Raw genomic sequence first — 56,468 nt, 5'->3', positions numbered from 1 at the left:
GCGGCGGCACAAATCGCCGCCGGTGCGGCAGGAGCGACCGTCGGCGCTGTCACCGCGGGTGCCACGGCGGCCACTGCCGGTGCCTTGGTCGGCGGCACCATCGGCGGTCTCGCCGGGATGACCGCGGGCAACGTGTTCCTCCCCGGCCTCGGGTGGGTGCCGGTGGGCATCGTAGGCACCGCCGCGGGTGCGGGGATCGGCGCGGCAGTGGCGGGTGCTCCCGCCGCTGCGGGTGGGGCACTGGTGGGCGGCGGTTTCGCTGTTGCAGCGGTGACGCCGCTCGCGGCCGGCGACAAGGGCGAACCGAAGGTGGTCGAGGTCCCGGACATCGACCAGTCCGCGGTCACTGAGCAGACCGAGCAGGTCGTCGAGCAGTGGGATTCGAATCCTGTCGGCTCCCAGGTCGTGTCGGCGGTGCAGGACACGGTCGAGGCGGCACCGGAGCTTGATACGCAGGTCCGCGACTTCACCGCGTCTGCGCCGGGTGGTGAGCAGGTGCTCGAGCAGGTCGACGGGGCCGTGGATGCATTCTTCGGGGAATCGACGCCCGGTTTGGCCTCGCAACTGATCAGCGGTGCGGTCGGCGCGGGACTCGTTCCGGCTGGCGTGTAGGGCGGGTGAGCGTCGTGCCCTGGAAGAAGACTGCGCCGGCGGCGCGCAGCTCGCGCGTGTTGTCGGCAACCGGCGGCACCGCACAGGCCGGTGGTACCGGTCCGCGGAGTCGCCGGATCGGGTTCCTGGCACTGACGGCGCTGGTCGTGGCGGTGCTTGCGGCGCTGGTGATCGTGGTGGTCTCGTTCCTGAGCCGCCTGTCTCCGAGTGACCCGGTCTCGCTGGACAGCGTTGCCCCCACAACAGCTCCGCCGTCATCAACGTCGACGGCTCCCGAGCTTGGGTGTCCGGCCGCGCAGGGCGATCAGGCCAGTGCAGAGGGCGTGATCGCTGCATTTGAGCACGCCTATTACGTGCAGCGATCCGGTGCGGCGGTGCGGGCCCTGGTCGCACCGGGTGTCCCGTTCAATTCGGCCGAAGCCGTTCAGCGCGGTATCGATTCGGTCCCGGCAGGGACGACGTACTGCCTCACGGTCACCGGTATTGCCCCGGACACGTACTCGATCGGGTTGACCGAGTACGCGCCGGGTGGCGAAGAGAAGCAGTACCTGCAGAAGGTCACGACCGCTGTGGTCGATGGCCGGGTGTTCATCGCGTCCGTCGAATCCGTGGGGAAGTAGCTGATGATGCGGAAAAGGGTTTCTACCGCAGTAATGATTGCTGGTGCGGCCGCGGCCGCGGTGATGTCACCGGTACCGGCGGCCGCGGCCGTGGGCAACGACTGCGCACGGTTCATCGCGGTACTGGTCCCGGGAACGACCGAAACGACGGCGGCCGCGGATCCGTCGCGACCGGCGGGGCTGTTGGGGTCGGTCGGCGAAGAACTCGAGAAGCGCTACGGCGCCTCGATCGAAACGGTGTACCCGAACTACGCGGCGCAGGCGTTCGTGCAAACCGGCATGTCGTATGCGACGTCGAAGACCGGTGGAGTGCAGTCGGTATCGAATGTGATGGCACGCTGCCCTGCGTCGAGTTTCGTCCTTGCCGGTTACTCGCAGGGCGCCGATGTCGCCAACGACGTCGCGGTGAACATCGGCGCCGGCCGCGGCCCGGTTCCCGCCTCGGCCATCCGTTCGGTGGTGCTGGTGGCGAACCCGAAGAACGGCACGAAAGGCTCCCAGCTGGTCGGGCCCAAGCTCGACGGCCAGGGCATCGCCGGCCCCGCAGCCGAAGGGTTCGGTGCGCTGTCGGGCCGGGTGTTCGATATCTGCAACCCGGGCGACAAGTACTGCAACACCAATGCCGGCCAGGACACGTTCCTCGCCTCGTTGGGACGGGTACTGGCCAATCCGCCCGGCGCGGTGGCGCCGACCGCAGCATCCGCGGCCGCCACCACCACGACCGCCCCGATCTCGGAAACCGCCACGACCACGAATGCCACACCGTCCGGCGGCGACGCCAGCCAGTTCATCACCGGAGTGAGCTCCGACTACGGGATCGCCGATCTGGCGTCCGCACCGGGTGCGGCGCAGTCGTTGGTCTCGGCCGTCGACCGACTCCAGTCCGCCTCGGCTCCGAATTCGATGTCGCAGTCCGTTGATGTCGCAGCGGTGCGTCAGCAGGCCCAGCTCGTGCAGGGCACGCTCGCCCCGATCGCCGAGACGGGCGCGTGGCTGGCCGCGAATCCGGCGGCCCGCGCAGGTCTGCGGGAGGCTCCGGCGGATTCGCCGGAGGCGGTGACGAACTCGGTGGTCGATACGTTGGACCAAGTCGACATTCCGAAAGTGCTGAATGCCGCCGATTCGGTCGTGCAGATGGCGAACACCATCCTCTCGTCCACTTCGGGTAGCGGCGCACCGACCACGGCTGCGGCAACCCCCGCCTCGTATGCGGACCTGAGCGCACCGGCGCAGCAGTTGTCCACGGGACTCGCGCCGATCGCGAACACCCCGATCGATCAACTCCAGACCGCGACATCGGTGCTCTCGGCGATCAAGCCGGTGACCATCATCAACCAGATCCTGAACGTGGTGGCCGGTGTGACGTCGGTGGACTACCCGGGTGTGGTGACGCATCTGCAAGCCCTGGTCGGACATCTGCTGGCCGGGAACATCAAGGCCGCACACCAGGTGGCAGGCGAGCTGAACAACCAACTCTCGCCGCTGGTCAAGATGGCGGCCGGCGTCGACGTGAAATCGCTCTCCCAGCTGATCCGGCTGATCCCGGACCCGTCCGGAACGGCAGCGATCGCGTCGATGGTGCTCGATCTGCTCGGGAACGTCGACGTCATCCGGCTGGCGCGCGATATCGGCCAAGTTCAGGAAGTGGCCTGGCAGGTCGCCGAGACCGGCAATCTCCTCGCGCTCGGACAACTGCTGCCACTGGGGCTGGACCTGGCGAACGTCGCACTCGGAGTCGTCGTTCCAGGCCAGAAGATGTCTCCGGAACAGCTGCACGCCCCCGCCGATGCACTGACCACGCTGATGGGCGCACAGGCCGCAAACAGCGACTTCGTGGGACTGGGCAACTCCGCGCTCAGCGCAGCGACCTCACCCAATGCCATGAACCTCACCGCGCTCCTCGACGAAGGATTCACCGCGGCAAGCTTTCTGGGATCGAAGGTCCACGAGGCCTACAACACCTGGCTGATCGACGGGAAACGCACCGCTCTGCAGGTCGTGGTGGACATCGCGACCAAAGCGATCGGAGGGTAGCCGGCACCTCACATCATCCGCAGGTGGGACACCTCTTGGGCGAGAGCGCTTCCCACCGGCGGAGATCCGAGTGCGCGGTAGCGCACTGCTGCTGACCTTCGCGGCCGGGCGGGCCAGGAAACGACACACGCAAAGGACCAGACGATGGGTGATGCACCCAGCTCCTCGAACACCGGCATCAAAGCCACGGCCGCAGTCCTCGCGGCCGTGGTGGTGATGGCCGGGTTCCTGGTGCTGGGCAGCGACAACCCACCCACGCCCACCGACTGTGTCCCGACCCGGTCGGCGACCCCCGGCCCGACCGGGGCGGTTCGGATGCCCGCCGCCGAGGGCCAGTACGAGTTGTCCTCACCGTTCGGCCCGCGGTGGGGCACCTTCCATCAGGGTGTGGACTTCGCCGGACCGGCCGGGACACCGATCTACGCCGCCGCCGACGGGGTGGTCACGGCGGCCGGACCGGCGACCGGGTTCGGTAACTGGATCGTCCTCGACAGCGAGATCGACGGCGGCAAGGTCTCGACCGTCTACGGCCACATGTACGACGACGGGGTGCTGGTCAAGACCGGCGAGAAGGTCACCGCGGGCCAGCACATCGCCGCGATGGGCAGCAATGGGGAATCGACCGGCTCTCACCTGCATTTCGAGGTCTGGCCCGGCGGGCGCCTGTCCGGAGGCACCGCTATCGACCCGATGCCGTGGCTGGCCTCGCACGGCGCCTCGGCCGCTCCCACCCCGGCGGCACCTGCGCCACCGGCACCGCAGGTGCGGCTGGCCGCCGCCAGCGACACGGAGATGGCGGCACTGTCCGCCACCAAGGGTTCGGAAGCACACTGGCAGGTCGACACCGTCCGGGTGGCGCGGGCGGTAGCCGCGACCTTCCCCGAGGTCGACACCATCGGCGGATGGCGCCCTGCGGACACCTTTCCCGACCATCCCTCCGGGCGGGCCGCCGACATCATGATCCCGAACTGGGACACCCCCGGCGGCAAGGCGTTGGGCGATGCGGTCGCCGACTACGTGATGGCGAACAAGGACCTCTTCCACGTCCAGTACATCATCTGGCGTCAGCAGTACCGGCCCGCCGCCGGTGAGGGAAACCTCATGGAAGACCGTGGATCCCCGACACAGAACCACTTCGACCACGTCCACGTCACCCTCGACGGGCACGGTTTCCCCGCTCCCGGCCAGCTCTACGGCGCCGTGCCCGGCGGCCCTCCCGCACCTGCCCCGACCACGGGCCCGTGCGCCGGTGCCCCCGCACCCCGATCCGGTGGCGGAATGCTGCGTCCGGGTTCGGTACCCCCCGCGTTCGAGCCGTGGATCATCAGGGCCGCCGCGACCTGCCCGCAGGTCCCGGCCCCGATCATCGCCGCGCAGATCGAGAACGAATCCCAGTTCGACGTGGGCGCGCACAACGCCGGCTCCGGCGCGGACGGGCCCACCCAGTTCCTCCCCGGCACGTGGGCGGCGAAAGCGGTCGACGGGGACGGGGACGGCCGCAAGGACACCCGCAGCATCCCCGATGCGGTGATGACCCAGGCCGCCTACGACTGCGAACTCGCCGACATCGCCGCCGAGATGCTCGCCGCCGGACAGATCCGCGGGGACCTCACCGAGCTCTACCTGTCGATGTACAACTGCGGCCCCGGCGCCACCGCCCGCCAAGGCGGCGTGTGCCAGAACGCCGAAACCCTCGCCTACGTCAAGAACATTCCCCGCCGGGCCGCCTCCGCGTTCGCCGCCGATCTGCCCACCGCCGCCTGACCCCAACACCGCAAAAGGACACCACCCATGACCAGCAGCACCGCACCGATCGGCCCGATCCGGCGCCGAGCCGCCCTGAGTGTCGCCGCGTGCGCCGCGGTGCTGCTGGCCGGGTGCTCCGCGCAGGAGCCGGCCAGCGACGGGACCACGGCGGCGACGACCGGTGCCCGCGCCCAGCAGTGGACACCCGGCACCGACACCACCGCCGATGTGACCCCACCGTCGGCGGCCCGAACCCTGCCGCCCGAGGCCGCCGGGGTCGACCGGACCAGCCCCGACGCCACCGCCCGGGCCGCGCTGACGGTGTGGTTCGGCTGGAACACCAACACCGACCGCGGCCCCAACGACGCTGCCGCGCGGGCCACCCCGCTGCTCTCGCCCCGCCTGGTCGACGCGGTGACCTCGACGACGTCGGTGACCGGCCCCGGCGCGCAATGGAACCAGTGGGCCACCGAACACGCCACGCTCACCGCCGACGTCGCCGCGTCCCCGGAGCTGGTCCCCGAGGAAACCGCCACCGAGGCGTACCGGGTGTTCGTGGTGACCCAGACCGCCCGCACCCCCGACGGCAGGGAGGTCGGCACCCGATCCACCACCGCGAACGTGCTTCTGCGCCGCACCGCCGACGAGTGGGAGGTCGACAAGATCTCCGAACGCTGACCCGCACCGACAGCGGACGACACCACCAGAACTGCCCGGCACCGGGCGGAAACCCCCGAAGAAAGGACACGAGAATGGCGACAGCCACAGCAGCGGATGAATGGGACCAGGCCGCGCACGCGGTGCGCGGGGCAGCCGAGGAGCTCCGCGGCGCCGACACGGCGGCCCTGCGCAGCTGGGCGCAGACCAACAAGCTTCTGTCCCGGTCGATGTGGCCGAAGATCAAGCGCGAGCTCTACAAGCAGCTCGACATCGACTACGACACCCAACGCGAAACCGAAACCGCGGCCCGCCAGCAGGCCGTCGCCGCGGCCGCCGTCGCAGCCCCGCTGGTCGAGCTCTATGCGGCCGGCGACGAGCGCGGCTCGTTCGCGGTGCTCCCCGGCCCGGCAGTCAATGACGGTAGCGACGCCGCCGTCAACGACGCCGCCTGGTACGGCACCTTCCACGAGAAGGACACCATCTACCGCGCCGGTGATCAGGACTCGGCGGACAACTCCGCTGCGGGCAAGGCGGTGTTCCTGGCCGGCAAAGTCCGCGAGGCGCAAGGCCTCGACGCGGTGCGGTTGCTCCTGCACATCAGCAACCCGCACCTCGACGGAAACCGGTTGGCCGGCACCGCAGCGAAGGCCGGAGTCGCCCTCGAACTCGACATCACCGACGCCAACCCGGCGTGCGAGTACTGCGAACGCCCCGGTTACCAGGCATGGCAGGCGATCCGGCTGACCGACCTCCTCGTCACTGACCAGCAGTAGCGGGGCGTCCCCAATGACCGACGACCCTGCCCAGAACCCGCTCGCCAGCCCACCCGAAGGAACCCTCGTGAGCACACCAGCGCGAAACGAGAACGACCACACCGACGACTACGGCGCCGAGAACGCAGTGAACCTGCGCACCCAGCGGCTCAAGCGCCAAACCCGACCCGAACCCGAACCCGAACCCGAACCTGACACCCCCGCCGCCACGGGCGATGCGGCGGCCGCCGAATACGACACGACCGACCACCACCAGCAATTCGCCGACCCGTACGCGGTCGGCCAGGACGCCCTGGCCGCGAACGAGGAACCGGTGACCGAGCCCTACCCTGTCCGCTCCGGCGCGGGACTGTTCGACCCCGACACCGGCGCCGACACCACCCCCGCCACCTGGGGATGGCGCGGCAAGCTCAACGCCGCCACCGGCCTGCGGATGCTCCCCAAGCCGGATTCGGCCGAGGCCCGGTTCCGCACCTCGATCACCCGGATCCAGCAGTCCCTGCCGGGCTGCTCGGTCGTATCGGTGCTCGGCCTCAAGGGCGGGGCCGGGAAGACACCGACCACGCTGGCGTTGTCGAACACCTTCGGCCGACACCGCGGCCGCGGCGTCGTCGCCTGGGATGCGAACGAGGCCACCGGCACCCTCGGAGACCGGGCCGCCCGCACCACCGATCCGGAACTCGGGCCGTGGGACGTGCTCGAGCACGCCTGCGAGCTGGCCTCGGCCGCCGCGGTGTCCGGTGTGCTGGGCCGGTACCTGCGCCTGCAACCGACCCTCGACGAAGTCCTCGCCGCCGACAACTCGACGATCCGCGAACGGGGGATCGGCTGGGACGAGTGCGCGGCCCTGATGGCGGTGCTGCGTCGGCACCGGGATCTGATCTTCATCGACACCGGGAACAACCCGCTCGCCCCGAACTGGCTGTGGGCGGTCGAGCATTCGGACCTGCTGGTGGTGCCGGTGCCGCTGCGCCGGGACATGGCGCAGCAGGCATACCGGATGCTCGAGGGCATCGCCGCCCGCGGCTTCGAGCACCTGGTGCGCTCGGCGGTGGTGCTGACCACGGTCACCCCCGAATCGGACCCGAGCCTCGAGGAGGGCATCGTGAAAGAGTTTGGGCACCTGGGCATCGAGCACGTGATTCGGGTGCCGTATGAGCCGCAGTTCGCGACCGGCAACCGTCTCGTACACGACCGGCTGGCGGCGGGCACGCTGGAGGCCTACACGAATGTGGCCGCCGGTATCGCCGACCTGCTGGCCCACAGCGCCTACGGGCGGCCGCAGACGTTGTCCGACTCGTACGCCCCGCAGCAGATGCAGCGCCCACCGGACGCGCCGCGGCGGCAACCACGCTACAGCCGCGGCGAGTCCTCTCCCCAGCAGCCGGTCCGGTACGCCGAACCCGACTCGCCCTACCCGCGCCGCGAACCGCACCCGGAACCCACCCCGCTGTGGGACCGCACCACCAACCCACCGAAAGGACGCCGCCGATGAACGCCGCAGCTCACCGACCCACCACGACAACCACCGAAGGAGAAGTCATGGCCCTGCCACCGCGCCGCACTGCGGCCCGCCGGTTGCTCACCGCGGCCACGACGACGGTGACCGTGCTGACCATGACGGTGCTCACGGCCGGCCCCGCGGCAGCGCAGATCCAAAACCCGACCGACGGCGTCACACCGAGCATGGAGTTGCTCGGCCCCGCCTTCAACAACGTGTGGGTACGAATCTTCGGCTCCATCTGGGGAGTGCTGCTCGGGGCCTCGGCGATCAAGTTCTTCACCGCGATCTACAAGATGCGGGCAGCAAGGGCCGGTGGATACGGCGCCGAAATGTCGGACGCCGCATCCGAAGCCAAGGTCGCAGCGGTGGCATTCGGATGCCTCGCCGGCGGCGGCGTGATCATCGGCGCCATCCTCTTCGTCGTCGGCGGCTGAACCAGCCGTCTTCTGACCACCAACACTTCCAGCAGACAAGGAAACTCGAATGCCGAAAGACTTTTCCTCAGTGAGCACCAGCTCAACGACGGGACCGACCTTCGCAACGGGCACCAGCGGACCGTCCAAAGGTGGCCGTAAGTGGGTGCTGCCGACCGTGATCGGTGTGGCGGTGCTGCTGGTGGTCGCGCTGATCATCGCGGTGACCTCCAGCGGCGGGAAGGACGAGGCCACCGGCTCCGACGCGATCCGCACCGCCCACGGGCCGAACACGATCATCGACGGTGTGCCCCGCGGCTACACCCGCGATCAGGCCGGCGCGCAGACGGCGGCGGTGAACTTCATCCAGGCCCTCGGACAGACCGACCAGGGCCGGGTCGACGGGGCGAAGCTGCGCGAACTCGCCGTCGGTTCCTCTCCGAGCACAGCTCTGACCACGGTCCTCGACTCGGCCAGCGGCCGCGAGGAATCGAAGGGGACAGTCAACAATGTCCCGCTGATCGTGACCGTCACCGACTTCACCCAGGATGCGGCGACGGTGTCGGAGTGGGGGATGGGCGTGAGTCAGGCACCGATCAGTGCCGACACCGACAAGGTCGGGATCTTGTCGGTGTATGCCACGACCACGGTGAAGCTGGTGTGGGAGGGCGACGACTGGAAGGCCGTGGACTGGAGTTTCGCCAGCGGACCGGAGCTTAAGGACGCCCAGTTCCCGGCCGCTGATTCCCCGCTCGCCCAGCAGGGTGCGGGCGGCTTCTACACGTTCTACGTCAACTAAGGGGTGGGGCCGATGCTGTGGCGCACACTCATTCTGGCGTTCTTCGCCCTGGTCCTGCCCGCATTGCTGTGTTCGACTCCGGCTGCGGCCGAGCCCACCGCGGTGCCGGAGGCGGGTCCCGGTGGGTCGGCTGCCACGAAGTCGGCCAAGGAACTGCCCGAGGGCTTCCCGGCGGATTTGAAACAGTTCGTCGCCGGGACAGACGAATTCAAGTCCGCACCCTGGTTCACCGGGGACTGCAAGGACAAGGGCGGTGACATCGGCCAGTACGTCGGCTCGGTGATGACCGAGGAGAAGCGGTTGCTGTACTGGACCGCCTCCGATGATGTCCGCCTGGCGATGTGGGCGCCGACCCTGAACCTGACCAAGGACCCGGTGCTGATTCAGGCGGTGGTCGACGCTGGCGGACAAGAATCCGGAATCACCGGTGTCCCTCTCGATGTCGAGGCGAACAAGAAGGCCGTCCTGTCGATCACCGACGAGTCCGTGCTCGGCGCGGTGTACCCGGATGTCTACCCGGCCGGGGACACCGGGATGCAGCCACCGGCGCCCACGTGCGCCGACGACGTCGCGAGGTGGACCACAACAACCTCGAGCACCTGGGGGTTCGACTGGGCCAAGACCCCCGATCCGGCATCGCTCGAAGCCATGAAGGCGCAGCCGCACGCCGACATGGTTCCGGCGAACGCGTGGGACGACACCTGCAACTCAGGGGCTCCTGACGTGCTGTGCATGCACGCGATGTTCGTCAACTGCGACAAGACCAACCGCATGGACGACAAAACCGCCTGCACGGCGTGGAACACCAAGATCGGTGCCCTGTTCGGCGGAACCATGAACTGGATCGACCAGAACACCAGCTTCTCCGACCGGCTCGGTACTGCCCTCGAGTCCGCGTTCAAGGCGACCCCGCAGTACAAGGCGGGGAAGATGTTCGCCGACGGCTTCACCTGGGTCTGGGACCACACCGTCGGTGCGGCCGCCAAGGTCGTCGACTTCGTCAATGATCCGTCCGATGTGGTCGATTCCTGGGCGAACAAGCTCAAGGCCGGATCGATTTCGACCACGACCGCGGTGCTGCACGGCTTGGCCGGAGTGGGGGAGTTCGACGCGGGAAACCAGTCCTTCCTCGCGATCTACGCGGCGTCGGCGGGGCTGGGGATCCTGGTGATGGCCTTGATGACGCTGCTGGCGATCCACAAGGCCTCCGACGGCAGCAGACCGCCGATGGAGCTGGCCAAGGACCTGTTCGGCTACCTGCCGGCGGGGATCATCGCGATGATGTTCGCCCCCGGTGCCGCGCAGATGGTGATCTCGTTGGCCCACGAACTCACCAACGGCATCGTCGCAATGCTGGGCACCACCACCGACGAGGTGATCACCAACATTTCGGCGGTCCTCGGGCCGCTGACCGACTCCACGATGGTCGGCGGCCCCATCGCCGCGATCGTGGGTTTCGGGCTGTTGTTCCTCGGTGCGATGTCGATGTTCTTCGGGTTCTTGATGCACGCGGCGGCCTTGCCGCTGCTGGCGATCGTGTCCGCCATCGCCTTCGGTATGTGGGTACACCCGGTCTGGCGGAAGAAGGCCCTCCGCCCGGTGATGACGTTCCTGGGCGTCGTGTTCTCCAAGCCCCTGCTGTTGCTGCTGCTCGGCGGCATCTTCTCCGTCATCAACACCGCTGCCGAAGGCTCGGTGGCCGACGACGGCGAACTCGAATCCCTGGGACAGCTCTCGCTGATCGCGGTGTGCTTCGTGATGATCGGGCTGGCCCCGTTCTCGCTGCTCAAGTACGGACCCGTCCTGCCCACCTCCTCCGATTCCGCGGACTTCGGATCGAGCGGGTCCTCGGCCGGGCAGACCATCGGCTCGAGCGCCGGGATGTACCAGATGGCGGCCGCCGGTGGTGGCGGTGCCGGCGACCACAACCGCGGCGCCGCCACCGCACCGGGCCGCGACAACGCCGGCGCCGGTGCATCCGCCGTGGGTGGTCCGGGCGGCGGGCACGCTCCCTCGCCGGCCGACCAGCAGTCGGCGTCGAGCACCCACGCTGCGAACACCAGCCACCAGACGCAGTCCGCATCCGGTGGCCACGGCAGCAAGTCCGGTGCCACGAGCGCGGTGATGGGCAGCGCGGAGAAGAAGCTGGTCGGCGCCGCGGCCGGGGTCGGTACCGGGATGGTCGCCCCGATCGCGCTCGCCGCGGCCGGCGCGGCGATGAACAAGACCGCCTCAGCGGCGCAGAACGCCCCCGAACACGCGGACGGAGACAACTGATGCACCAGCAACGCACCGCGGTCCTCGGCCGCGAAGTCGCCCGGCGCGGCATCCTCCCGTTCCCCGAACCGGTCGTGATCTCCTGGTGCGCCACCCTCGTCGTCGCGCTCGCCGCACTCTTCGTGGTCGGCTCGTCCTGGCAGGTTCTTCTCTTCGATCTGCTGGTGATCCTGTCGGTTCTCGCGGTCACCCTCGAGATCGATCACCGCGAGTCCTACGGCAGCCGCAAGGCAAAGGAAATCCGGAACAAGGCGCGCCGCAAGCGCGGTGAGCACATCTTCGTCAACCCGACCGATTCGCGGTTCGGTGACCCGGACTCCGATCCGGGGTGGGACAAGCCGGTCCCGCTCTACCGGGCCGAACCGGTCGATCTGACCGGCACCGGACTCGACGACATGTTCATCGTCGAGCACCGCACTCCCGGCGACAACGACTACTACTCGGTGATGATCGCGATGCAGGGTCTCGCCGAGGGGCTGCGCGGCGACCCGGAGTGGGCGGTGACCTCATCGGCATTCGGGCGAACCCTCGCCAGTTTCGCCAAACGCAGCAGCTTCGTCCGCGGTATCGAGATCCTGCACCGCAGCGTCCCGGAAGATCTGATCCCGCACGAGAGTTGGGTCGCCGAACAGATCCAGGCCCTGGGACCGGCCGCCGAGCAGGTGCTGCCCGCGATTGCCTCCTACGGCCAGCTCATCGACCGGATCCGCCCCTACTCCGAGGGCCACCGCGCCTACGTCGTGCTGATCCTGCCCAAGTCGGGGGACCTGTTGTCCGAGGGCGCCCGGGTGGCCCGCCGGAAGGACGCACCCCTGATCGGCGGTATCGCGCAGGTCATCCGGGACGAAACGATGCGGGCGGTCGCCGCGCTCGAGCGGGCCAAGATGGGCCGGGTCGAGGTCTACGGCGAGCAGCGGGCCTGCGCGGTGATCCGTTCCTGCCTCGATCCGACCTTCCCGCTCGAATCACACAAGGGCGTGCGATGGGAGAACTGCTGGCCCTCCTACGTCGGCGGCGAGGACACCGTGGAGGTGGCAGGGAACTGGCACACCCGGGTCGGGACCATCCCGGCCCGATCCATCGAACCGGTCGAACTCGGCCCGCTGTGGTTGGCGCCGCTGCTGACCGGGGTCGCCCCCGATCCCGGGGACGACGAGATCCCCGCCGCCCCCACGATCCGGACGGTGATGGTGCGGATGGACTTCGTCGAGGCATCCAAGGCACGCGAGGCCGCCAAGGTCGACGCCACCCAGGACCGGGCCAAGCAGATCGACGAAGAACGCAAGGGCAAGACCACCGACGGCACCTCCGAAGTGATGGCCAGCGCCTCCGCACGCCGCCGTGAGGACCTCAAACCCGGAACCGGGCATCACGGGGTCATCTACTCGATGGCCCTCTCGGTCACCGGCCGCGACGAGGACGACGCACTGCGGGCCTGCATGCGCGTCGAACAAGCAGCCGACGAGTGCGGCATCTCCGAAATCGAATGGCAGAACCAGCGGCACGACGTCGCGATGTTCCTGACCCTGCCGCTCGGTCGGGGTCTGGCGGCCACCAAACACACCCGCGCGAAGTCCACCCGACTCCTCTGAACTGGAGCTACCACCATGATGAGCAGTGACACCATCACCACCCCCGAAGCCCCGAGCACCCCTCGGGAACCCGGCCGGAAAGCCGCCCGCCGTTGGTGGTTCGGCGGTGGCCGCAAGAAGATCCGCGCGGTCACCCCGGAAGAGGTGGCCGTCGCGCAGGCCTATGACGAGATCCCCCGTACCGTCGCCCGCCGGGCGGCACCGACCCGGAAGAAGTGGCTCGACCGGTGGGGCTGGTACGAGGTCCGCGTCGAAGGCTCGTGGACCTCCACCAGGCAGGGCGAAGCGCTGAACCTGGCCACCTCCCGCCGCTCGGTCCGCCACGAGGGGCTGATGACGGGGCTGAACAAGATCTCCCAGTCGATGGTGATCACCGACCCGTTCGCCCTGTACGGCTCGGAAATCGAGAACATCAACGTCGCCGTCATCGGGGACATCGGCAAGGCGAAGTCCTCGCTGATCAAGACCGCGATGTGCCTGCGCCCCCTGACGCTGCGCCGTCAGGTCGTGGTCATCGACAAGAAGCGCCAGGGCAACAAGGGCGGCGAATACAGCGGCATCGCCCAGTTCCTCGGCGCCCGCTCGATCCGATTCCGCACCGGCACCCAAGGAATGCGACTGAACCTGCTCGACCCGGCGATCGCCTCCGGCGGCGCCCGCGTCGACGGCGTCGACCCCGCCGGTCAGGAAGCCCTGGTCGGCGCCGTCACCGAGGACACGATGGGCCGCGAGCTGACCGAGAAGGAGAAGGGCGCAGTCGACCTCGCCCTCAAGGTCGTGGGCGCCCGTGCCCGCGCCGAGAACCGCGAACCGATCCTCATCGAACTGTCCGACGAACTGCTCAACCCCAGCCCCGACAGCGCCGACGTCCTCGGCCCGCTGTGGGCGGACGAGTCCCGCCGGTGGGGCCTCGACCCCGGCCTGGCGCTGCGCCGGCTCTGCGAGGGCGACCTCAAGGGCCTGGTCGACGAGGCCACCTCCCCGGAGATCCGCGAGGCACTCGAGCACCCGTTCGTGCACTTCGACGTCTCGGCGCTGCCCACCAAGGGACCGGCGCTGCGGGTGATCATGACCGTGATCAACACCTGGCTCGCGAACGTCCTCGCCTCCCGCTCGGCCGACCACAAGCAGACCCTGCTGCTGGTCGAAGAGGGCTGGCACGTCGCCGACGGATCCACCGGCAAGGTGTTCCGCGAGAACATGAAACTCTCCCGCGGCCTCGGACTGTCTACCGTCTCCGCGTTCCACCACATCTCCGACCTGCCGCCGGACTCACCGGCGCGGGCGCTGATGAAGGAGGCGGGCATCGTCTTCCTCTACGGGCAGGACCGGCTCGAGGACGCCGAGGAGACCGCCCGGATGTACCACCTGCCACCGGGATCGGTGGACATCATCATGTCCCTCGACAAGGGCCACTGCCTGGTCAAATACGGCAAGGCCGACCCGATCCTGATGGAACACGTCCGCTCGGACACCGAAATCGCCCTCACAGACACCGACGAAGTGATCAAGGGAGCATCAGCATGACCCGTCAGCTCATCGAGGACGCCATCACCCGGTTGGTCATCGCCGTCTCGACCGCCGCCCTCCTGTGGTTGCCCGCTCTCGCCCCAGTACTCCGCGACCCACTGGTCGACGCCCTCTCCCGGGTGATGCCCAACGCCTGGGCACCCATGGTCACCGCCGCCGGGGCACTGACCGTCTCGGGCATCGCATGCATCGCGATCGCGACCCTCTCCGCCGCCGAGCAGCTCACGGACGCGTACACCGATCGCCGCCACCTGAACGCCTCCGACCCGATGGGGGACCCGTCGTGAATACCGCACAACAGCCCCCGGCCCCGAGGGTCGTCCCGTTCGGGTTCTTCCCGGCAGTAAGCGTCGCCGCCAGTGTCGTGGTCAGCGTGGTCGGTGGTGGTTACCTCTCCGGTGTCCTCGCCGGTCACGGCGGCGCATTGCCCACCGGTGTGTACGGGTTCCTCGACGTCCTCAAAGGCTTGTTCCTTTCGCCCGGCGCTCCGGCAGCAGCCTGGCCCGAAGGATCGCGACCCGGGGGACCGGTACTGACCTGGACCTGCATCGGGATTCTCGCGCTGGCCTGCATCCTGGCCGGGGCGTATGTGTCGTCGAAGCTCGCGATACGCAAAGCCGCGCAGCGGGTTCGGGGGGAGGGGTTCGCTGATCGCGCCGAGCTGGTGCGCCACGGCGTCAGCGAGAAGGAAGCGGTGAAGAAGGCGAAGAAGACCCGCGCCTCACTCGCCGACGTGCCGCTCCGCAAGATCGACGCCGCCTCCGCGACCACCAGGATCGGGTCGCTCTACGACGCCAAGAAGGAAGGTGTGTACCTGCAATACCGGGACGGGCTCCTCGTCGAGGGTCCCACCGGTTCGGGTAAGACCTGGCGGGTGTGCTGGCAGGGAGTCACCAGCGCAGTCGGGCCGGTCGTGGCCACCACCACCCGCGGTGACCTGCTGCGCTCGACGTGGGCCGAACGCCGCGAGATTGGTCAGGTCGGGGTCTTCGACCCGGAAGGGCTGACCGCGTTTCCGGACAAGATGCGGTGGTCGATCCTCGACGGCTGCGAAGACCCCGAGGTGGCGTTGCGCCGGGCGGAAGCACTGGTGCAGGCCATGCCGATGGACGACACCAAGAACTCCGGGTACTGGAACGGCAAGGCCGCCATGCTGATGCGCGGCTACCTGTATGCGGCTGCGGTGACCGGCGTGGATCTGCGCACGGTGAAGGTGTGGGCGTCCTCGCGGACCGTCAAACCCGTCCGCGACGTCCTCTCGGTCGACCTGCCGGACTGGGACGCCGAACTCGGTCAGGCCCTCGGGTCGAAGTCCGATTCCTCCGACGATGTGATCAGCGCCTGCACCCGGCTGCTCGAGCCGTTGGCGTCGCCGGCGTTGATGAACGCGGTCAACGTCCCCCAGGGCAAGTCCGCGGATCTGAAAGCCCTGCTCACCGAGGGAAATAACACGATCTACCTGGTCTCCGAGGGGCACAGCCGCTCCGCGGCCGCGTTCACCACCGTCCTGTCCGCGGAGCTGTATCACGTCGCCAAGCACCACGGCCTGAGCAACCCGGACGACCGGCTCGACCCACCGCTGCGGATGGTCCTCGACGAGATGAACAACGTCGCCGCGATCCCGAACATGCCCTCGCTCATCACCGACTCCGGGGCCCGCGGTATCCAGATCTGGGCGGTCGTGCACAGCGCGAACCAGAACGAAGACCGGTGGGGGCGGGTCGCCGGCCGCCGGCTGACCACCGAATCTCCGGTCCGTCTGATCCTCCCCGGTCTCGGTGACGACCAGGAGCTGGCGTCGATCTCCCGGCTGCTCGGCAACCGCGACGAGTACACCAGCCCCCTAGCTCCGCCACGGTCAGTGCCGCGGATGCCCGTCGACCAGATCCGGCAGATGCCTGCCGATCAGGGATTGCTGCTCGCCCGGGGCATGGCGCCGGTAAAACTGCACCTCCCGGCAGTGTGGGATGTCCCCAACATCAAGGAACGAGTCGAGGCCAACCAGGCACTGTTCGATGAGTACGCCGCGAAAGCAGTCGTGTGATGAGTGTTCCCCCGTACCGGCCCGGACCATTTGATTGGCGTCACCTGGATCAGCAGGCTGCGTCGGAACTGTGGGTCGAACTCATCCACTGGGTCGAATGGCTGCGTGAGCGCTACGACTTCGGCCGCGACATCCGGCCCTGCTGGTTCCAACACAGCGCACTCGTCGAGGAACTGACCGCGGCTATGGTGGCCCACCGGTCGTCCTACCAACAGACGAAGGACCCGTACCACCACGGTCCCGCCGCATGGCACTACCAGGTACTGCGCCCGATGATGGCCCGCATGACGGCGATCACCGACTTCGAACAATGCACCCAGGATGCCTGCGGGTTCACCCCGGCCAGGGTCCACACCCTGACCACCATCGCCGAGTTCGTCGACACCGATGTCAGGCGGCGGTCCGAATCGCCAAATGCAGGCTTCCCGACAGATCTGGACTCCGCGGCCTCCGATGCTGCGGTGACATTGAGTATGGAAGAAGCCATCACCGCGATCGATACCGGACTCGCGGTTGCCGAAGACCCCGCTGACGATTTCTCGGCGTTCACCATCGGCGATGCCCGATACGAATACGACGACGACGCAGGCCAGTACGTGCGAGCCCAATAGCCGTCCCCGAACTGAAGCGCCGGCCAACCGACGGTGCCGCCGCGGTCTCGCCCACCACATAGCGAGCTCAAACCGGCGATCCGGCCAGCGCTTCACGTGCTCGTCACGGCAGTACGGCCTGGTTGCCTCCGCCTGGGACCAGCCTTTGGTGCCGTGGCGGGCACACCCCGTGCGTTTGCTCCACCGCGAAGGTGTCACCATTGAGACAGACAACCGGCATACTCCCAAAGGTGTCTCTACCTGCGGGAGTACAAACAGCCCTATCCAACTTCTGGTCGGTGTTGTGGAGCAGCGAATGGCTGGCCAACGTCGGACTACCGCTTCTAGTGGCCGGCGCCGCTCTCTGGTTCGCGGTCCACGCGCTCAGCACCCAACTCGACAGCGATCGAAGGCTGGCACGCGAAGAACGTAGGCAAGCGCACGCGGAGCGATTCGCAGCCGCGATCGACAAAATTGCCGACGAGTTGGAGCGCTATGCCAGCGACGTGCGTAATCCCGCGCATCGAACACCTGTAAATGGCGGATACATGGACCTCCTTCGATTGATGGATCCACTGACTAAGGCCACCTTGCGAGCGATGAAGACGCTCGGAAATTCCGACGCGATCAAAGACGTGTCGGCATTCGAACAATCGTTACGGCACCGCTTCTCACGAGCAACGACTGACCACGTCGAGAGAGCTCGCAACGCCGGGTACACGGACGAAGACATCCGAGAAGCGCTAGCACATCTCATTGACGAATACGTACAGACGTTTCGCGTAACTGCCGACAACCTCGAGGATTGGGACGGCTCGCGGCACTTGCCAGTGAGCGCGGTCAGAGGTCCGCAGGTTGGTGTCGCTTTTCCCAGTGACCGAGGCACCTTCTCAACAGCTCCAAACCCACCTGCATTACTCGGCGAAGTTGCGGACGACTACTACCTTTTCGAAAGCTACGTTCGCGTCGCACGGACCGCACGTACGGGTGTCTCCGATTGACTGAGAGGTTAATATGCGCCTCGCGAACTGGCACTAGCACCACAAATGAGCTCAATCTGAAACCAGGAGAGCGCAGAGACGCCGGAACTCATCAAAAGTCCTACAAGCTGCCACGCGAGCGTGGAACTGCATTATGTGATCGTCCGACCCGGTTGACTACCGCTGTACGCGAGGGCATGTTTCGCTGCAGGATCAGCGATCAAGTGGTCCACTGCCGTGGAAGTTCTCATCCACGATTCGATGTCGGCGTCGAACCGGCCTGCGAGACTTCGGCAGTCTTCCACGATTCTCTTGGGGCTGTATCGAAGCTGTCCCCCTTGCGACTGACCCGGCTGTGGGAATCCGAATACCACACTCTCGCAGTGACTCACACGATTACGCGCCCAGTTGAGCCGCTGACAGATCTTCTGGGCGTCTGTCATGGACCACTGCGGATGGCCCTGACGTCGGTTGTTGTTGAAGCAACCCTCAAGAGCCGGGACCCACAACGTTCGTTGATGGTCGACATCATTTGGCGTTCGTAGGAGCGATGTCCAGAATCCCAGCATCAACGCCGCCACAACCCTGTCAGCGGCAGGCGGTGGGGTTCGACGCCCACGCACGGGTCGACGACGGCGTTGTGGGGTCAAGCGCGTCGTATGCCTGTCCGACTTTGTCCCGCCCTTCCCGTGACAGCCCAGCTCCGGTGGCATTATCGAACCAGCGCCCGCCGTATCGACCTTTCAAGGCTTCGTGCATCTGTTGCCGAAGAAGCACCTCGACAATCCGCAGGTGGGCGTGAATGTGGGATGAGAGTTTCGCGTCGAGAAGGTAGAGCCTCAACGCGGGCACCTGATGACCCCCGAACGCTCGTCGAAACGGGGCAAGGCGAGAATTCGCTGTGGCCGCTGCCAGCGCCGCCTGTTGCCGGGGTGTCGTTTGAATGAGCACGCGCGAAACGCTACACTTGTGCCATATTCCCGGCTTGGTTCGGGTTTTTGAAGCCGCCGTCGCCCTTTGGGAACGGCGGCTTCCTTCTTTCTTACGCCTAATCGGGCGCGTCGGTCGTCCATCTGGGGTCCGTACGGGGCGCATCAGTCTTTTCGATTGGTGGGTTTCCGTTAGCTTGACGAATGAGATTTGCCAGTTCCAAGACCCGATCGCGAAGGTCGAGATGGACGAGACCGTCGGTCCATCTCTCGGCAACTTCGCGTGCGATCCGCACCTTGTCTGGAGCCTTTTTTTCATCTGTGGGACGGAGGACGTCACTCCACTGGTCGGTGTTCGGCGTCAATTTCCGCTTTGGATAGAGCTTCGAGAGGACATCGTCGAGAAGGTCCTTGGGAACATAATTCTCGACCGTTCGACCTTTGGTAACCCACGAATGCCCAGGCTGGCCTTCGATGGACAGCTCATCGACTACACGACGCTTAGTGTCGTTGATTCGCGCGCGGGCGCTCTCCCGATCACTGTCGATCATGATCGCGAGATGTCTGTTCAGCCGGCGAAGACTGATGAATTCAGTCACTTCAGGATCATGCGCGGTGAGATGACTGAGAAGCCTACCCCCGTAGAACATGATCGAGTAGTCGATCCCTTCGCGCAGATCAGGATCCATAAGTTTGAGCCAGTGGCGGAGGTAGATACGATCTGATGGGCCTTCGACCCAGATTGCAGCGTTAGTTTGAAGTAGGTCGCTGGGTCGATAGCCGAGATCGGCGCAGACGTTCGCGAGCTGGTGTGCGTTACCCGCGTTAGAGATCTCGGTGCCGGACTCGTAGGTATAGGTCGCATGGAAGACCTGCGCGAATCGTGAATCAAGCATGTGAGCTGAGTGAGTCGCTATCAGGTACTGGTTTTCAGTCGAGTCGTGTAGGTAGCGCAGCAGCTTCCGCTGCAGCAGTGGATGTAGGTGAACCTCCGGTTCTTCCATGCAGATCAACGTCTCTTGTTCCAACGTTGCCGCGGCCGCAAGGATGACCACTTGGGACACGCCGGTGCCCAGGTGGGTCAAGGGGAGCAACAACCCCTTACGTCGCACGTTGATCTCGCGCGCGTTGAAGGCTATTTCGAGCCGCGCATCGTCCTCTTCGAGCACGGCCTGCAAGAACCGGTTGATCGCCTCGAACCGTTCACGATCCTGGTCACGGTCCAGCGGTGGGTTCTGCAAGGCCAGTAATCGTGGCACCAGTCCGTCCCCCGTCATCGGAGATCCGCCATCCGCCGTTGGATCAGCGTCGGTAATCCGACGTGACGCTTCTACAATCTTCACGCGAGGACGCTGCAGAAAATTCTGATCAAGATACTGAAGCAGACATCTCTCATTCTCCCCGCGAGCGCCACCAGAGCGGCTAAGGAGATTCATCGCAAGGTCGCTAGCTCCCGACGCTTGTCCAGACTCGAGAATCTCGATCGCTTGGGCTTCGTATCCGACCGACTCGTTGACACCCACAGATTTTCGGAGCCAGCACATGTCGGTGCCGATCTTGATTGGGTCCGAGTCCAGAAACTGCCGCAAGCTTCTCTCGAGGGTCCCTCCTCCACCCCTGCCGGAGCGACTGACCGCAGTCTCGATCATTGCCTCCGTCTCCGCCGGCGGTAGAGCAATCGCGATCTCAAAGACGGCCTTCTCTTGCGTTCGCGGAACATCAAGATCCTTGGGTTGCTCCTTGAGGAGTTGATCGATCTGGTCGGCGAACCGCAAGACGTTGGACTTACCGCTGTTATTTTGTCCGGCGACGAGATTGATTTTCTGCAGGGGGGCAAGTAGTTGTAGGTCCCCGTGGAAGCTGCGAAAGCCGCGAAGGCCGATCCCGTGAAGTAGTTGCACTACTACATTCCAGCGCATGCGACCTGAGAGCCGACCAGTACTACCCCAGTTTGTGCCTCACATCCGGGGCCCCCGACGCTGATGGTCGATCTGCGCCTGGTTCTGAATGTGGTGTTCGTACTCCGCGACGTGCCGTTGTTGCTGTTCCTGGTGGGCTCCGAGGTTGTCGTGCAGCGCCTCGTGGGCGGCGTGAACCGTGTCGTAGTGGTTGCGTTGGGCCCGGTCTTCGGGTCGGTCACCAGCCACGGAGGTGGTGTCGGTGATGTCATAGGTGTCGCGGTAGGCGTAGATCTCGGCCGCGATGCGGTCCCACTGGCGGGCGAGTGCGCGGTCGTCGGGTCGTGGTCCCAGGTGGTCGGCGAAGCTGAACTCGTGGGTGGGCGCCGACAGTTCGGTGGCGTCGGCGGTTGGGTTGATGACGCGTTGGATTCGGGTGTGTTCGGCGGCGATGGCGGTGTATTCGGTGCGGAGCTGTTCGGCCAGCTCGGGAGCTACGAGTTCGGCATCGGCTGCGGGGGAGTCGACCCAGTGCGGTGCCTCTGGGTTGATGGGGTGGTGTCCGGCGGGTGCGATCTCGTCGAGCGCATCGAGGAGGCCGCCGATCATGTTCCACCGGCCGGTCCGCTCGAGCAACTCGGCGCACAGCTCGACGAGGCCCCTCTCACTGGTCTCGGTGAGTTGCCGTATCCGGCTGGCGGCGTCGTTCCACCGTGGGTCGTCGAGTTTGCCGGCGGCCATCGGGAAGTGTTCGCAAAGTAGTTCTTCGTGCTCGGTCAGCCATGCGGTGTTGCGGTCGCGGGTGGCGGCGGCGACGGCCGGGGCGATGTCACTGGCCAGGGCGAGGGCGGTGATCGGTTTGCCCTGTTCGGTGAGTTGGTGTGCGTGCCAGGCCAGGACGTCGTCAGGCGCGAGGCCTGCGAGCGCTGCCTTGTGAAGCTGACGCCCGAGCCGGGATGCGGACGCGTCGGTGCTGATCTGTTCCGCGAGGTCGGGGTCGAACACCGCGTGGGCGGGCCGTCGGACGCGCTCGACATCGAGCCGGGCTTGGGTGTCCTGGTACTGACGAATCTTGGCTCCGATGCCGTCTTCGTCGTGTTCGGTGGCGGGGCGGGCAGCGGTGTAGAGGTCGGCGACGGTGCGGGCGTAGTCGTCGAGTTCCTTGTCGGTGTGCGGGGTCCGGACCGGCAGCGGGGGTAGTGCCGGTGCGGCCTCGGTGCCGTTCGCAGTGGCCTTGGTGATGCGACTGTTGAGGACGGCGGCGGCGTCACCGGCGGTGTGTAGTTCCCCGGATGCGAGGGCGTCGTTGAGGAGTCGGGTGGCGCTGTCGCCGCGGTCGTGGATCTCGGTGAGGGTCGCTCGGAGGGCGGCGAGGCTGCCCGGGTGTGCCGCTTCCATCGTCGCGAGCATCGTGGCGGGGAGGGCTCGGCCGAGGAGGTGGTCGAGCCACCGATCCCGGAGCCGCGATTGTGCGGCGAGGTACGCCTCGTGCAGTCGTTCGGGGCTGTTCGCGTGCCTGGTGGCGTCACGGATTTCGGTGATGGCGGCTTTGTGTCCGTTGTCGGCGGCGAGGATCTTCCGCAGCACGTCGTGCGCCTGCGGGGTCTGGTGTTCACCGAGGTGCATGCCCTCGGTGTCCTGGGTGACGCCGGGTTCGGTGGGCACGTACAGGTGGTTCTCGGTGCGGCCGCGGGTAACGGCGACGTACAGTCCGGCGCGGTTGGTGGCTCCGGTGACGGCGGTGTGGGAGGTGTCGACCGTGATGCCTTGGCTGCGGTGCACGGTGGCGGCGTAGCCGAGTTCGGTGTCGCGGCGCACGTACGTCGCGGGCAGCACGATCGAACCGTGGTGTGCCTTGTTGCGCGCCGTCAGTGAGCCGTCGGGGTTGACGGCGGTGACGGTCCACAGGTCACCGTTGCGGACGAACATGTTCCGTCGCCGGCCACCCAGGGTGCGCAGGGTTCGGTCGTTCTTTCGGGTCAGGACGGTGTCGCCGACACCGGCGGTGAGCTCGTCCGACAAGACGGTGGTGTGGGCGTCGTCGGCGATACCGCGGCCGCGTCGGTGGGCCTGCACGGCGAGGTTGACCTCGCGGACATCGTCTCCGGTGGAGAGCATCACGATGGAGGCGAGGCCGGTGTCGGTGTCGGCGATATAGGCGGTGGCGGCCTGGGTTTTCATCTCGGCGGCGGTGCCGCTGTGGATCCAACCACGGTCGTCGAACAACTCCAGGCTTTCCGGGTTTCCGGCGCGCACGTGCAACGAGTTGTCGGCCTGTTCGAGATCGTCGCCGAACCGGACCACGTCGGTCAGTTCGGGTGCCTTGGTCTCTTCGGCGAGCAGGCGTAGGGCGCCACCGGTTTCGACGGCGTCGAGTTGGGCGGGGTCGCCGAGCAGGCGGACGATCGCCCCACGTGCGCGGGCGATGTCGGTGAGTGCAGCGAGGTCCTTGGTGGAGGCGAGGGATGCCTCGTCGACCAGAAGCATGGTGCCCGGGGTGATCTCGATCGAGGACGGGAGGCTGCCCGGGTGGTCGCCGAGGACCCCGCGCCAGGGGTAGGTGAGGGTGGCGAGGGTGTGGGCGTGCACGCCGATTTCCTCGCCCAGGGTTTCGGCTGCAACGGCGGACGGGGCGAGTGCAAGGACCTGGTGGCCGAGCTTCTGCCAGGTGTCGGTGACGGCCTTCATGGCGGTGGTCTTGCCGGTGCCGGCGGGCCCGATTCCAACCGCCAGGAGGGCGCCGCTGCCGACGAAATGCTCGGCCAGCGCCCGTTGCCCGGCGTTGAGGGTGCGGCCGGTGTCCTTGGCGCCGGCCTTGATGACCCGGTCGAGCTGAGACTGTGGTGCAACGTAGGCGGTGGGGGTTGTCGTCGCATCGAGCAGGTTTTGCTCGGCGGTGATCACCCCGTGGGAGGTGTGCAGGTGGGAGCCGGGGGTGGTGAGGAGGAACTCGCCGGTGCGGCGGCGCAATGCATCCGGGGCGGGCGGCAACACCGGGGTCGGCAGGTGCACCGACGACCCGAGGACGTGGGCGGCAACGGCCTGCACCGCGGCCTCGCGGGCGGCCTCGGACGGGAAGGACACGGCGGCGAAGTTGGCTTCGACGGCGCTGTGAATGTGCGGGAGCGCCCACGTTGCGCGGGCGTTCTCGAGGCGGGTGATCACGGCCTGCGCCTCGTCCTCGACCGAGGTCATGCGGCGCATCGTGGGATGCTCGCGGCGTCCGGCGGCGTGCGCGTCGCGGACCTGCCGCCACTGTGCCGTCAGGTTGTGCACGTGCTGCTCGCCGCCGAGAACCTGGGCGGAGCGGACACGCCAGGCCTGCTGCATCTCGACGAGAGTGTGCGGCTGTTGCTTGCCTTCGCGGGTGTCGAGGTTCGCCTGCTGGTACAGCCCGAACATGGCCTTGGGGGAGGGCATCCTGCCGTGCTCGGCGCGGTACTGCGCGACGAGCTGGTCGCGGCGGACCTCGATCTCGGTGCGCCGCGAGGAGAACATTTCCCGGAGCTGTTCGGGGACCTCGGCGACCTCGACGACGTCCTGGCGGCCGCGGCCGGTGGACCGGGTGGTGAGGCCGAAGCCGAGTTCGGTGTGCAGCTTCGACATGAGCTGGGCGTTGTACCGCTGCGAGGCGGCGACGCCGTAGCGGTGCATGGTCGATCCGTCCAGGGCGCGCCATTTTCCGTCGGACTCGGTGCGGACCTTGATCGAGACCACGGCGTGGGTGTGCAGGTTCGGGTCGCCCGCGCGAGAGTCGTAGTGGTCGTAGAGGGTGGCCACGAATCCGGTGGTGTCCTGGGTTTCCTGGCTGGTGGATCCGGTGCGGGTGAAGCACGCGTTGCGCTCGTACCAGCCCAGTGTCTCGGCGATCGTGTCGTGGTGAATCCGCTCGATCTCGCGGCGGGTGTCGTCGTCGGCGAGGGCCCACACCACCGACACACTCTTGGGTGGGGTGAACACCAGATCGTACCCGGCGACGGGCTGGCGGACCTTCGACTTCTCGGCGCTGATCCACGACCGGAGCTCGCGCTGATCCTGCGGCGGGCGGGCGTGCTTGTCGGTGAACAGCCGCAGCGCTTCCCGGTCCATCAGCGCTTGGGACTCGGCCTTGTTCGGGCGCCGGCCGTGCTCCACCGCGTAGCCCTCGACCGCGGCCCGGTGCGCCTTCAGCAGGGGGATCTCGTTGGCGAAGGAGGGGAACTTGCGGCCCAGCCGGGCGGCCTTGACGGCCTTCTCCGCGGTGGTGCCGTCGGCGATGTCGGCGGCGATCATCTGCTCGGCGTTGGGGTGCATGCCCTCACCGAACAACGCCTTCATCTGAGTCTCGGACACCACCTGGCCGAGGACGATTCGCTGCTCGTCGGGAACGTCGACCGCGGCGTCCATGCTCGCCAAATCGGGCAGTGCGGAGCCGAACCAGCGACCCGGGGGAGTGCCGTGAGCGGTGTAGTAATCGGTCAGCTCCTGGCCGTGCTCGAGCTCACGGTCCGCGGTGGCGACCTGCTTGGTCAGGTACTCGTAGCCATCGCCCGCGTGCAGCACGTGGAGCGTCATCACACCGGCCACAGTAGCCGCCGGATACGACGCCGAAAGATGCGACACCCCACGAAGTCTGAAATTCAGCAAGAGGTGTGTCTGAACTTTCCGGACTGAAATCGTGAGATGTTCCGATGACCTGGCTGTTCGCGATCGACGGCCGAAATCCGACGATTCGCGGCGGGAAACGGGTGAAAGATGTTGTCGGCGTTTTGAACGGGGGATATCGTCGGGGACAGGTAGGCTCCCGCGCATGGCGTCCTCCAACAAAGCAACGATCAGCGCGCGCGAGCGCGTCCGAAAGGCGAACGCGGAGCGGCTCGCCGCCGAGCAGGCCCGGTTGAAGCAGAACGAAGACGATCTGGTCGCGTTCTTCAACTCGACCGCCGACATCGAGAAGGCCGACTCCGATGTCGAGGAGAAGATCCGGAAGATTCGCGGCGAAGCCGAGGAGAAGAAGGCCAACGCCGTCCAGCGGCAGGCCGCGGCCATCCTCGGGCTCAAACACCGCGGCGAGTCGACGTCAGCCATCGCCGAGATGACCGAGCTGTCCGAAGCGAAGGTGCGGGAGCTGATCCGGCTGGCGAAGCCGAAGACGAAATCTGCGGCCGAGCCCGGCGCTGAACCGTCCCCGAAGTCGGGACCGGAAACGGCGGTTGCAGAGAAGAACTCTGACGAAGCCGAGCAGCTCGCGTCGTGACACCCGACCACATCCACGATGGTGACCACCGCAACGGTTATCCACACCTGGTGGGCCGCGACCGATTGTGCGTTGCCTGAGACCGAGCGGAGCGGGATGAGAAGTCTCGGGCATCCACATGAGAGAGACTCGCGGTCCCCATCTGTGGGTCACCGTCCGCGACACCGGCGCGGCGAGAGGGACGTGACAGCGTGAACCCGGAGCACCCGAGGAACCGGCCGGCACGAAGGTCGCCTGCTCTCACGCCGCTGCACCGTCGCCGCCCATGCGGCGCACCACCATCCGACGGCCCCACGGGCTATGACTCCCCGCGCCGACACCGAGAAGCGGCAGGCGACGGTCGCCGACCTCGCCGCAGTCCTTACTGCGCGGCTGCCCGACGCCAACCTCGAGGCGCTCACCGACCAGGGCGCGATGCTGCACCTGACCACCCCGCAGGCGCGGACGGTGCTGCACCATCTGCGTGCGCATCCGGACGCGCTCACCTCCGGCAGCTCCGAGGGCCCGGCCGGACTGTTCCGGCTCCTCGACACCCTCGCCGGCCGATATCCATCCGTTCACCGCATGCGGTGCGCCCGCTGCGCCGACGTGCGGGCACTGCCGCACCGGCACGGGACGACGAGGATCTGGAACCGCTGCTACGCCCGCACTCACCTGATCGTGTGCGTGCGATGCGGCCGGCAGGGACACGCCGCGGTCCGCGATCCCGCCGCCGGCGGCACCGTCTGCGATCGATGCAACAGAGCGGACCCGACGCGCCACGAACCATGCATCCGGTGCGGCAGGAACGCTCCGGTCGCCTACCGGATCGACGGCGCCCCGTTCTGTCAGAACTGCGGTCCGCGTAAACGCCGCACCTGCGGCGGCTGCGGACGCACGCACGCACGCACGCACGCACCAGATCGTCCAGGCCGTCACCGACGACGGTCCTCTCTGCCCACGCTGTTACCGCCGCGGCCGTGTGCCCGACTGCGGCGCTGCGCTGGCAGCGCTGGCCGGCGACCTGCCCGCACCCGTGCTCGCCGACCTCCTCGGCATCTCCGTCAGCGCCGCGACTCGCTGGAGCGCTGTCGCCGCCCGCGACTACACCGACTATCTCGCCGCGCGTACCGCGCATCCTCCCCACTGACGAGCGGCACCGCGAAGATGACGACCTCTCTGCTTCGTGTCGGTCACCGCCCCTACGCTCTTCGGTAACAGCACAGACGAACCCGAGAGCGGAGGAAGACCCATGGTCACCGCCGCACCGATGCTGCCCGGGATGCCCGCCTCCACACCGGGCCGCGAGGTCGAGCAGCTCGCCCTGATCGGCCAGCCGCAACCGATCCGCATCCCGGAACGGCTGTGGCGGTCCTGGCTCGACGATTCCGCAGTCGTGGCGCGATTCGAGGCTAAAACCTACCGACGCCCGGGCGACCGGTGCACGGTGTGGCTCGGCAGTGTCTCATCCACCGGGCACGGCTCCTTCCGTGCCGCGAGCCTGCCTGGTCCGTCCCGCCGCGGCACCGTGCCCGCGCACCTTTTCGCCTATCAGCTCGAGTACGGGATCATCCCGCGGCTGGGGTGGTCGGAAACCGACGACGCCGTGCTCTGTCACCAATGCGACTTCGCCGGCTGCGTCAACCCGCACCATATGCGGTTGGGTACCAACGCCGTCAACCGCACCGAATACCATCTGCGGCGCCGCAACCTGGCCAGTCCGCTCGCCGATGTCCGGGGCCCGGCCGGGCGTACCCGCGCGATCGCTGTCGCCATCCGGGCGGGTCTTGTCGGCGGGGAAAATTCTGTCAGCATCGAAGAACGGATCGGCCGCGCCGAAGCAGCTGGACTGCCGCTCACGCTCTGGTAAACGAGCATTTCAACTCGCCTCCGCGGATCGGTGTGGTGTCGATCGTCTCGGTCTTCATCGGGAAGCGCCCTACGTGCCGGGGTATTTCGTGAGTCTCGACTGTGAGGCTGAGTGATCTACGGCATACCCCTTGCGCTTTCTGGATCTGGTTCGCGTTTTTCGGATCAGCCCAGGCCCTCATCGTTCATAACCTTCTGTTCACATCACCGACCGATTCGGTCGAACAGCAGGTCAGGAGGACGTGATGAGTACGAGCAACGCACCGGTCGCACGGAATCACCCCGGCAGGATCACCCCGGACGTCAGCACTGAAGACTTCCGCGAGGCGTTGAGCCGCTTCCCGTCCGGGGTGACGGTCGTGGTCACCGAGGACGACACCGGCACCCGTCGTGGTTTCACCGCGAGCGCGTTCACCGCCGTCTCGCAGGAACCACCCCTGGTTCTGGTGTGCCTGACGAAGTCGGCGGACTCCTATCCGGCCTTCACCGCGGCAGACAGGTTCGCGATCCACTTCGCCGCAGACGAGAACACCCCGGTGGCCACGCGCTTCGCGACCAAGGGGGCCGACAAGTTCGCCGGCGACGACTTCGACGAGCATCCCGACGGGCTTCCGGCCCTGCGCGGCGCCGTCGCCCGGTTGTCGTGCTCGATGCACGCCCGGCACGACGGCGGCGACCACGAGATTCTCGTCGGCCGGGTCGAGGACGTGCACCTCGGCGCGGCGGAGACACCGGCGGTGTATCACGCACGGCGCTTCCACACGCTCGTTCCGCTCGGCTGATGACCGCACCCACCGGCGGTGCCCGGACGGTGACGATACGCCCGGACGGAGTCGCCATCGTTGTCCGGGAACGGGAGACGATCGTCGACGCGCTACGCCGGCAGGGGCTGCGCACCCGGTACAAATGCCGCCGCGGTGGTTGCGGTGCCTGCCGCGCGACCCTCGTCGAGGGACGCGTCGGCTATCACACCCCGGTCAGCGACACGGTCGTGAACGGACCCACGCCGCAACCGGACACTCGCAGCTGCCTTCCCTGCCGGGCGACTCCCCTCACCGACGTGATCATCGAACTCGGGCCACGCGATCGAATCGTCAACGTTCTCAACGGCATCGGCGGCGCACTGCCGCACACCCTCCCCGAGGGTCGAACACCAGCAACGCACTCCACGAGAAAGGGACCGACATGTCCGTGATGCGCTTGGGCTACGTCCACGTCAATGTCACCGACCTGGACGAAGCCAGGGACCACTACATCGACACGCTCGGCATGGACGCCGTCCACCAGGACGACGGCGCCGTGTACCTCAAATCCTGGGACGAAGCCGATCATCATTCCGTCGTTCTGCACGAAGGCGGGGTCGGACTGGTCAAGCTCGGCTACAAGGTGACCGACGCGCAGGCCCTCGACGACATCGAGAACCGTGTGCGCGCATTCGGTGCCACCTGCGAGCGGATGAGCAAGGGCGACAACGTCTCCGTCGGAGACGGTCTTCGCGTCACCCTGCCGTCGGAGCACACCCTCGAGCTGTACAGCGACATCGAATACCTCGGCACGTCCACCGGCCTGTGGAATCCGGATCCGTGGCCGCGGCAGGGGCTGCGCGGCATCGGTGTTCCGCGCCTGGACCACACCCTGATCACCACCGAGGACCCGGTTCTGCTGGAACGGTTCTTCTCCGAGGTTCTCGACTTCCAGGCGGCCGAACGGCTCGTCGGCGGTGACGACAACACCGACCTGATCGGGTCGTGGATGTTCTGCGGAGAGCAGCCCCACGACATCGCGTTCGTCAAGGGCGAGAACGGCAAACTGCACCACTTCGCCTACCACGTCGCGGACTGGTCGTCGCTGCTGCACGCCGGTGACGTCTTCTCGATGCGGGACGTGCCGATCGACTTCGGGCCCGCCCGGCACGGCATCACCCGCGGGGAAACCATCTACTTCTTCGACCCGGCCGGCAACCGCAACGAGGTGTTCGCCGGCGGCTACCGCACCGGCAAGGACTTCCGCACCATCACCTGGACCATGGACCAGGCCGCCCGCGGGATCAACTTCACGCACCGCGAACTCGACCAGGACTTCCTCACCGTCGTCACCTAAACGCTCAGGAAAAATCTCATGACAACTGTCACCTCGGCCGACGGCGTCACCATCGGCTACACCGAACAGGGCACGGGCACCCCGGTGGTCCTGCTTCCCGGCTCCGCCGTCGACCACACCATCTTCGTCCCGGGCGGTCAGATCGACGCACTGGCACAACACTTCCGGGTCATCGCACTCGACTGGCGCGGTACCGGAAAGTCCACCCGAGACGATCAGCCCTATACCGCCGAAGACCTCGAAGCCGACGTCCTCGGCGTCCTCGACGCCCTCGACATCGGCACCGCGCACCTCGTCGGCATGTCGCAGGGGTCGACCATCGCCCAGCGGATCGCCGCGCACCACCCCGACCGGGTCGACCGGGTCGTGCTCTACAGCACCTGGGGCCACACCGACGCCTACCTGCAGGGCATGTTCACGTTCTGGGAGCACCTGTACCGCACCGCCGAGCCCCAGGTCTACGGCGAGGCGACCCTGTGGTTCCTGCTCTCACGCGAGTTCCACAACGCCGACCCGGCGGCGGTCGAGGCCATCGCGAAGTCCTCGTTCGCCTCCGAGACCGCAGCCACCCGGCACGCCCAGATCCAGGCGGCCCGCATCAACGCCGTCCACGACAACCGGGACCTGCTGACGAAGATCACGGCCCCGACCCTGGTGATCGCCGGCGACGAGGACCGCACCATCCCGGTCGAGTACTCCGCGCAGGTCGCCCGCGCCATCCCCGGCGCCGACATCCATGTGCTGGAGGGGCCGGGCGCCAGTCACGCCCTGTTCCTCGAACGCGCCGACGAGGTCAACGACGCCACCGTGGCGTTCCTGCGCGCCGACAACTGAAATCACCCGATCCCACTCGCGCTCATTCACCGAGCGAAACCCTTCTGGAGGAAACATCATGGTCAAGTCCTGGGCATTCGACATCTTCAACTACCCCTACGACACTCGCCCCGAGAAGTTCGATCCCGAGGCCGCGCAGGAGCTGTACGACTGGCACCTCGAGTCGTGGGTCAAGGCCGAAGAACAGGGCTACGAAGGCGTGCTGTTCAGTGAGCACCACTTCACCGCCTACAACATCACCCCGTCCCCGAACCTGTTGGTCGCCGCGTTGGCACAGCGCACCACCACCCTGCGGATGGGGGTGATGGGTTCGATCCTGCCGTTCCACAACCCGCGCCGGGTCGCCGAAGAGGCCGCGATGCTCGACTACCTCACCCAGGGCCGCCTCGAGGTCGGCCTCGGTCGAGGGGTCGACGAGCAGGAGTTCGCCAAGGAAAAGATCAACATGGCCGACACCCGCGAGTACTTCCTCGAATCCCTGGACCTGATCGAGAAGGCCTGGCGGAACCCCACCTTCACCCATCACGGCCGGTTCTTCCACTACGACGACACCGCCATCTACCCGCGGCCGCTGCAGCAGCCAACCCCGCCGGTGTGGATGCTCTCACTCAGCCCGTCGACCCTGCAGATGGCCGGACAGCGCGGCTACAAAGCCACCTCCGCGTACATGCCGGTGGCCGAAACGGCGGCGTCATTCGATACCTTCCGTGCCGCCGCCAAGGAGGCCGGACAGCCGTTCGGACCGGACCAGGTCGGCGTGCTGCGCCCCACGTTCGTCGCCGAGACCGACGAAGAAGCCCGGCGCATCGGTGAGCCGGCGCTGAACCACCTGTTCGGGCTCTTCAAGGATGCCGCGCTCTTCGAGGACCTCGACAACGTCCCGGAGGGCTACGAGTTCTACAGTTCGTTCTTCCGGCCGTTCGTCGGCCAGGGCGATCTGAGCTGGGATGGTCTTCGTGATTCCGGCGTGATCCTCGTCGGCTCGCCCGAATCCGTGCGGGATCAGGTCGTCGAGCAGGCCAAGGCGCTCAACTGCGGCAACTTCTTCATCTGGCACAGCTTCGGCACCTTGACGAAGGAACAGACCTTCCGCTCCTACGAGCTCTACGCCGAGACCGTCATCCCGGCCCTGCGTGAGCTCGACCTCGACACCGCCACTGTCGGCGCGTGATCCGCCGGTGGAGCCGGGCGACCCCCGGCTCCACCAACCCCACCTTCCCCGTCCCGAAGAGGCCATGATGAACAAGTCCCCCATCGACGACGTGCTGCGCACCATCGCGGCGGGCGGAATCGTCGCCGTCGTCGACGACGAGAACCGTGAGAACGAAGGCGACCTCATCATGGCCGCACAGTTCGCCACCCCCGAGAAGGTCGCCTTCTTCCTCGAATACACCTCCGGATTCCTCTGCACCGCAATCACCGACGAGGCCGCCGACCGTCTCGAGCTGCCGCTGATGGTCGAGAACAACACCGAAAGCCACCACACCGCGTTCCTGATCAGCGTGGACTGTCGCCGCGGCACCTCCACCGGCATCAGCGCCGGTGACCGGGCAGCGACCATCCGAGCCCTCGCCCGCACCGACACCGAACCCGGTGACCTGGCCCGGCCCGGTCACGTCCTGCCGCTGCGCGCCCGCCCGGGCGGCGTCCTCGAGCGGCCCGGGCACACCGAGGCCGGTGTGGACTTGTGCCGGCTCGCCGGCCTCGAACCCGCAGCGCTGTTGTGCGAACTGGTCACCGGCGACCGACTGGAGATGATGCGCCGCCCCCGGATCGAGGCCTTCGCCGCGGCGCACCGGATCCCGTTGTGCACCATCGAAGATCTGGCACGGTACCGCCGCCAGGTGACGACTCTCGCCCGCACGGGGCAGGCCCGGATCCCCACCCGGTACGGGACGTTCGAGGCCATCGCCTATCGGCAGGGCGACGGACCGGAACATCTGGCACTGGTCATGGGCGACCCGGCCGCGGCCGCCCGACCGCAGGTGCGGGTACACAGCGAATGTTTGACCGGGGACGTCGTCGGATCACTGGTGTGTGACTGCGGCCCGCAATTCGACCTGGCCCTCGAGTCGATCGCCGACGCCGGATCCGGGGTGGTGATCTACCTGCGCGGCCACGAGGGTCGCGGCATCGGGCTCGGCCGGAAGTTGCAGGCCTACCGGCTGCAACAGGAGGACTGCCTCGACACCGTCGACGCGAACCTGCGGCTCGGGCTACCCGTCGACGGTCGCGACTACCGGGTCGCCGCCGACATTCTCCGCGACCTCGGGATCGACTCGATCGAGCTGCTCACCAACAACCCCGACAAGATCGCGCACCTCGAACGGCACGGCGTGAGGGTCTCCACCCGACGGAGCCACGAAATCCTCGCCACCGAACACAACAGGCGGTACCTGACCACCAAGCGGGACCGGATGGGGCATCTGCTGACCGGCGATCGGCCCGAATCCGCTGCGCTAGAACGAACCTGACCCAGCTTTCTTTCGAAGGAGAAGCACATGACGTGGAATACGCACGACGGCAAGGTCGCCGTCGTCACTGGCGCCGGTCGCGGGATCGGCCAGGCCATCGCCGCCGGCCTGGCCCAGCGCGGGGCCCGCGTGATGGTCGTGGACAAGGACGATCCGACAGACACCGTCGAGGCCATCCGAGGTGACGGCGGCACGGCCGAGTCGTACATCGCCGATGTCGCCGACGAAGCCCAGGTCGCCGAACTCGCCGACACCGTCGCCGGCGAACACGGCGGCGCGGACATCCTCGTCAACAACGCCGGCATCTACCCGTTCGTGCCCATCGACGACCTCGACTACGCCACCTGGCGGAACGTCCTCGCCGTCAACCTCGACTCCCAGTTCCTGCTCGCCAGGGCTTTTCTGCCGCAACTGCGCACATCCGGGTCCGGACGCATCGTCAACATGACGTCGAACTCCATCGGCCTCGCCGTCCCTCACCTCACGCACTACATGGCCAGCAAGATGGGTGTCATCGGCTTCACCCGCGCCTTGGCCAACGACGTCGCCGCCGACGGAATCACCGTCAACGCCGTCGGGCCCACCCTGTCGCTGACCCCCGGTGTCCGTGCCGCCGTCCCCGAAGAACTGGTGCGCAACCTCTCGAACTCGCAGGCGATCAAGAAGCCCGGTGAGGCCACCGACGTGGTCGGCACCGTGCTCTTCCTGACCAGTGCCGACTCCTACTTCGTCACCGGCCAGACGATCATGTCGGACGGCGGCCTCATCCGCCTCTGATCCCGGCCCATCCGCCCCACCGATTCCCACCCGCACTGGAGAGACCCCATGACCATCACCCAACAATCCCCGGAAATCTCGCGGACCGTCGACGTCGGCGGGATCGCCACGAACTACCACGACGAGGGCGAGGGACGCCCGGTCGTGCTGATCCACGGGTCCGGTCCGGGAGTGACCGCGTGGGCGAACTGGCGAGCCACCATTCCCGCACTGGCACGACACTTCCGCGTCATCGCACCCGACATCCTCGGCTTCGGATATACCGCACGCCCCGACGGCGTCGCATACAACTCGACCACCTGGACCGAGCACCTGACCGGGTTCCTCGACGCCCTCGGCCTCGAGAAGGTCTCGATCGTCGGCAACAGCTTCGGCGGATCCCTTGCACTGAACATCGCCACCCGCCACCCCGAACGCGTCGACCGGCTCGTGTTGATGGGCAGCGTCGGCGTGCCGTTTCAGATCACCGACGGACTCGACGCCGTGTGGGGTTTCCAGCCATCCCTGCCGGCGATGCGACACCTGCTCGACGTCTTCGCCTACGACCGGTCCCTGGTCACCGACGAACTCGCCGAACTACGACTGGCTGCAGCGACCCGCCCCGGCGTCCAGGAAGCGTTCAGCGCCATGTTCCCCGCACCGCGGCAGCAGGGCGTCGACGCCATGGCCGTCGACGAGGATCGGATCGCAGCCCTGCCCCACGACACGTTGATCGTCCACGGCCGCGACGACCAGGTCATACCCTTGTCGAACTCGCTGCGGCTGCTCGAGCTGATCGAGCGCTCCCAACTGCACGTATTCGGGCGGTGCGGGCACTGGGTGCAGATCGAACATGCCGCCCGATTCAACGCCCTGGTCGCCGACTTCCTCGCCGAGGACACATCGAGCTGATCTACCTGCCGACCCCGGCCGGCAACACCCGTCCACGGCCGGGACCAGTACCTACACTGTTGTACGAAGGTGTCCCCCGAAGGTGACAGATGGCCGACGAAAATCCGAGAGCGGCGGACGAGTTCCGCACCAGCGACCGCGACGAAGCGCAACAGCACATCTCCGCGGTCTTCAGTCCGCACGTGCTCGACGTCATCGACAAGAGCTGCGACCTCAACGTGCGCCTGAGCACCACGGTGCTACCCGCCATCACTCTCGGCTATCTGCGGCACGGCGCCGAGGTCGTCGTCCAGCCCGGCCGGCTGGGCAGCTACTTCCACGTGAACATCCCCATCTCCGGCCACACCCGATCCACCCGCGGTGACGACGAAATCATCACCGGTGAGAACGTCGCCGCGGTGCTGCTGCCGACGGAGAGCTCGGCGATGCTGTGGAGCCGCGACTGCGAACAACTGGCCGTGAAGATCAACCGCACCGCCGTCGAGAACCGCCTGTCCCTGGCGCTCGGGCACCCGATGGACGCGCCACTGCGATTCGACCTCGCCATGGACCTGACCGCCGGACCGGCACAGAGCTGGGTTCACACCGTCCGCTCCCTCCTGGACGCGCTACGGGCCGACCCGACCCTCCTCGAGCAGCCGTTGATCACCGCCAACTTCGAAAACCTGATCGTCTCCCAGCTGCTGCACGCACAACCGCACAACTACTCCGAACAACTGGTCACCAAACACGCGCTCACCCGACCCCGGACGATCAAACGCGTCACCGACCTCATCGACGCGTCCCCCGAACGACCCCACACCGCCGCCGAACTCGCCGACGCCGCCGGAGTCAGCCTCCGCACCCTGCAAGACAGCTTCCACGAGCAGCTGGGCATCACCCCGATGGCCTACCTACGCCAGGTGCGACTCACCCGCGCCCACGAAGACCTCGCCACCACCGACCCGGCCGGCGGACTCTCCGTCCGCGACATCGCCTACAAGTGGGGATTCAACCACCTGCCCCGATTCGCCGCCGCCTACCGCGAACGCTACGGCGTTCCCCCGTCCGAAACACTCCGCCAAGCGTGAACCGACCACCGGCGGCATCCGCTCATATGGACCGATCAACGGGTCTCACCGTTCGCACCACCACGCCAGGAAACGAGTAACAGCACTAGCGATTCGCGTGTGAAAACCGCCGTCGGCCGGGCCGGTCCCGACGCCGCCACGTAGCGGGACGCGAGTCCGTCGTCCACGACCAGGGCGTCCACCCCAGCGCGAGCCACCATCCGAATTCACGCCCCTCATCGCACCCGATGACCTCGGCGCACTTCGCCGTCGGCGGACCTATGAGGAACGACCTGATGACACGAGCATTCCCATCTCGGCTCCGCTGATCGGTGTGGGCTCGACCGTCTCGGGCTCGAGCACCGCAGTGCCTCGTTGTGCAGCCGGATTCATCGGGAAGCCACGGTGCGTGTGGAGTGTGCCGCAAGACCCAACCATGAGGCCGAGTGATCTACGGCATACCACTTGCGCTTTGTGGATCGTGCTCGCGTTTTCCGGATCAGACAGCTCGTTCGTTCTCCATACCCTTCTGCTCACATCACCGACCACTTCGGTCGAACAGCAGGTCAGGAGGACACGATGAGCGCAAGCACCTCACCCGCCACCGGGAACAGCACTAGCGGGACAGGCCGGACATCAGCACCGAGAACTACTTCGTCACAGGCGAACGATCATGGCCGACGGCGGGCTGGTGAGGCTCTGATGACTACACGCACGAGCCGGATCGCCGTCCTCACGACGAGCGGCCGCCCCATTGATGACCGAAGCATCGAGGTACCGTCACCCGGACCGGGACAGATCCTGGCACGCACCCTGCTCGGCGGAGTCTGCGGTACTGATATTCATCTGCGCCGTGGCGATTTCGAGCTCCCGCACCCAGTGGTACTCGGCCACGAGGGAACCGGCGTGGTCGAGCAACTGGGACACGGAGTGACCCACGATGCGGCAGGAGAAGTGTTGGCCCCCGGTGACCCGATCTACTGGTGCCCGATACCACCGTGTCATCACTGCTACTACTGCACGGTCGAGAAGGACTTCTCCTCGTGCCCGAACGCCACCTGGTTCCACCACGCAGACCAACCCGGTTGGGGCAGCTATTCGGACCTGGTCACCCTGCCCGCCGGAATGGCCGTGTATCGCATTCCTGACGGCACCTCACCGGAAGCGGTCATTGCGCTCGGCTGCGCTCTGCCTGCGGTTCTCCAGGGATTCGACCGCGTCGGGCTCCCCGGTGTCATCGACAGCGTCGTCATTCAAGGGGCAGGTCCTATCGGTCTGTCCGCCGTGCTCGTCGCGCAGCAGAGGGGCGCCCGCACGATCGTGGTGATCGACCAGCATGAAAACCGCCTCGAGACCGCCCGCAAGCTCGGAGCCACCGCAACCATCTCGTTGACCGCCGATGCAGAGCATCGCCGGGCGCGTGTAAACGAATTGTGTGGACCACGCGGCCCACGGCTTGTCGTCGAAGCTGCGGGTGTTCTTTCAGCGTTCGCCGAGGGCGTCGACCTCGCCGGACACAACGGTTGCTACTTGCTCATCGGACTGTGGTCGGGTCACGGCGCCGCATCGATCGATCCGACGGTCGTCGTCCACAAGAACCTCCGGATCGTCGGCTCATGCTATGCCCAGCCCGAACATTACTTCAGAGCAATGCATTTGGCTTCTCTGCTCGAGAGCAGGATCCCGCTGACGGAGATCATCACACACAGTTTCGACGTGACCGAAGCCAACGAAGCGCTCGATACGGTTGAACGCGGCGACGCCGTCAAGGCCGTGATCCGACCCGGCGAAAACCCTTCGGCAGGATAGGGGGTTGATTACCAATCTGGGCTGCCACGACGGCTGACCAGTTGTCGACTCAGAAGCAGCCGCGGTGACCTCGCCTGGGCGCGCCCTCCTCTGAGGCGCCGCGATCGCGCATCCCGGCCTGATCGACGTTGAGAAGGCCGATGGTGCGGCAGTCGGCCGCACCATCGGCCGTGCTCGGCGGAGTTCTGTTGGCGGGACAGGAAGACATTGGACCGACATCGCACTCGACGTCTTCCCGGCCAGGCCGACCCGTTCGCTGGGGATTCCTCTCCGCCGATCATTGGTTCAGCACGCCGGTACGAGAAGGCCGCAACCTGCGATCCGCTTTTCTTCCACGACAAAGGAGCGCGACGTACAGTGCACATTCACGAAACCGAGCATATGAACGCTCTCGGGAAAGCGTTCGGAATGACGTGGTTCCAGTTCCTGACCCTCGTCAACGACGTCCAGGTCACCGACGAGTGAGCTGACGAGTGAGCTGACGAGTGAGCTACTGACGCGCCGCGAGACCGGGACAGTGCTGTCACGTAGTGAGAGGGCTGCAGTCGCCGGCGATTTCGGGTCTGGATGTCACGGATTTCGGTTGACCACATGTGTGCCGGGTTGACTCGCTGTGCGTGGAATCAGTTGGAATGCGAGGCTGTCCGGATCCTGTGGGTAGCGAAAACACAGGCCGTGATCGTCGAACCAGGCGAACCAGTCCGCCCACGGGATGTGGTCGAGATAGTCACCCGATCGGGCCCCGACGAAGTCGACCAGCAAAGTATCCGCCGTCCGCACCGATGCCGTGTCCGGCACTCGGGCGGGTGCACCGTGGTGCAGTTGGATCCACTGCCGGATCTCGTCGTGATCGGTGGTGTCGCGCACCTGCAAACTCATCGAAAACCTCCGACTGCCGTCAACGATAACGACGCCGGCGGCGGATGCGACCGGTCCCCGGACCCATCTGCCGTGCGCCGCCGAGAGTCGAATGCCCCCGTCCGGTCGCGGGGAAACGCCTCTCACCAGGCGGCTGGGAGTTTCTCGGACCTCCACGCCACGGGAGCGGCCGGTTCGATGCGCATCCGATGGGTGTCGTTCGAATCGACCTCGGTCACCGCACCAGGAGTGCGTCGTCGTGTCAGCTCGCGTGCGCGTGCGGATGCGCAGGAAGTTGGGCGAGGAGCTGCTCCCACTCCTCGAACCGGACGGCGTCGGGTGCGCGCCGCTGGGACGGCGATCCGGCGGCGAGGTCGACCAGCTTTCGGGCGGCACCGACCACGGTCAGGTGATGACGGCGGGAGACGTCGAGAAGTTCGTCGAATGCCTGGGCGTCATTGCAGCGGCGGGCAGCGATCAGGATTCCCTTCGCGGTGGCGAGAAGTTCGCGACCATCAGGGCGCCGTCGGGGAATCAGGCGAGTCGGGGCGGGAACGGGGGTCAGCGGTGATTCGGCGGAGTCCTCGATCATGCGTTGTCCTTTGCTCTCGTGCATCGGCTGGGACTCGCCGGTGTGCCGGCAGACAATCCCGAGCCGACGTGAATGTGAGTCACGTCACTGTCGATGCCCGACCAGTTCTAGCACACCGGTGCCGCACCGACATCTACACAAACGTCCAGGTAAGGCTCGGTCACTCGTCGGGCCACGTGGCACCCCGGCACCGACAGGGCCGGGGATTTGGCGCACCCGGAGGTGCACTGGGGTGCGGTGGGATCCACGGCCGGATTCCGTCGTTGTCTTTAGAAGTCTTCGTCGATGCACGCCAGACGGTCGCCCGCCATCCCGGCCTGGCCGGGGCCGGTCATCGTCCGTTGCGCGTGCAGTACCACCGACTTGGCCTCGTCGGCGCGGAACTCCCAGTCCACGGTCGTCGACGACTGAGCGTTGCCGGCCGGGTCGGTGGTGACGTCGAGCCAGATCTCGTTCTGAGGGTTCGCGTACGCGGGATCCGACGACGGCTTGTCCGGGGTGGCCGCGGGGTCGACGTCGTTCTGGTAGTGCGGTCCCGAATCCGACGGCTGCGGTCCGCACCGCCGTGTGTGTACGTGCACACCGAAGTCGCGGTTCGGTGCCAAGCCGGTCGCGTGGAACGTGACGGTGGTGCGGCCGTCGCCCTTCTCGGATTCGACGTCCACCGACGAGCCCACCGGGACGGCGGCCTGGTCGTAGGTGAACGCGTCGTGCTCGCCGACCTCACCGGGTAGCTGAAACGCCCCGCCCTCCGTTCCGGGGACCAACATGCTGGTCGTTGCCTCGGTCGACGTCGGTGGGGTCTCGACGGTGGCCTGCTCGCCGGTCGAGGAATCGTCGCTGCCGCATCCGGTGGCGACGAGAGCAATCACGGATATGCCGGACATCACGATCGCGCGTCGAGTGTTCATACCTTCGGCACTTACCCCGCGTCGGTGACGCCGAATCAGCGGCGGGCCCCTCCGCAATGGGGGCGCGACCATCGCCGGCCGCGCCGAAGCGGTGTCTCACACCCTGGTCAGCCTGCCTACGGGCTGATGTCGGTCGCGCCTGTCGCGGATCGGGTGCCCGCGGACCCGCACCGGCACACGCGGCCCGGGTCAATCGGGTGCTTCGTCGCCGGCGTCGTCCGGGATGGTGTCCGCGCGCTCGGCCGCGGCGGCGGGCGCTGCCTCTGATCGGTGTTCCTCGGCGACCCGCTCCTCGAGATCGTCGACCAGATCCGACAAATCCTTCCGGTACCCGACCCGCTCGACCGGACCGTCGGCGACATCCTCGCCACCGGATCCCGGCCGTCCCTCGTCCTCCGGTGCGCTCATGATCATGTCCTCGCTTTTCTGTGGTGGCTGGTGGCCGCGCGAATGACGTGATTTCTCCGGCCGGTACGAAAATTACGCGCGTGGAAACGGCCGGTGCGCGCCAGGATAGCCATCTCGACCGCACCCCGCCGACCACGAACCCACCGATCTGCACCTGGATGGATCGAGTTCAGTCCCGACCGTTCAGTCCCGGCCGTTCAGTCCCGACCGTTCAGTCCCGGCCGTTCAGTCCCGACCGTGGGCGATCGGTGCTTCGATTGGCTGGACACCCGAACATTCCTGTGCCGCGAGTTCGGCGGCCCGCCCGCGACCGAACTCCACACCACCGAGTAGGCGAACGGTTGTGGCCGACACTCGAAACCTATGCCCGAGCGGCACCGTCATGACGGGCACGAACAACGTCGACCGCGACGTCGCCCGTCAGTTCCGGGAGACGCTGCGGTGCGCCGAAGTGGCCACCGCGTCGATCACGCTGCAGCACGATCGGCGCCGGCCTCTCCGCCCGGCGAGCACCTGATGACACTGCCTCTTCCGAATGTGTGAGCCCACCGGCCGGCTCGCGCACCGCGGATTCGATGTACTCGGGTTTCGACCCCCGTTCCCGGGTTACCCGATCCTCATGAACGATCGACACACCGAGCCCAGCGAATCGGAGAAGCCCTACGATCCGGCGACCGACCCCGACGCCGACCCGGAGAACCTCACCTCGACTACCCATCAGCCCAACCAGGCCGAGGGCGCCGACGACGAGGAGGACCAGAACGCGGGATGACCTCCCTGACGAACCCACCGACAGCAGCCCTCGGCCGGGGCGCGATCGCAGGTCGCGCCCGCCCGTGCGCGTGAGGTGAGCCGTGATCGTCGACCACCGGTGAACCCGCCGAAAAATTGGGTCGTGTTCCTGCGGCACGGTAGCCCCGCGAGTACCGTCGTGGCTGCCGCGTACCGAGGCGCGGCACCGCCCGGACGAGACCAGGATGTGTCGGGATCGACGGGGGTCGGTCCGTCGGCCGGTCACAACACATTTCGGGTGTGCGGCCGTCGGCGGACCCACGCGTTCGTCGCCTTCGGCGACCGAGCTGACCGCCACGCTCCTATTTGTCGATGTCTCTCCCTTGACGGAGGCGCCAGGTCCACGTGATGATTTAGGTATCCCACCTGCGGTGGGGAGAGGGCTCGCCCCTCTGTTGGAGATCGCTCATCGGGCAGCACCACAACGGTCGCTGTCGTCGTGTGTCCGCCAACAGAAAGGGGTCCACATGGCCCAACCCGACACCCTGGTCTCGATCGCCCTGGTGATCGCCGCCTGCTTCGTCTTCTTCGTGACCGCATGCCTGGTCACCGCCATCCTCATCGTCATCCTCACCGGCAGCACCGCCGGTCTCCGTGACTTCGCGAAGGTGATCACCGCCGTCGGCCGGGTGGTCAGGTTCTGGTTCCGGTTCGGCAGCTGACCCGCGCCCAGACGGAGAGTCCCCGATCTCGGGGCGGGGACTCTCCTTATCCGGATTTCCGTATATCCGCATGGGCGTATATCCGTATAGGCGTTCCTGTGAGCTCTCATGTGCGGCTCGGACGGTCGCGGGTGTCATCCTCGACTACGGTCGCGGCCAGCCGATGGACATTCGGCCGTCTTGCCCATGGTTTCCGGGTTGCTCATCGGTTTCCGGGTTGCTCATCGTTCAGCTCTCCACTGTTGTGCAGCATCAGCTTGGTGATCACGACGCCGGTGAGAACAACGCTGCATCGGGTTTCCTCGACCGAATCAGAACAAGGCTTCCTGATTCTCGTTCGCGGCCGCGTCGGTGCGCTGTCGGTAGGAGGCGGCCAGGGCGCGGGCCGCGCCTTCGGTGCATCCAAGCTCTCTCGCGACCTGCGTCCAGCTGTGTCCGTCTTCGTGGAGTCGCCAGGCGTCGCGTTCGTCGTCGGTGTGGATGTCGTTGACGTGGAGGGTCACTGGTCTTCTCCTCGGAGGTGGTGGAGACGGTGGGTGGCGGCTCGTTGCCGGCGGCCGAGAGTGACCATGTGCTCGAAGAGTTGGTCCTCGGGTAGCTGTTCGGCGGCCTGGGCGAGGGACTGGGCGGCGGCGCGGAAACTGCGCCGGTACGCCTGGCTGACGACGGTGCGGGTGTAGTGGTCGAGGGCGATGTGGTCGGCGCCGCGGGTGGTGATGTTCGCCAGGTAGCGGGACCGTTCGGCGCCGTGGTGGCCGGCGAGGTGGCCGGTGCGTTCGAGTTCGGCGGCGACCATCGCGGCGCCGTGAGGCTTTCCGGCGCGCACGAGTCGGGCGATGACGGTGAACAGTTCACGGTGGATGGGGCGCTCGAAATCTGCGGTCTCGAGGGCGGCGACGGCGCGGGCCGCCGCCTCGGTGGGCGCCCACAGGAGAGCGCACAGGCAGAGCGATTCGACGTCGGCGTGGGTGTTGGTGTCGATGTCCCCGACCTGGATCTGGTCGACGTCGGCGACGGTCTCGTCCTGGACGAGCGCGAGGTCGGCGGTCATACGGGTTCGATCCTTTCTCGGCGACACGGGCGGCAGCGAGGCTTCAGACCGCATAACCAACCCTCCGATTCCATTCGATTTATACCATTCTTATTGTAGTCGAAATGGCGGATATTTCGACATATTCAAGCCGGTTTCTCAGACATTTCTCTGCCATTTATTCGACGCCCCCTCCGCCCACGAAACTAACCGTAACGCACGCCATCAACAGGCATTGCACCGCGAGGATGCGAGGTGCGCGGACTCCTCACGCTTTACGAACACCCTTATTCAGAGGCCCGATTCACCGGTAACAGTCCCCGAATATACTTCGATTCCCATACGCATTAAGGATGTGCATTTTTTGACGTATTTCCAGGCATGAAATCAGCAATTCCAGAATGGGCAAAGAATGCAACTTCGCCACCTCGGACGGGGGCCCCACGGCCGGCACCGCATTCTGCTATTCGCGAATTCCTGTAGTTCCGTCCGGTACGGCATACGTCCGGTCGCCCGGCTCGGCTATCCCTGCCTGCGCACTCGGCATTCCCAGCGGCCCCGCACCTTGCAGGTTCGGTCCCGCTCACAAAGTCACCGCTGATTCGCCCTCTGCTCGACGGCGCCGGCATGGGCGTCTGGGGTCGGCCGTTGTGAGCCGTCGGCGGAGTGCCCGGGCGCGAGCTGACGTGGCGGGCGCAGTGTGGTGGGCCGGGGTTGCAGCAGGTGCCCGAAGGCGTTCAGGCATCCGGTGCACACGTCTCCGGGTTCGGCGACCGGGATTTCGCAGGCGTGGATGGCGCAGGAGGTGAAGAGGTCCAGTTGGGGGAGTGGGTGTCTGGGATCGGTCATGATGAGTAGCTCCCTGTACGGTTCGGGCGAGCACACCGGGCAGATAGCTGCTGCCCGGTGTGCTCGTGTCCGGCGGATCGGCGGTTGGGTTCGGGTGACGACCGTGCGTCAGACGTCGATCACTTGGACGCTGGAAGCGGCTGCGGTGAGGTCGATCGTCACCTTCTCGAGCACGGACCGCGGCACAGTCCAGTACCTGCCGTCGTCGCCGCCCAGCTCGGTGATCTTCACCTTGCTGCCGTTCGAGAGGACCACGAACAGTGTGGTCGGATCGATGTTCCGGGCCCGCTTGACCCGCACCGTATTGCCAATGGACAGGGGTGCGACCGCGATGATCGGCTTCGCCAACAGTTCCTCGGGGGCGGGAATCAGTACCTCCGGCTGCGCCCGCACTCCGTGGCCGATTCCGTCGAGGGGTGTGAGTTCGTAGTTCACCTTCAATCGGCGTTTCACCTCGAAAACGCGGTTCTTCATGTCCTTGGTCGCGAACAGGGGGTCGATGATGACCTTGTCGCCGGTCTGAAATTCGTTCTTCGACATTGTTGTTCGTTCTCCTTCGGTGGTGGATGTGTTGGGGGAGTGGTTATTCGGGAATCCAGGTCAGGCCCCGGTCTCCGATGAGCGCGGTCTTCCCGTTCGGCGCACCACCGGCGTACTGGTGCAGTGCCGTGCGAGCGCGGGTGACCGCGCAGCCGAGGGCGTCGGAGGAGTCGCCGAGTGCGTCGACGCTGGCCTCGCCCATGGCCAGGGCGACCGAGTCGCCTTCGGTGTCGTACAGGCCGACAGTCCAGAGCGTGATCGGCGTGTCAGTGGTCAGCGCGGGGTCGCCGTTGGTGGTGGCGAGGAGGTAGATCGACCGGCCGTCTGGTGCATACAACCCGCCGGTGAGGGCGTAGCAGTTGCCTCCGGTCGAGGTCACCTCGGCATCGGCGACGCCGACCGCGGCCAGTCGGATCAGCTCGCCGGCGTAGTTCTCCTCGAAGGTGCCGTAGCCCCGATAGTCGAGCAGCTCGGACTCCTCGGCGAAGGGAGGGATGGCGGATGACGATGAGCCCATGTGTCAGTGACCTTTCGTGCGGGATCGGACCACTCGCGCGCCCCGATCGTTCTTTTTGCCCTGCTGGCAAGGGAGAGTCGGATCGGCGGTATCAGGCCGGGGTGCAACCCCTGGGCCGAGAAGTTTCTCTGCGAGCGAAGCGAGTGCGGGAGAGAAAGTTCTCGGAGCCTTGTGCCGGCGCTCGCGTCGCCAGGGGTTGTTCCCCTGCCGCCGTCGATCAGGATCGCCCAGGCCAGCAGGTCAAAAGAACGATGTTCTCTCTTTCAGGGCGGAGCGCAGCGGAGCACCGATCGGGGGACGCCGCAGGTGGCCCGGTCCCCGCCGCAGGCGGGAACATCGGAACCCGGATCGTCCGATGTGGTCGGTCGCGCCTGTGGGTGTGGTTTCGCGTCCGGGGGGTACGCGTCCGGGGGGTATCAGTCACTGTGGCCGCGACGCAGCCGTTTCCCGCGATCTTCTCGCCTGCTGCGCACATGGTCGTGCCCCCGGCATGGGGGGACGCCGGGGGCACTGGGGGGTGTTCTGGGAACAAAATTGGGGGGATGCGCCCAGAACAGCCACAGAGTCTACGGATCGCCTCCGACAGGCGATCGCCGGGCCACGGTTGACCGATCAGGCGGGTTTGGGAGGGGTGAACCAGCGATCCGCCTGGGGCTGCGCACCGGAACAGGGCGGGATCCGCACCGTGTGCCCACAGGAACGGCAGAAGTACGTGCGATGGCCCCCATTCTCGACTGCCGCGGCCGGGCACCCGCAGACTTCCCATCCCACCAAGCACTGATCGGGCCCCAGCGGATGATCGCTGGTTATCTACCCTTCACGCTCGTCAGTGCCGATCAGAGGCCTGCTTGGTGTCAGCGCTTGTGGACGCCGTTGGAGGTCTGCAGTTGTGATGAATCGACGACGGTCACGGTGCACGTTCTCCCCACCGTCTCGTGTCAGGGACGGTGGGGCAGTTCACGGGCTTGGATGGTCAGGTGTCGATTCGGTCGAGTGGGTGGCCAAGTGGTTCCCGGTGAGGTCGCTGTGCGGTCTGGTGTCGGTTCGACCGGTAGCGGCCGGGGGTGCCCCCGTCGGTGGAACGACGCGCGGCGGCGAGGGCCATGACCGCGATGACGGCGAGGAGCGCGAGCACCACGAACAGCGGGAACTCGCCCTCCTCCGGTGCGGTGAGGTGGCTGTCGGCGAGCAGCACAGTGGCCGGTGAGAAGGTAACCATCGCAATCCTTTCGGTCGAACGGGTTCAGGTGACGGGGAGGCCGGCCAGTCCGGCGGCGAGCCCGAGCAGGGCGCACACCCCGAGGGTGCGCAGCACCGACCAGCCCAGCCGGTAGATCATCAGTCCGGCGAGGATCCCGATAACGAGGGCGAGCGGCCGGAAGCTGCCCGGTTCCGGGATGAGCAGGTGGAACGGCCCCCAATGGAGGAGGGTGGCGTCGGCGAAGAGGGTGTGGACGGCGAAGTACAGGGCCAGGTTCGCGATCACCCCGACGACGGAGGCGGTGATCCCGGACAGCGCCGCGGTCAGGTGGTGGTTGTGGCGGAGTCGTTCGACGTAGGGGGCGCCGAGGAAGATGAACACGAAGCACGGCACGAACGTCACCCAGGTGGTCAGCAGCGCCCCCAGGGTGGCCGCGGCCCAGGGGTCGAGGTCGCCGGGGTGGCGGTAGGCGCCGAGGAAGGCGACGAACTGCACCACCATGATCAGCGGGCCCGGGGTGGTCTCGGCCAGGCCGAGTCCGCGGACCATCTCGCCGGGGGTGAGCCAGCCGTAGGTTTCCACCGCCTTCTGTGCCACGTAGGCGAGGACGGCGTAGGCGCCGCCGAAGGTGACCAGCGCGGTGCCGGAGAAGAACATCCCCTGCTCGGTGACGACGCTGCCGCGGCCGGTGAACACCACCACGGCCACCATCGGGACCGCCCAGGCGAGCAGCCCGGCACCGAGGACCAGGATCGCGCGCCGGATGCTGGGGGCGTCGGCGTGCAGGGCGTCGTCGGCGATGAGCGGAGGAGTCTTCTCGTCGGTGGTGGCGGGGCGATCGGGGTTCGCGTGTCCGCCGCGGCGGCCGACGGCCCAGCCGGCCAGTCCGGCGGCGGCGATGACGATCGGGAACGGGATCCCGAACAGGGCCAGGGCGCCGAACGCGGCGACGGCGATCGCCCAGTGCGCCGGACGGGTCAGGGCCCGCTTCGCGACGCGGGTGACGGCCTGGATCACCACGGCGAGCACCGCAGGGGCGATGCCGGCGAAGACGGCGAGCACGATCGTGGTGGTGCCGAAGGCGACGTAGATCGCGGCCAACCCGAGCATCGCGAGCATGCCGGGCAGCACGAACAGCACCCCGGCAATCAGGCCGCCGAGGGTGCCGTTGAGCAACCAGCCGGTGTAGATCGCCAATTGCTGGGCCTCGGGGCCGGGCAGCAGCATGCAGTAGTTCAGCGCGTGCAGAAACCGTTGCTGCCCGATCCACCGTTTCTCGTCGACGAGGGTGCGTTGCATGACCGCGATCTGCCCGGCCGGGCCGCCGAAGGTCTGCAGCGAGATCAGAAACCACGCCCGGGTCGCCTCCCGCAGTGGGATCAGGTCCCGCCGCCGGGACGCAGTGGCGGTGGCGGTGGTGTCGGTGGTGGGGTCGTGTCTGCTCACGTCGGCCTCTCGAACGAATGAAAAGCGTGCCACGGCAGGCAAAATGCTCGCCGGGGTAGGTCAGGAGGGTTCGCGGCCGGACAGCACGCGCTGGCGGTGGAATTCGTAGAGGCCGTCGAAGATCCGGGTCGCCACCGCCAGGGTCTGATCGTCGGTGCCGGTCAGGGACAACCCGCGCAGCACGGTGTCCAGGCCCGGGGCTTCGGGGGCGTCGTAGCGGCCGTCGTCGATGTCGGCTTCGTGGACGATCTCGGCGAGCACCCACAGCACCGGGTCGGTGAGGTCGTAGCGGCGCAGGATCGTCTCGAAGCTGCAGTCCCCGTGATGGTGGGACAGCTCGGCGCCGCGCATGTCGAACGCGGTCGCGTCGCCCGGCACGTCCGCGGGGTCGGTGACCCAGAGGAATTCGGCGTCCGGGTCGATGTTGCGGCGGATCAGCCAGGCGCAGGCGGCGCGGTCGATGTGGATGCCGGCGCGGGTCGCCCACCTCACCGCGGCACCTCCACCACTGCGGGGTGGTCCGCCAACTCTTTCAGTGCCGCCTCGGCCGCGTCGCGCTGCAGTACGGGGTAGAAGGTGCGTTTGTCGATCTCCCGCAGCCGGCGCCGCAGCTGGGCGAGTTTCTTGCCGCGGACCGGAGCGTCGGTCAGGGCGAGCGCGGCGCCGGCGGCGCCGGTGAGGTCCTGATACTCGGCGGCGCGGTCCGCGCACATTTTCGCCTGCATCCGCTCCTGCTGAGCCGTGGTGGTCGGGGACGCGGTCCACACCTCCGCCTGCCCGTGTGCCTCGACGATCTCCTCGGCCAGCCACTCGAACTGCTCCCGGGTCCGTGGGGAGGCAGGCAGCACCACCACCCCGTCGGCGAGCTGAAACGCCCCGTATTTGCGGAGGGTGCGCCACACCGCGATCCGCGGGGTCGACGGTTCGCGGGGGATGCGATACGCCAGCATCACCCACTCGTCCCGCCGCTGCTCGGGTATCGGTGCTCGGTCCACACACAGGATGTAACCACGGTTGCAATATGCTGTCCACCCGGGTGCCCGTCCCGTCGGGGCGCACCGCCTGGACACAGGTTTGAAACCGTGGTTACGGTGGATGCGGATCGCCGGAACACCTCTGCCGAGATCAGAAGAAGGTGCATCGATGCCTCGGACTCGGCTGCTCAAGTCGTGGTCTCGACCACCGACGCGACACCCGGAAGCCGACCACCGTGCTCGCAGTGAGATGGTGCGCAGCAGGTCCACGAGGACTCCGGCGAGTGGAGGCGCGGCAGCGCGGGCGCTGCTCGCGGGCATTCTGACCGCCGCGCTGGTCGCCGGGTGCTCCCGGGCAACGCCGGTCGAGAGCGGGCCGCCGTTGCCGCTGGATCCGGTGGGGGAAATCGCGTTGCCGGGCAACGGGTCCCGTTTCGACTACGCCAGTATCGACACCGGGCGGGGTCTGTTGTTCCTCGCGCACCTCGGCGCCAGTGAGGTCCTCGAGGTCGATCTGCACACCCGGCAGGTGCTGCGGACCATCCCGGACATCGCCCAGGTGCACGGGGTGCTCGTCGTCCCGGAGCTGCGCCGGGTCTACGCGACCGCGACCGGGGACAACCGGCTGGTCGTCCTCGACGAGGACATCGGCGCCGTCCTCGCGACGGGCCCGACCGGGCGGTATCCGGACGGGATCGCCTACGACCCGATTCGCGGCGCGGTGTGGACCACCAACGAATCCGGCGGCACGGAAACCGTCCTCGATGCCGGCACCGCCGCGGTGCGCGGCACCGTCGACCTCGGCGGCGAGGTCGGCAACGTCGCCTACGACCCGGTCGCCGACCAGATGCTGGTGGCCGTGCAGGGCAAAGGCGATCTCGCCGCCATCGACCCGCACACCCTGACCGTCACCCGGCGACTGCCGCTGCCCGGCTGCGAGCACGACCACGGCCTCGCCCTCGACCCCGCCGCCCGGGTCGCGTTCGTCGGCTGCGACGGCAACGCCACCCTGATCACCGTCGACCTGACCACCTGGCAGCCCACCGGCACCGCCGCGGTCGGCGACCAGCCTGATGTCCTCGCCTACGATCCCGGCGCCTCCCGGTTGTACGTCGCCGCCGAATCCGGCACCGCCACCATCTTCGACCAGCGCGGCGGGCGCCTCACCCTCGCCGGATCCGGGCACCTTGCCGACGACGCGCACGTCGTCGCGGTCGACCCCGGCACCCACCACAGCTATTTTCCCGTGCCCACCGGCGCGGGCGGGCATCCCGCCCTCCTCGAACGAGCACCCCAGAACTGAGCTCGTCGCCGCGCCTCCGCGGGAAGAAGTCAGCGGAAAATCAACCACACCGCGGTGGCCGCGAGCGCCACGATCAGCACGACCATCACGACGGTGACGACGAATTCGCTGTCGCCGAACAAGGTCGACATGCGCTCAAGTATGCGGGCTCGCTCGAGGCCTGAGGACGCCACGCTGTACATCGGCTGGTCGGGCCTGCGCTCGGACGCTACGGCAACCACTGACAGCCGGGTGCATAACTGTCAGAACAAGTCTCGACAGGCCTTGCGCTGACAAGCACTGACACCGGCCGTGCGGGGATACATAATGTTGGGGCAGAGATCGGGTGCCGATTCCGAGTACCGCACTCCGCAATCTTCGCACACCTGTTCGATACGCGTGGTAGCCTCGAAGTGCCCCGGTCCGGAGGGAAGCCGACCGGGGCATATACTCTTCACCGCCGTTGACCTGCGTCTTCGGCGGATCAGTGCATGGAGGATGGCTCGTGGCCCCAGGGACATCGTGATGCTTCACCCTCGAGGGTTCTCGAAATTTGTGATCCTCAGTGTCGATGAGGACGGGCATGCGCTCATCGAGTCGACGATCGATTCCCCGGGGAAATATGCCTTCGGCGTGGCGGTGAAGTTCCTCGTTCCGGCGCAGTCCTGATCGTTTCTGTCGGTGTCCCGATCTACTGTGACGGTCGCGACGAGCAACAGGTCGCCACTCACTGCCCAGACCGATGATTCGTCACGGTCCTGATCTGCGGGGTTCCGCAGATTGGCAGGTGTGGCGGCCTGCTTCTCTTGAATCAGCACCACAAGCCCGGGCCGGTGTCCGCCGCGATGTTGTCTCCCACCGGCGACGGACGATCCCACCATCCCGTTGTCGTGAGTGTCCTTGCGTACCTCGCGCCGTACCGGCGCCTATCGCGAATTCAGTTGCCTGCGTAGCGATGCGGTCTCTTCTCGAATCTCCTCAGGGGAGCGAACCAGCTCACCGAGCGGGGTGATGCTGCGTGAGCAGGGTCGAACGCCGTCGACGGTGAATTCCCTCATGACCTCGGCCCGCTCGAGCAGGGCCTCGATGTACTGCTCGCGCTGGTCACCGGTCAGCGCCGCCACCAGCGCTTCGTCGATCAACCGCTCCTCGTGCTCTGCAGAAGAGTGCGATGGTGCGGGTCGGCGAGGCCGACGAAACCAAGCGAACATGAGCTCCCCCCCATCTGTGCCGACACGCTAACGCATCGCGACACCCGGTGCCGAGTGCCGGGTGAAGACCGCGATCGCCGCCCGCTCCGATCGGATCGTTCTGCACCCTTCCGGTGTCGATCCCAGGTCACGGGCACACTCGGGCTATGCAGCTGCCGCGTCCATACTGCCCCGGCCGGCGCACTCCAGGCGGTGGGACCAGGCGTGTGGTTCCGGTCGCACCGCCAGTACCCTGGCCGGGTGTCCGCTCCATCGGGCAGAGTCCGCACCGACCACACTCAGGCGCCGACGTTGCCGTCACTGACCACTCTCGGTGCCTCGCCGCAGCCGCACCTCGTCGTCGCGCCAGCGCGGACCGGCACGAACATCGACCTGCGAATTCACACGTTTCTCACGGCGTTCGAGGTCGCGGCCGGGCCGTGGAGTCCGGCTGCTGCCGGGTTTGTGGTCACGGTGGTGGTGCACGTCGTGGACACCCACACTGGTGGGCGCCGGTATCTTCCGATCGCCGAGCCGCACGAGTGGGCGCGGGCGATCTTCTCCGACGTCGAGGCCGCGCAGGGCTACTTTCTCGGCGCCGTCGACCCGGACACCGGTCGCCACCAGGACGGGCAGCTCGCCTACCGGCTCTACCTCGGCCCCGACCGGCGGACGATCCGGGTGCCTCCGCAGTTGGTGGTGTGCCCGCACTACGGCCTGCCCATAGTCGACGACGGCCCCGAGATCCGGATTGTCGCGACCGCCTGACCCGGGCGGTCTGCGACTTCCGTCCACTCAGTACGGCGCCCCGCGGATGCGCTCCCCCGGGGCGGTTCTGCTGCGGAGGTTACGACTCCTCGACCTGCCGGGCTTCGTGGTCGATCAGGGGGCGGTGCGTGACCGCGGCGAGGAATGTGTCGGTGTCGATCATCATGAATTGCCCGCTGGTGTGCCACCCGTAGTCGGCGAGGACCTGGGTGGCGTGCAGCGCGCGGGCCCCGCCGCAGGGGAGAGGCCAGCTCCCGAGGATCGCCCCGTCCTGGGTCTGTACCTGTAGGGGTCCGTGGTTCCGGTCGAAGGTGACATACGGTCCGCCCGCGGCGAGGTGGTTAAGCCCCCGTTCGAACTCCCGGCGCCGCATCCGCCGGCCCCGGAGGATCCGTACCGCCAGTGCGATCGGGAACACCAGCAGGGCAACGTTCAGACCCCAGAGAATCCACTCGCTCACCGATGTCACCTCGTCGTGTTCTGCCGGGTCGGGATGGTCGCCTTGACCAGGACGAGGGTCACCGCGATCGCTACCCCGAGGGCGAGCAGCAGCGGCAGCGAGATGACCGCGGCGGCGAGCGCTCCGATTCCGGCGGCCACGAAGGCGAGGGTGGCGAGGAGCCAGAGCACGCGGGCGATCAGAACTCGGCGTTGGAGTAGGGCAACCGATCCGATCACGACCAGCAGGGCGCCGGTCCAGAGTGTCCAGGTGGTCGTCATCTCGTGTGCCTTTCGGATTCGGCTGGCTGCACGGGCAGTATCATCCTGCCCCGACACCGGTGTTCGTGTTGTTCGTCCGGGCTCGCGCACGGAAGCGGGATCTCTTGCCGTTAGGTGCACCATACGGACCCGATATCATCCCCGGACGGCGTGCACGGTCACAGCCCGAGAGGCGGGGTACGGCGACATCGGTTGACGCGAGTTTGCCGAGATACCAGGGGGTTTGGCACTGGGTCAGGTCAGGTCCTCGGTGGGGGCGGTTGCCGCATTGGTCTTGATGGAGGCGATTCCGTTCTGGGCCGCCGCCTTCGAGGTGTAACCCTGACTGGCGGCGATGATTTCGCCGTTCGCGGCTTTCAGGTGGAACCGGAACTGGCCGGCGGTGTCCTTGAACAACTCGAACTTCGCGGTCATCGCCCCTCCTCGGGATGAATGTGCGGCGGTCGCCGACATTGCTTACCGTAAGTCGGTCAGTCCGCCGCCGGCGGCGGAACGCACGATTGGCGACCACCTCCGCTCGATCCGCGCACTGCCTCGCTGGAGAGTCCTGTGGTCGGTCCGAGTTCAGGTATGACCCTTGTCAGCGGAACTGCCGGCTACTCCGGTCGTCGGACGCTGTCGTGGGCGGTGAGCAGCAGGTGATCGAACCAGCTGCGCAGACCGGCGGCGTCGGGTTTGGAGTCGGTGAACCGGGCGACGATCTGGTCGGCGAGGGTGCGCAGGCGGGTGTTGGTTTCCTGGGAACGCCAGGTGAGGACGTCGAAGGCGCGGGCGGCGGGGATGCCGTAGACCAGCATCAGCGCACCCTTGGCCTGTTCGATCACCGCCCGGGATTCGGTCAGTGCCGCCACCTGGCCGTCGACCGAGTCCTTGACGTCGCTGCGGTACGAGTCGGTGATGTCGATGTAGAACCCGGTGGTGCCGATCACCTGCCCGGTGTCGTCGACCATGCGGTCTCCGACCACCACGACCTGCCGGACCTTCCCGGTGGTGTCGATGATGCGGTGTTTGCTGCTGAACGGTTCGGCGGCGTTGATGGTGCGGTCCAGGACCCGGGCCACGTGCGGATGATCCTCGGGATGCTTGTGGGAGAGCAACAACTCGGTGGTGGGGGTGACCTCGCCCCGCCGGTATCCGTGCATCTGGGCGACGGGGTCGGACCACTCCCACCGCTGCCCGTCCAGGAAGAACCGGAAGCTGCCCACCCGCTGCACCTCACCGCCACCGAACACCTGCTCTGAATCCATGCCCAAATTTTTAGCGCATGTAACCGGACGGTTGCCAACGGGACGGGCGGCTGCGTCCGGGCCGCACCTCACCGCAGTGTCCGCAGCACTGTCCTCGTGGACTATTCGGCCTCCGTGACGAGTTCGACGCAGTCCCACGTCACGGTCCTGCCCGGCGGAACGGCGCCGCGCTCGGTCAACGCAGGCGGGCCGGACGGGTTCACCGAATAGCCCCCATGCGGGGCCGGGGTACGGTGCGCTTCCCGGGTGATCACGGCGCGTCGAAGAATGCGGCCACGCGTCGTCGGCACCACGGGGTGAAACAGGTGCAGGTATCTGTCGTACATCAGAGAGCCGGAGATCGCGGTGCGGCCCTCGGATTCTTTCCAGTCCGCCAGCAGAGCGGAGAAGTGCCCCTCGCTGTGGGCTATCCAGTCGTCCTTACCGGAACCGTTCGTGGCGACGCGTTCGACGTGCACGGGGACATCCCAGCTCACCACCTCGGCCGGCAGCATGTCCGGCCGGCACCACTGGGTGGTGGCGTCGAGTCGGTCTCCTACCTGCAGACGCTCGTATCCAGGCTCGAGATCGACCAGCATCCAGATCCTCACACCTCATCATGACGCGTGTGCGCATGATCTGGTTCTCGGTCCGAACGGCCACTCCGGAAGCACACCCGCCCGCATGAGCCACTGCGGTGAGCCCGAGGGGATGGCACGCCTGACGGGGCACCGAGGGGGGACCGCGCGCGGCCGAGGAGGGGTGGGCGAACACTCGGCCTCGGTCCGTGCGCGGCGGGGCGCTCCGCCGCGGCTAAGGGGTTCGAAGGCCTAAGCGGAACTCGCTGCCACGGTCCGTGTCGGGGCCGCGGAGCAGCGTAGTGTGCGGGTACCCCGATCCGGGCGGGCTACGCCGGTTTCCGGCCGAGCCGGTGACCGTCACGTTGGCGCCGGCCCGCGGGACCCGGCGGAGGTGCGGGGCGAGGCGAAGGCTCGAAACCGAATTATCCACTTCCGTCGGCTTTTTGATCGATTGACCTTGCCTCGTGTCGGGTGGGCCGCTATCCGGACCGGGCCCGGGCGGCACACGGAGCGCCGGGCACGGCTGGCGCACGGAGCTCCGGGCACGGCTGGGTAGCCGAGGGCGCACCGCGATGGCCACAGCAGACAACCCGAGTTAGGTCAGCCCGGCCGACGTCGTGGACATCTTCTGGCTCGGTGACTGCAGGGGTAGGGAATGTGTTCGGTGGACGATTGAGCAGCACCGAGCTGGGGTAGTCGGCGGAAATGCGCCCCCACCGGGCAGGATCCGCTCACAGACCGCCGCCGGCGCCGAGGTGCACCACTTTTCACTCGACGAAGGGGTTGGGCGATGACCACCAAATCTCAGCTGGCGTTGGCCGTGGGTGCGGGATACATGCTGGGCCGCACGAAGAAGATGAAGTTGGCGTTGATGCTGGCCGCCGGTGGGGCCACCAGACAATTATCCCCCGGCGGGTCGTTGGGTCTTCTCAACGAGGGCCGCAAGCTGCTCGCCGAATCCCCCGAGGTCGCCAAGCTCGGCAAGACGGTCCGCCACGAGCTGATGAACGCGGCGAAGACAGCCGCGGTGACCGCGGCCAGCCAGCGCATCGACTCGCTCAATTCCCGACTGGAGTCCGGGGAAAGCCTGCTCGGCGGGCACGCCGATACCGCGGGCGGGAAGAAGTCGAAACGGCGCCGCGACGAGGAACCCGAAGACGATGAAGACTACTACGAGGACGCGGAGGTCGAGGAACCGGATGAGGGCGAGGAGTCGGACGAGGACACGGAGGACAAGCCCCGGGCCCGGCGGCGGCCCACCCCGCGCCGCCGGTCCTCGAGTAGTGGCACGTCCCGGCCCCGCCGGTCCCGGTCGTCCACCGATGACAATGGCGACGATGACGACGAGCTCGCCCGGGTCCGCAGGACGCGTGCGAAGGCCAGCACGGATTCCACCCCCGTACGACGGACCCGGAAGTGATCAGCGATGACTGCGAATCTCGACAGTGCGGCGAAGACGCTGCGTAAGAACGTGTCCGGGGCGTCCGGTAAGGCCGCGTCGGTGTCCCCGCTGAAGAGTGCGGCGCAGGGCCTGCTCGGCACCGTGACCGACAAGGCGGTCTCCGCCGTCTCCGACAAGGTGCAGGGCGCCACGGGTCGGCTCAACGATTACGCCGAGGGCGGCGGCGGCACCCTGCTGTCCGCGATCACCGGCAACGGCCACGGCAACGGCAACGGGGACGGGGACGGGAACGAAAACGGCGACGGTGACGGCAAGTCGCCCCTGTCCGGGCTGACCGACACCGTGAAGGAGAAGGCATCCGACCTCAAGGACAAGATCACCGGCGGCGGCGGTGGTGGCAAGGGCAAGAAACTCAAGCTCACCAACATCGTCGAGACGATCGATGTCGGGGTCCCGGTCCAACTGGCCTACAACCAATGGACCCAGTTCGCCGACTTCCC

At 67.1% G+C, this 56,468-nt stretch carries 57 protein-coding genes and 2 pseudogenes (1 of these 59 running past the window's edge); 37 read left to right on the top strand and 22 right to left on the bottom strand.

The window, feature by feature from the left end:
- The 16 genes from ACFTWF_RS22690 to ACFTWF_RS22615 all read left to right on the top strand — a co-directional run.
- Positions 1-612: the 3' portion of an insoluble domain protein gene (locus ACFTWF_RS22690; protein ID WP_378463433.1), read on the top strand. Its footprint begins 567 nt before the window's first position; 612 of the gene's 1,179 nt are visible here — the last part of the coding sequence; its start codon lies beyond the left edge, outside the window; the stop codon is at positions 610-612.
- A 5-nt stretch (positions 613-617) separates the two neighbouring features.
- Entirely contained in the window at positions 618-1,232 is a 615-nt protein-coding gene (locus tag ACFTWF_RS22685; protein ID WP_378463432.1) for a hypothetical protein, read from the top strand.
- A gap of 33 nt (positions 1,233-1,265) precedes the next feature.
- The gene (locus ACFTWF_RS22680; protein ID WP_378463431.1) at positions 1,266-3,266 is read left to right on the top strand and encodes a cutinase family protein; all 2,001 of its coding nucleotides are present in this window, start codon (positions 1,266-1,268) and stop codon (positions 3,264-3,266) included.
- A gap of 144 nt (positions 3,267-3,410) precedes the next feature.
- Positions 3,411-5,030, top strand: coding sequence for a peptidoglycan DD-metalloendopeptidase family protein (locus tag ACFTWF_RS22675; RefSeq protein WP_378463430.1), 1,620 nt, complete (start codon positions 3,411-3,413; stop codon positions 5,028-5,030).
- A gap of 27 nt (positions 5,031-5,057) precedes the next feature.
- On the top strand, positions 5,058-5,690 hold the full coding sequence (locus ACFTWF_RS22670) for a hypothetical protein (protein ID WP_378463429.1): 633 nt from the start codon (positions 5,058-5,060) through the stop codon (positions 5,688-5,690).
- A 74-nt stretch (positions 5,691-5,764) separates the two neighbouring features.
- Positions 5,765-6,445: a hypothetical protein gene (locus ACFTWF_RS22665; protein WP_378463428.1), complete on the top strand. Its 681-nt coding sequence runs from the start codon at positions 5,765-5,767 to the stop codon at positions 6,443-6,445.
- 67 nt (positions 6,446-6,512) lie between these two features.
- Positions 6,513-7,940: a ParA family protein gene (locus ACFTWF_RS22660; RefSeq protein ID WP_378463427.1), complete on the top strand. Its 1,428-nt coding sequence runs from the start codon at positions 6,513-6,515 to the stop codon at positions 7,938-7,940.
- Between the two features lie 47 nt (positions 7,941-7,987).
- The gene (locus ACFTWF_RS22655) at positions 7,988-8,383 is read left to right on the top strand and encodes a hypothetical protein (RefSeq protein ID WP_378463426.1); all 396 of its coding nucleotides are present in this window, start codon (positions 7,988-7,990) and stop codon (positions 8,381-8,383) included.
- A 70-nt stretch (positions 8,384-8,453) separates the two neighbouring features.
- Positions 8,454-9,161: a hypothetical protein gene (locus ACFTWF_RS22650; RefSeq protein ID WP_378463425.1), complete on the top strand. Its 708-nt coding sequence runs from the start codon at positions 8,454-8,456 to the stop codon at positions 9,159-9,161.
- A gap of 12 nt (positions 9,162-9,173) precedes the next feature.
- Entirely contained in the window at positions 9,174-11,438 is a 2,265-nt protein-coding gene (locus tag ACFTWF_RS22645) for a hypothetical protein (protein WP_378463424.1), read from the top strand.
- Positions 11,438-13,030 (top strand): hypothetical protein, encoded by a 1,593-nt coding sequence (locus ACFTWF_RS22640; RefSeq protein ID WP_378463423.1) that lies wholly within the window; start codon positions 11,438-11,440, stop codon positions 13,028-13,030. Before ACFTWF_RS22645 ends, ACFTWF_RS22640 begins: the two co-directional genes overlap by 1 nt.
- A gap of 15 nt (positions 13,031-13,045) precedes the next feature.
- The gene (locus ACFTWF_RS22635; protein ID WP_378463422.1) at positions 13,046-14,557 is read left to right on the top strand and encodes an ATP/GTP-binding protein; all 1,512 of its coding nucleotides are present in this window, start codon (positions 13,046-13,048) and stop codon (positions 14,555-14,557) included.
- On the top strand, positions 14,554-14,847 hold the full coding sequence (locus tag ACFTWF_RS22630; RefSeq protein ID WP_378463421.1) for a hypothetical protein: 294 nt from the start codon (positions 14,554-14,556) through the stop codon (positions 14,845-14,847). Before ACFTWF_RS22635 ends, ACFTWF_RS22630 begins: the two co-directional genes overlap by 4 nt.
- Complete coding sequence (locus tag ACFTWF_RS22625) at positions 14,844-16,604, top strand: type IV secretory system conjugative DNA transfer family protein (RefSeq protein WP_378463420.1); 1,761 nt, start codon at positions 14,844-14,846, stop codon at positions 16,602-16,604. Before ACFTWF_RS22630 ends, ACFTWF_RS22625 begins: the two co-directional genes overlap by 4 nt.
- Positions 16,604-17,215: a hypothetical protein gene (locus tag ACFTWF_RS22620; RefSeq protein ID WP_378463419.1), complete on the top strand. Its 612-nt coding sequence runs from the start codon at positions 16,604-16,606 to the stop codon at positions 17,213-17,215. The genes ACFTWF_RS22625 and ACFTWF_RS22620 overlap by 1 nt, the downstream gene beginning before the upstream one ends.
- Positions 17,216-17,415: 200 nt before the next feature.
- The gene (locus ACFTWF_RS22615) at positions 17,416-18,195 is read left to right on the top strand and encodes a hypothetical protein (protein WP_378463418.1); all 780 of its coding nucleotides are present in this window, start codon (positions 17,416-17,418) and stop codon (positions 18,193-18,195) included.
- Between the two features lie 1,027 nt (positions 18,196-19,222).
- Here ACFTWF_RS22615 and ACFTWF_RS22610 read toward each other — a convergent pair.
- Together ACFTWF_RS22610 and mobF are read right to left on the bottom strand one after the other, a co-directional pair.
- The gene (locus ACFTWF_RS22610) at positions 19,223-21,004 is read right to left on the bottom strand and encodes an AAA family ATPase (RefSeq protein WP_378463417.1); all 1,782 of its coding nucleotides are present in this window, start codon (positions 21,002-21,004) and stop codon (positions 19,223-19,225) included.
- Positions 21,005-21,061: 57 nt separating this feature from the next.
- Positions 21,062-25,555 carry a MobF family relaxase gene (mobF, locus tag ACFTWF_RS22605; protein ID WP_378463416.1) on the bottom strand — a complete coding sequence of 1,498 codons (4,494 nt, stop codon included), beginning with the start codon at positions 25,553-25,555 and terminating at the stop codon, positions 21,062-21,064.
- A 235-nt stretch (positions 25,556-25,790) separates the two neighbouring features.
- On the opposite strand from mobF, the gene ACFTWF_RS22600 reads away from it, so the two are divergent.
- Positions 25,791-26,237 carry a hypothetical protein gene (locus ACFTWF_RS22600; RefSeq protein ID WP_378463415.1) on the top strand — a complete coding sequence of 149 codons (447 nt, stop codon included), beginning with the start codon at positions 25,791-25,793 and terminating at the stop codon, positions 26,235-26,237.
- Between the two features lie 240 nt (positions 26,238-26,477).
- Here the strand turns inward: ACFTWF_RS22600 and ACFTWF_RS22595 are convergent, their stop codons facing one another.
- Entirely contained in the window at positions 26,478-26,999 is a 522-nt protein-coding gene (locus tag ACFTWF_RS22595) for a hypothetical protein (protein ID WP_378463414.1), read from the bottom strand.
- Between the two features lie 199 nt (positions 27,000-27,198).
- Between ACFTWF_RS22595 and ACFTWF_RS22590 the strand changes: the two genes are divergently transcribed.
- From ACFTWF_RS22590 to ACFTWF_RS22530, 13 genes and pseudogenes are all read left to right on the top strand, one after another.
- The gene (locus ACFTWF_RS22590) at positions 27,199-27,366 is read left to right on the top strand and encodes a hypothetical protein (RefSeq protein ID WP_378463413.1); all 168 of its coding nucleotides are present in this window, start codon (positions 27,199-27,201) and stop codon (positions 27,364-27,366) included.
- 102 nt (positions 27,367-27,468) lie between these two features.
- On the top strand, positions 27,469-28,086 hold the full coding sequence (locus ACFTWF_RS22585) for a hypothetical protein (protein WP_378463412.1): 618 nt from the start codon (positions 27,469-27,471) through the stop codon (positions 28,084-28,086).
- 244 nt (positions 28,087-28,330) lie between these two features.
- Positions 28,331-28,867 carry a flavin reductase family protein gene (locus ACFTWF_RS22580; protein ID WP_378463411.1) on the top strand — a complete coding sequence of 179 codons (537 nt, stop codon included), beginning with the start codon at positions 28,331-28,333 and terminating at the stop codon, positions 28,865-28,867.
- A complete protein-coding gene (locus ACFTWF_RS22575) occupies positions 28,867-29,280 on the top strand; it encodes a 2Fe-2S iron-sulfur cluster-binding protein (RefSeq protein WP_378463410.1) in 414 nt (137 codons plus the stop codon). Before ACFTWF_RS22580 ends, ACFTWF_RS22575 begins: the two co-directional genes overlap by 1 nt.
- Complete coding sequence (locus ACFTWF_RS22570; protein WP_378463409.1) at positions 29,271-30,185, top strand: catechol 2,3-dioxygenase; 915 nt, start codon at positions 29,271-29,273, stop codon at positions 30,183-30,185. The genes ACFTWF_RS22575 and ACFTWF_RS22570 overlap by 10 nt, the downstream gene beginning before the upstream one ends.
- An 18-nt stretch (positions 30,186-30,203) precedes the next feature.
- Positions 30,204-31,019 (top strand): alpha/beta fold hydrolase, encoded by an 816-nt coding sequence (locus tag ACFTWF_RS22565; RefSeq protein WP_378463408.1) that lies wholly within the window; start codon positions 30,204-30,206, stop codon positions 31,017-31,019.
- 58 nt (positions 31,020-31,077) lie between these two features.
- The gene (locus tag ACFTWF_RS22560) at positions 31,078-32,190 is read left to right on the top strand and encodes an LLM class flavin-dependent oxidoreductase (RefSeq protein ID WP_378463407.1); all 1,113 of its coding nucleotides are present in this window, start codon (positions 31,078-31,080) and stop codon (positions 32,188-32,190) included.
- Between the two features lie 64 nt (positions 32,191-32,254).
- Positions 32,255-33,493 carry a GTP cyclohydrolase II gene (ribA, locus tag ACFTWF_RS22555; RefSeq protein WP_378463406.1) on the top strand — a complete coding sequence of 413 codons (1,239 nt, stop codon included), beginning with the start codon at positions 32,255-32,257 and terminating at the stop codon, positions 33,491-33,493.
- A 27-nt stretch (positions 33,494-33,520) separates the two neighbouring features.
- Positions 33,521-34,270 (top strand): SDR family NAD(P)-dependent oxidoreductase, encoded by a 750-nt coding sequence (locus ACFTWF_RS22550; RefSeq protein WP_378463405.1) that lies wholly within the window; start codon positions 33,521-33,523, stop codon positions 34,268-34,270.
- Positions 34,271-34,318: 48 nt separating this feature from the next.
- Positions 34,319-35,161 (top strand): alpha/beta fold hydrolase, encoded by an 843-nt coding sequence (locus tag ACFTWF_RS22545; RefSeq protein WP_378463404.1) that lies wholly within the window; start codon positions 34,319-34,321, stop codon positions 35,159-35,161.
- A gap of 89 nt (positions 35,162-35,250) precedes the next feature.
- Positions 35,251-36,231, top strand: a complete 981-nt coding sequence (locus ACFTWF_RS22540; RefSeq protein WP_378463403.1) for an AraC family transcriptional regulator — start codon at positions 35,251-35,253, stop codon at positions 36,229-36,231.
- A 558-nt stretch (positions 36,232-36,789) separates the two neighbouring features.
- Positions 36,790-37,299: pseudogene (locus ACFTWF_RS22535) on the top strand (alcohol dehydrogenase catalytic domain-containing protein); the annotation flags it as partial.
- A 42-nt stretch (positions 37,300-37,341) separates the two neighbouring features.
- A complete protein-coding gene (locus ACFTWF_RS22530) occupies positions 37,342-38,019 on the top strand; it encodes a zinc-binding dehydrogenase (RefSeq protein WP_378463605.1) in 678 nt (225 codons plus the stop codon).
- A gap of 570 nt (positions 38,020-38,589) precedes the next feature.
- Here the strand turns inward: ACFTWF_RS22530 and ACFTWF_RS22525 are convergent.
- The 4 genes from ACFTWF_RS22525 to ACFTWF_RS22510 form a co-directional block, all read right to left on the bottom strand.
- Positions 38,590-38,898 carry a hypothetical protein gene (locus ACFTWF_RS22525; RefSeq protein ID WP_378463402.1) on the bottom strand — a complete coding sequence of 103 codons (309 nt, stop codon included), beginning with the start codon at positions 38,896-38,898 and terminating at the stop codon, positions 38,590-38,592.
- A gap of 241 nt (positions 38,899-39,139) precedes the next feature.
- Positions 39,140-39,469: an ANTAR domain-containing protein gene (locus tag ACFTWF_RS22520; RefSeq protein ID WP_378463401.1), complete on the bottom strand. Its 330-nt coding sequence runs from the start codon at positions 39,467-39,469 to the stop codon at positions 39,140-39,142.
- A gap of 269 nt (positions 39,470-39,738) precedes the next feature.
- A complete protein-coding gene (locus tag ACFTWF_RS22515) occupies positions 39,739-40,380 on the bottom strand; it encodes a superoxide dismutase family protein (RefSeq protein WP_378463400.1) in 642 nt (213 codons plus the stop codon).
- Between the two features lie 189 nt (positions 40,381-40,569).
- A complete protein-coding gene (locus ACFTWF_RS22510; RefSeq protein ID WP_378463399.1) occupies positions 40,570-40,788 on the bottom strand; it encodes a hypothetical protein in 219 nt (72 codons plus the stop codon).
- Positions 40,789-41,170: 382 nt separating this feature from the next.
- Here ACFTWF_RS22510 and ACFTWF_RS22505 point away from each other — a divergent pair, with 382 nt between their 5' ends.
- From ACFTWF_RS22505 to ACFTWF_RS22495, 3 genes are all read left to right on the top strand, one after another.
- The gene (locus ACFTWF_RS22505; protein WP_378463398.1) at positions 41,171-41,305 is read left to right on the top strand and encodes a hypothetical protein; all 135 of its coding nucleotides are present in this window, start codon (positions 41,171-41,173) and stop codon (positions 41,303-41,305) included.
- Between the two features lie 102 nt (positions 41,306-41,407).
- Complete coding sequence (locus ACFTWF_RS22500; RefSeq protein WP_378463397.1) at positions 41,408-41,560, top strand: hypothetical protein; 153 nt, start codon at positions 41,408-41,410, stop codon at positions 41,558-41,560.
- Between the two features lie 487 nt (positions 41,561-42,047).
- Positions 42,048-42,242 (top strand): hypothetical protein, encoded by a 195-nt coding sequence (locus ACFTWF_RS22495; RefSeq protein ID WP_378463396.1) that lies wholly within the window; start codon positions 42,048-42,050, stop codon positions 42,240-42,242.
- A 311-nt stretch (positions 42,243-42,553) separates the two neighbouring features.
- On the opposite strand, the gene ACFTWF_RS22490 is transcribed toward ACFTWF_RS22495, so the two are convergent.
- The 9 genes from ACFTWF_RS22490 to ACFTWF_RS22450 all read right to left on the bottom strand — a co-directional run bounded on the left by ACFTWF_RS22490 (position 42,554) and on the right by ACFTWF_RS22450 (position 48,820).
- Complete coding sequence (locus ACFTWF_RS22490; protein WP_378463395.1) at positions 42,554-42,745, bottom strand: hypothetical protein; 192 nt, start codon at positions 42,743-42,745, stop codon at positions 42,554-42,556.
- A complete protein-coding gene (locus ACFTWF_RS22485; protein WP_378463394.1) occupies positions 42,742-43,293 on the bottom strand; it encodes a DnaB-like helicase N-terminal domain-containing protein in 552 nt (183 codons plus the stop codon). Before ACFTWF_RS22485 ends, ACFTWF_RS22490 begins: the two co-directional genes overlap by 4 nt.
- Before the next feature lie 570 nt (positions 43,294-43,863).
- Entirely contained in the window at positions 43,864-44,121 is a 258-nt protein-coding gene (locus tag ACFTWF_RS22480; protein ID WP_378463393.1) for a hypothetical protein, read from the bottom strand.
- A 108-nt stretch (positions 44,122-44,229) separates the two neighbouring features.
- Positions 44,230-44,661, bottom strand: coding sequence for a hypothetical protein (locus ACFTWF_RS22475; RefSeq protein ID WP_378463392.1), 432 nt, complete (start codon positions 44,659-44,661; stop codon positions 44,230-44,232).
- Between the two features lie 43 nt (positions 44,662-44,704).
- Positions 44,705-45,178 (bottom strand): hypothetical protein, encoded by a 474-nt coding sequence (locus ACFTWF_RS22470; protein WP_378463391.1) that lies wholly within the window; start codon positions 45,176-45,178, stop codon positions 44,705-44,707.
- Between the two features lie 973 nt (positions 45,179-46,151).
- Positions 46,152-46,397, bottom strand: coding sequence for a hypothetical protein (locus ACFTWF_RS22465; protein WP_378463390.1), 246 nt, complete (start codon positions 46,395-46,397; stop codon positions 46,152-46,154).
- A 24-nt stretch (positions 46,398-46,421) separates the two neighbouring features.
- A complete protein-coding gene (chrA, locus tag ACFTWF_RS22460; RefSeq protein ID WP_378463389.1) occupies positions 46,422-47,825 on the bottom strand; it encodes a chromate efflux transporter in 1,404 nt (467 codons plus the stop codon).
- Between the two features lie 60 nt (positions 47,826-47,885).
- Positions 47,886-48,317 carry a chromate resistance protein ChrB domain-containing protein gene (locus ACFTWF_RS22455; RefSeq protein ID WP_378463388.1) on the bottom strand — a complete coding sequence of 144 codons (432 nt, stop codon included), beginning with the start codon at positions 48,315-48,317 and terminating at the stop codon, positions 47,886-47,888.
- Complete coding sequence (locus ACFTWF_RS22450; protein WP_378463387.1) at positions 48,314-48,820, bottom strand: Chromate resistance protein ChrB; 507 nt, start codon at positions 48,818-48,820, stop codon at positions 48,314-48,316. Before ACFTWF_RS22450 ends, ACFTWF_RS22455 begins: the two co-directional genes overlap by 4 nt.
- Positions 48,821-49,049: 229 nt before the next feature.
- Between ACFTWF_RS22450 and ACFTWF_RS22445 the strand changes: the two genes are divergently transcribed.
- Positions 49,050-50,102: a YncE family protein gene (locus ACFTWF_RS22445; protein ID WP_378463604.1), complete on the top strand. Its 1,053-nt coding sequence runs from the start codon at positions 49,050-49,052 to the stop codon at positions 50,100-50,102.
- 905 nt (positions 50,103-51,007) lie between these two features.
- Here the strand turns inward: ACFTWF_RS22445 and ACFTWF_RS22440 are convergent.
- Complete coding sequence (locus ACFTWF_RS22440; protein WP_378463386.1) at positions 51,008-51,223, bottom strand: hypothetical protein; 216 nt, start codon at positions 51,221-51,223, stop codon at positions 51,008-51,010.
- Between the two features lie 309 nt (positions 51,224-51,532).
- Between ACFTWF_RS22440 and ACFTWF_RS22435 the strand changes: the two genes are divergently transcribed.
- The gene (locus ACFTWF_RS22435; protein ID WP_378463385.1) at positions 51,533-52,039 is read left to right on the top strand and encodes an N-formylglutamate amidohydrolase; all 507 of its coding nucleotides are present in this window, start codon (positions 51,533-51,535) and stop codon (positions 52,037-52,039) included.
- Between the two features lie 79 nt (positions 52,040-52,118).
- Here the strand turns inward: ACFTWF_RS22435 and ACFTWF_RS22430 are convergent, their stop codons facing one another.
- The 5 genes from ACFTWF_RS22430 to ACFTWF_RS22410 form a co-directional block, all read right to left on the bottom strand.
- The gene (locus tag ACFTWF_RS22430; protein ID WP_378463384.1) at positions 52,119-52,499 is read right to left on the bottom strand and encodes a hypothetical protein; all 381 of its coding nucleotides are present in this window, start codon (positions 52,497-52,499) and stop codon (positions 52,119-52,121) included.
- Positions 52,500-52,504: 5 nt separating this feature from the next.
- The gene (locus ACFTWF_RS22425; protein WP_378463383.1) at positions 52,505-52,759 is read right to left on the bottom strand and encodes a hypothetical protein; all 255 of its coding nucleotides are present in this window, start codon (positions 52,757-52,759) and stop codon (positions 52,505-52,507) included.
- 234 nt (positions 52,760-52,993) lie between these two features.
- On the bottom strand, positions 52,994-53,173 hold the full coding sequence (locus ACFTWF_RS22420) for a YegP family protein (RefSeq protein WP_378463382.1): 180 nt from the start codon (positions 53,171-53,173) through the stop codon (positions 52,994-52,996).
- 182 nt (positions 53,174-53,355) lie between these two features.
- Positions 53,356-54,006, bottom strand: coding sequence for a PAS and ANTAR domain-containing protein (locus ACFTWF_RS22415; RefSeq protein ID WP_378463381.1), 651 nt, complete (start codon positions 54,004-54,006; stop codon positions 53,356-53,358).
- Positions 54,007-54,107: 101 nt separating this feature from the next.
- A complete protein-coding gene (locus ACFTWF_RS22410) occupies positions 54,108-54,584 on the bottom strand; it encodes a hypothetical protein (protein ID WP_378463380.1) in 477 nt (158 codons plus the stop codon).
- Between the two features lie 772 nt (positions 54,585-55,356).
- Between ACFTWF_RS22410 and ACFTWF_RS22405 the strand changes: the two genes are divergently transcribed.
- Positions 55,357-55,986 (top strand): hypothetical protein, encoded by a 630-nt coding sequence (locus ACFTWF_RS22405; RefSeq protein ID WP_378463379.1) that lies wholly within the window; start codon positions 55,357-55,359, stop codon positions 55,984-55,986.
- 6 nt (positions 55,987-55,992) lie between these two features.
- Positions 55,993-56,468: pseudogene (locus ACFTWF_RS22400) on the top strand (cyclase); the annotation flags it as partial.

The sequence above is a fragment of the Rhodococcus sp. NPDC056960 genome (assembly GCF_042674125.1).
Lineage (GTDB): Bacteria > Actinomycetota > Actinomycetes > Mycobacteriales > Mycobacteriaceae > Rhodococcus_F.
Note: the sequence above shows the minus strand (reverse complement) of the source record. Positions and strands in the feature narration are given on the sequence as shown.

Excerpts from the sequence above, each read along its gene's own strand:
- ACFTWF_RS22465 (WP_378463390.1), bottom strand. The coding sequence starts at position 46,397 with ATGGTTACCTTCTCACCGGCCACTGTGCTGCTCGCCGACAGCCACCTC.
- ACFTWF_RS22420 (WP_378463382.1), bottom strand. The coding sequence starts at position 53,173 with ATGACCGCGAAGTTCGAGTTGTTCAAGGACACCGCCGGCCAGTTCCGG.
- ACFTWF_RS22510 (WP_378463399.1), bottom strand. The coding sequence starts at position 40,788 with ATGAGCGCACCGGAGGACGAGGGACGGCCGGGATCCGGTGGCGAGGAT.
- ACFTWF_RS22645 (WP_378463424.1), top strand. The coding sequence starts at position 9,174 with ATGCTGTGGCGCACACTCATTCTGGCGTTCTTCGCCCTGGTCCTGCCC.
- ACFTWF_RS22415 (WP_378463381.1), bottom strand. The coding sequence starts at position 54,006 with ATGGATTCAGAGCAGGTGTTCGGTGGCGGTGAGGTGCAGCGGGTGGGC.
- ACFTWF_RS22540 (WP_378463403.1), top strand. The coding sequence starts at position 35,251 with ATGGCCGACGAAAATCCGAGAGCGGCGGACGAGTTCCGCACCAGCGAC.
- ACFTWF_RS22470 (WP_378463391.1), bottom strand. The coding sequence starts at position 45,178 with ATGGGCTCATCGTCATCCGCCATCCCTCCCTTCGCCGAGGAGTCCGAG.
- ACFTWF_RS22565 (WP_378463408.1), top strand. The coding sequence starts at position 30,204 with ATGACAACTGTCACCTCGGCCGACGGCGTCACCATCGGCTACACCGAA.
- ACFTWF_RS22620 (WP_378463419.1), top strand. The coding sequence starts at position 16,604 with ATGAGTGTTCCCCCGTACCGGCCCGGACCATTTGATTGGCGTCACCTG.
- ACFTWF_RS22600 (WP_378463415.1), top strand. The coding sequence starts at position 25,791 with ATGGCGTCCTCCAACAAAGCAACGATCAGCGCGCGCGAGCGCGTCCGA.
- ACFTWF_RS22640 (WP_378463423.1), top strand. The coding sequence starts at position 11,438 with ATGCACCAGCAACGCACCGCGGTCCTCGGCCGCGAAGTCGCCCGGCGC.
- ACFTWF_RS22550 (WP_378463405.1), top strand. The coding sequence starts at position 33,521 with ATGACGTGGAATACGCACGACGGCAAGGTCGCCGTCGTCACTGGCGCC.
- ACFTWF_RS22570 (WP_378463409.1), top strand. The coding sequence starts at position 29,271 with ATGTCCGTGATGCGCTTGGGCTACGTCCACGTCAATGTCACCGACCTG.
- ACFTWF_RS22480 (WP_378463393.1), bottom strand. The coding sequence starts at position 44,121 with ATGACCGATCCCAGACACCCACTCCCCCAACTGGACCTCTTCACCTCC.
- ACFTWF_RS22665 (WP_378463428.1), top strand. The coding sequence starts at position 5,765 with ATGGCGACAGCCACAGCAGCGGATGAATGGGACCAGGCCGCGCACGCG.
- ACFTWF_RS22580 (WP_378463411.1), top strand. The coding sequence starts at position 28,331 with ATGAGTACGAGCAACGCACCGGTCGCACGGAATCACCCCGGCAGGATC.
- ACFTWF_RS22545 (WP_378463404.1), top strand. The coding sequence starts at position 34,319 with ATGACCATCACCCAACAATCCCCGGAAATCTCGCGGACCGTCGACGTC.
- ACFTWF_RS22425 (WP_378463383.1), bottom strand. The coding sequence starts at position 52,759 with ATGACGACCACCTGGACACTCTGGACCGGCGCCCTGCTGGTCGTGATC.
- ACFTWF_RS22675 (WP_378463430.1), top strand. The coding sequence starts at position 3,411 with ATGGGTGATGCACCCAGCTCCTCGAACACCGGCATCAAAGCCACGGCC.
- ACFTWF_RS22575 (WP_378463410.1), top strand. The coding sequence starts at position 28,867 with ATGACCGCACCCACCGGCGGTGCCCGGACGGTGACGATACGCCCGGAC.
- ACFTWF_RS22680 (WP_378463431.1), top strand. The coding sequence starts at position 1,266 with ATGATTGCTGGTGCGGCCGCGGCCGCGGTGATGTCACCGGTACCGGCG.
- ACFTWF_RS22445 (WP_378463604.1), top strand. The coding sequence starts at position 49,050 with ATGGTGCGCAGCAGGTCCACGAGGACTCCGGCGAGTGGAGGCGCGGCA.
- mobF (WP_378463416.1), bottom strand. The coding sequence starts at position 25,555 with ATGACGCTCCACGTGCTGCACGCGGGCGATGGCTACGAGTACCTGACC.
- ACFTWF_RS22485 (WP_378463394.1), bottom strand. The coding sequence starts at position 43,293 with ATGACCGCCGACCTCGCGCTCGTCCAGGACGAGACCGTCGCCGACGTC.
- ACFTWF_RS22630 (WP_378463421.1), top strand. The coding sequence starts at position 14,554 with ATGACCCGTCAGCTCATCGAGGACGCCATCACCCGGTTGGTCATCGCC.
- ribA (WP_378463406.1), top strand. The coding sequence starts at position 32,255 with ATGATGAACAAGTCCCCCATCGACGACGTGCTGCGCACCATCGCGGCG.
- ACFTWF_RS22525 (WP_378463402.1), bottom strand. The coding sequence starts at position 38,898 with ATGAGTTTGCAGGTGCGCGACACCACCGATCACGACGAGATCCGGCAG.
- ACFTWF_RS22520 (WP_378463401.1), bottom strand. The coding sequence starts at position 39,469 with ATGATCGAGGACTCCGCCGAATCACCGCTGACCCCCGTTCCCGCCCCG.
- ACFTWF_RS22475 (WP_378463392.1), bottom strand. The coding sequence starts at position 44,661 with ATGTCGAAGAACGAATTTCAGACCGGCGACAAGGTCATCATCGACCCC.
- ACFTWF_RS22500 (WP_378463397.1), top strand. The coding sequence starts at position 41,408 with ATGAACGATCGACACACCGAGCCCAGCGAATCGGAGAAGCCCTACGAT.
- ACFTWF_RS22405 (WP_378463379.1), top strand. The coding sequence starts at position 55,357 with ATGACCACCAAATCTCAGCTGGCGTTGGCCGTGGGTGCGGGATACATG.
- ACFTWF_RS22635 (WP_378463422.1), top strand. The coding sequence starts at position 13,046 with ATGATGAGCAGTGACACCATCACCACCCCCGAAGCCCCGAGCACCCCT.
- ACFTWF_RS22585 (WP_378463412.1), top strand. The coding sequence starts at position 27,469 with ATGGTCACCGCCGCACCGATGCTGCCCGGGATGCCCGCCTCCACACCG.
- ACFTWF_RS22655 (WP_378463426.1), top strand. The coding sequence starts at position 7,988 with ATGGCCCTGCCACCGCGCCGCACTGCGGCCCGCCGGTTGCTCACCGCG.
- ACFTWF_RS22505 (WP_378463398.1), top strand. The coding sequence starts at position 41,171 with ATGACGGGCACGAACAACGTCGACCGCGACGTCGCCCGTCAGTTCCGG.
- ACFTWF_RS22495 (WP_378463396.1), top strand. The coding sequence starts at position 42,048 with ATGGCCCAACCCGACACCCTGGTCTCGATCGCCCTGGTGATCGCCGCC.
- ACFTWF_RS22560 (WP_378463407.1), top strand. The coding sequence starts at position 31,078 with ATGGTCAAGTCCTGGGCATTCGACATCTTCAACTACCCCTACGACACT.
- ACFTWF_RS22410 (WP_378463380.1), bottom strand. The coding sequence starts at position 54,584 with ATGCTGGTCGATCTCGAGCCTGGATACGAGCGTCTGCAGGTAGGAGAC.
- ACFTWF_RS22670 (WP_378463429.1), top strand. The coding sequence starts at position 5,058 with ATGACCAGCAGCACCGCACCGATCGGCCCGATCCGGCGCCGAGCCGCC.
- ACFTWF_RS22515 (WP_378463400.1), bottom strand. The coding sequence starts at position 40,380 with ATGAACACTCGACGCGCGATCGTGATGTCCGGCATATCCGTGATTGCT.